Annotated in this window: 46 protein-coding genes and 2 tRNA genes; 13 read left to right on the top strand and 35 right to left on the bottom strand. The window is 31.3% G+C overall.

Translation table 11 applies throughout. From position 1 onward, the window contains the following. Positions 1–116 precede the first annotated feature (116 nt). The 7 genes from cas2 to H527_RS0120135 form a co-directional block, all read right to left on the bottom strand. Complete coding sequence (gene cas2 / locus H527_RS0120105) at positions 117–464, bottom strand: CRISPR-associated endonuclease Cas2 (RefSeq protein WP_027414300.1); 348 nt, start codon at positions 462–464, stop codon at positions 117–119. Continuing rightward, positions 457–1,353, bottom strand: coding sequence for a type II CRISPR-associated endonuclease Cas1 (cas1, locus tag H527_RS0120110; RefSeq protein ID WP_027414301.1), 897 nt, complete (start codon positions 1,351–1,353; stop codon positions 457–459). The genes cas2 and cas1 overlap by 8 nt, the downstream gene beginning before the upstream one ends. A 99-nt stretch (positions 1,354–1,452) precedes the next feature. Then, on the bottom strand, positions 1,453–5,577 hold the full coding sequence (cas9, locus tag H527_RS0120115) for a type II CRISPR RNA-guided endonuclease Cas9 (protein ID WP_027414302.1): 4,125 nt from the start codon (positions 5,575–5,577) through the stop codon (positions 1,453–1,455). Positions 5,578–6,029: 452 nt separating this feature from the next. After that, entirely contained in the window at positions 6,030–7,196 is a 1,167-nt protein-coding gene (locus H527_RS0120120) for a tyrosine-type recombinase/integrase (protein ID WP_027414303.1), read from the bottom strand. A 125-nt stretch (positions 7,197–7,321) separates the two neighbouring features. Then, positions 7,322–7,396: transfer RNA gene (locus H527_RS0120125), tRNA-Pro, on the bottom strand. Positions 7,397–7,429: 33 nt separating this feature from the next. Continuing rightward, complete coding sequence (locus H527_RS0120130) at positions 7,430–8,467, bottom strand: cytochrome d ubiquinol oxidase subunit II (RefSeq protein WP_027414304.1); 1,038 nt, start codon at positions 8,465–8,467, stop codon at positions 7,430–7,432. 3 nt (positions 8,468–8,470) lie between these two features. Further along, positions 8,471–9,772 (bottom strand): cytochrome ubiquinol oxidase subunit I, encoded by a 1,302-nt coding sequence (locus tag H527_RS0120135; RefSeq protein WP_027414305.1) that lies wholly within the window; start codon positions 9,770–9,772, stop codon positions 8,471–8,473. Between the two features lie 279 nt (positions 9,773–10,051). Between H527_RS0120135 and H527_RS0120140 the strand changes: the two genes are divergently transcribed. Then, positions 10,052–10,126: transfer RNA gene (locus H527_RS0120140), tRNA-Pro, on the top strand. Positions 10,127–10,219: 93 nt separating this feature from the next. Here H527_RS0120140 and H527_RS0120145 read toward each other — a convergent pair. From H527_RS0120145 to nirK, 15 genes are all read right to left on the bottom strand, one after another. Beyond that, a complete protein-coding gene (locus tag H527_RS0120145) occupies positions 10,220–11,608 on the bottom strand; it encodes an NAD(P)(+) transhydrogenase (Re/Si-specific) subunit beta (RefSeq protein ID WP_027414306.1) in 1,389 nt (462 codons plus the stop codon). Further along, on the bottom strand, positions 11,605–11,910 hold the full coding sequence (locus tag H527_RS0120150) for a proton-translocating transhydrogenase family protein (protein ID WP_027414307.1): 306 nt from the start codon (positions 11,908–11,910) through the stop codon (positions 11,605–11,607). The genes H527_RS0120145 and H527_RS0120150 overlap by 4 nt, the downstream gene beginning before the upstream one ends. A gap of 1 nt (position 11,911) precedes the next feature. After that, positions 11,912–13,027, bottom strand: coding sequence for an NAD(P) transhydrogenase subunit alpha (locus H527_RS0120155; protein ID WP_027414308.1), 1,116 nt, complete (start codon positions 13,025–13,027; stop codon positions 11,912–11,914). Between the two features lie 352 nt (positions 13,028–13,379). Continuing rightward, positions 13,380–14,162, bottom strand: a complete 783-nt coding sequence (locus H527_RS0120160) for an ABC transporter permease (RefSeq protein ID WP_027414309.1) — start codon at positions 14,160–14,162, stop codon at positions 13,380–13,382. Continuing rightward, entirely contained in the window at positions 14,155–14,862 is a 708-nt protein-coding gene (locus H527_RS0120165; protein ID WP_027414310.1) for an ABC transporter ATP-binding protein, read from the bottom strand. The genes H527_RS0120160 and H527_RS0120165 overlap by 8 nt, the downstream gene beginning before the upstream one ends. After that, positions 14,856–16,067 carry a nitrous oxide reductase family maturation protein NosD gene (locus H527_RS0120170; RefSeq protein ID WP_373297453.1) on the bottom strand — a complete coding sequence of 404 codons (1,212 nt, stop codon included), beginning with the start codon at positions 16,065–16,067 and terminating at the stop codon, positions 14,856–14,858. Before H527_RS0120170 ends, H527_RS0120165 begins: the two co-directional genes overlap by 7 nt. A 78-nt stretch (positions 16,068–16,145) precedes the next feature. Next, positions 16,146–16,574: a CopD family protein gene (locus H527_RS0120175; protein ID WP_027414312.1), complete on the bottom strand. Its 429-nt coding sequence runs from the start codon at positions 16,572–16,574 to the stop codon at positions 16,146–16,148. A 13-nt stretch (positions 16,575–16,587) separates the two neighbouring features. Further along, on the bottom strand, positions 16,588–17,631 hold the full coding sequence (locus H527_RS24780; RefSeq protein ID WP_308427896.1) for a nitrous oxide reductase accessory protein NosL: 1,044 nt from the start codon (positions 17,629–17,631) through the stop codon (positions 16,588–16,590). A 68-nt stretch (positions 17,632–17,699) separates the two neighbouring features. Continuing rightward, positions 17,700–19,664: a Sec-dependent nitrous-oxide reductase gene (gene nosZ, locus H527_RS0120185; RefSeq protein WP_027414313.1), complete on the bottom strand. Its 1,965-nt coding sequence runs from the start codon at positions 19,662–19,664 to the stop codon at positions 17,700–17,702. Between the two features lie 140 nt (positions 19,665–19,804). Further along, positions 19,805–20,314: a c-type cytochrome gene (locus H527_RS0120190; protein ID WP_027414314.1), complete on the bottom strand. Its 510-nt coding sequence runs from the start codon at positions 20,312–20,314 to the stop codon at positions 19,805–19,807. Positions 20,315–20,502: 188 nt separating this feature from the next. Next, complete coding sequence (locus H527_RS0120195; RefSeq protein WP_027414315.1) at positions 20,503–21,702, bottom strand: hypothetical protein; 1,200 nt, start codon at positions 21,700–21,702, stop codon at positions 20,503–20,505. A gap of 168 nt (positions 21,703–21,870) precedes the next feature. Then, the gene (gene ric, locus H527_RS0120200) at positions 21,871–22,593 is read right to left on the bottom strand and encodes an iron-sulfur cluster repair di-iron protein (RefSeq protein WP_027414316.1); all 723 of its coding nucleotides are present in this window, start codon (positions 22,591–22,593) and stop codon (positions 21,871–21,873) included. Between the two features lie 20 nt (positions 22,594–22,613). Next, a complete protein-coding gene (locus H527_RS0120205) occupies positions 22,614–23,219 on the bottom strand; it encodes an SCO family protein (RefSeq protein ID WP_027414317.1) in 606 nt (201 codons plus the stop codon). 25 nt (positions 23,220–23,244) lie between these two features. Then, on the bottom strand, positions 23,245–24,030 hold the full coding sequence (locus H527_RS0120210; protein ID WP_035089320.1) for a formylglycine-generating enzyme family protein: 786 nt from the start codon (positions 24,028–24,030) through the stop codon (positions 23,245–23,247). Between the two features lie 14 nt (positions 24,031–24,044). Continuing rightward, a complete protein-coding gene (gene nirK, locus H527_RS0120215) occupies positions 24,045–25,517 on the bottom strand; it encodes a copper-containing nitrite reductase (protein WP_035089322.1) in 1,473 nt (490 codons plus the stop codon). A 448-nt stretch (positions 25,518–25,965) separates the two neighbouring features. Between nirK and H527_RS0120220 the strand changes: the two genes are divergently transcribed. The 3 genes from H527_RS0120220 to H527_RS0120230 all read left to right on the top strand — a co-directional run bounded on the left by H527_RS0120220 (position 25,966) and on the right by H527_RS0120230 (position 29,600). Then, entirely contained in the window at positions 25,966–26,346 is a 381-nt protein-coding gene (locus H527_RS0120220; RefSeq protein ID WP_027414320.1) for a hypothetical protein, read from the top strand. Between the two features lie 328 nt (positions 26,347–26,674). Beyond that, positions 26,675–27,520, top strand: coding sequence for a hypothetical protein (locus tag H527_RS0120225; RefSeq protein ID WP_035089326.1), 846 nt, complete (start codon positions 26,675–26,677; stop codon positions 27,518–27,520). 70 nt (positions 27,521–27,590) lie between these two features. Next, entirely contained in the window at positions 27,591–29,600 is a 2,010-nt protein-coding gene (locus tag H527_RS0120230) for a TonB-copper family protein (protein ID WP_027414322.1), read from the top strand. Positions 29,601–29,719: 119 nt separating this feature from the next. Here the strand turns inward: H527_RS0120230 and H527_RS0120235 are convergent, their stop codons facing one another. From H527_RS0120235 to nadA, 3 genes are read right to left on the bottom strand one after another with little or no spacing between them, the layout of a single operon-like run. Further along, positions 29,720–30,325 (bottom strand): thioredoxin family protein, encoded by a 606-nt coding sequence (locus H527_RS0120235; RefSeq protein WP_027414323.1) that lies wholly within the window; start codon positions 30,323–30,325, stop codon positions 29,720–29,722. A gap of 18 nt (positions 30,326–30,343) precedes the next feature. After that, positions 30,344–31,921, bottom strand: coding sequence for an L-aspartate oxidase (nadB, locus tag H527_RS0120240; protein ID WP_027414324.1), 1,578 nt, complete (start codon positions 31,919–31,921; stop codon positions 30,344–30,346). A gap of 6 nt (positions 31,922–31,927) precedes the next feature. Continuing rightward, positions 31,928–32,854: a quinolinate synthase NadA gene (nadA, locus tag H527_RS0120245; RefSeq protein ID WP_027414325.1), complete on the bottom strand. Its 927-nt coding sequence runs from the start codon at positions 32,852–32,854 to the stop codon at positions 31,928–31,930. A 178-nt stretch (positions 32,855–33,032) separates the two neighbouring features. Between nadA and H527_RS0120250 the strand changes: the two genes are divergently transcribed. The 4 genes from H527_RS0120250 (at position 33,033) to H527_RS0120265 (ending at position 37,238) form a co-directional block, all read left to right on the top strand. Beyond that, positions 33,033–33,488: an RrF2 family transcriptional regulator gene (locus tag H527_RS0120250; protein WP_027414326.1), complete on the top strand. Its 456-nt coding sequence runs from the start codon at positions 33,033–33,035 to the stop codon at positions 33,486–33,488. A gap of 134 nt (positions 33,489–33,622) precedes the next feature. Continuing rightward, positions 33,623–35,683: an acetate--CoA ligase family protein gene (locus H527_RS0120255; protein ID WP_027414327.1), complete on the top strand. Its 2,061-nt coding sequence runs from the start codon at positions 33,623–33,625 to the stop codon at positions 35,681–35,683. A 76-nt stretch (positions 35,684–35,759) separates the two neighbouring features. Continuing rightward, entirely contained in the window at positions 35,760–37,004 is a 1,245-nt protein-coding gene (locus H527_RS0120260; protein ID WP_027414328.1) for a peptidase U32 family protein, read from the top strand. A gap of 3 nt (positions 37,005–37,007) precedes the next feature. After that, complete coding sequence (locus H527_RS0120265; protein ID WP_027414329.1) at positions 37,008–37,238, top strand: ferredoxin; 231 nt, start codon at positions 37,008–37,010, stop codon at positions 37,236–37,238. Between the two features lie 54 nt (positions 37,239–37,292). On the opposite strand, the gene H527_RS0120270 is transcribed toward H527_RS0120265, so the two are convergent. From H527_RS0120270 to H527_RS23380, 10 genes are all read right to left on the bottom strand, one after another. After that, positions 37,293–37,526: a cytochrome C oxidase subunit IV family protein gene (locus H527_RS0120270; RefSeq protein ID WP_027414330.1), complete on the bottom strand. Its 234-nt coding sequence runs from the start codon at positions 37,524–37,526 to the stop codon at positions 37,293–37,295. Between the two features lie 42 nt (positions 37,527–37,568). After that, complete coding sequence (locus H527_RS0120275; protein ID WP_027414331.1) at positions 37,569–38,144, bottom strand: cytochrome c oxidase subunit 3; 576 nt, start codon at positions 38,142–38,144, stop codon at positions 37,569–37,571. 95 nt (positions 38,145–38,239) lie between these two features. Further along, entirely contained in the window at positions 38,240–40,009 is a 1,770-nt protein-coding gene (locus tag H527_RS0120280; protein ID WP_027414332.1) for a nitric oxide reductase activation protein NorD, read from the bottom strand. Between the two features lie 9 nt (positions 40,010–40,018). Beyond that, positions 40,019–40,870, bottom strand: a complete 852-nt coding sequence (locus H527_RS0120285) for a CbbQ/NirQ/NorQ/GpvN family protein (RefSeq protein ID WP_081414662.1) — start codon at positions 40,868–40,870, stop codon at positions 40,019–40,021. A gap of 191 nt (positions 40,871–41,061) precedes the next feature. Then, positions 41,062–42,402 carry a cbb3-type cytochrome c oxidase subunit I gene (locus H527_RS0120290; RefSeq protein ID WP_027414334.1) on the bottom strand — a complete coding sequence of 447 codons (1,341 nt, stop codon included), beginning with the start codon at positions 42,400–42,402 and terminating at the stop codon, positions 41,062–41,064. A gap of 24 nt (positions 42,403–42,426) precedes the next feature. Continuing rightward, entirely contained in the window at positions 42,427–42,861 is a 435-nt protein-coding gene (locus H527_RS0120295) for a c-type cytochrome (RefSeq protein WP_027414335.1), read from the bottom strand. 120 nt (positions 42,862–42,981) lie between these two features. Continuing rightward, the gene (nrdD, locus tag H527_RS0120300) at positions 42,982–44,856 is read right to left on the bottom strand and encodes an anaerobic ribonucleoside-triphosphate reductase (RefSeq protein ID WP_027414336.1); all 1,875 of its coding nucleotides are present in this window, start codon (positions 44,854–44,856) and stop codon (positions 42,982–42,984) included. A 5-nt stretch (positions 44,857–44,861) separates the two neighbouring features. Continuing rightward, positions 44,862–45,311, bottom strand: a complete 450-nt coding sequence (gene nrdG, locus H527_RS0120305) for an anaerobic ribonucleoside-triphosphate reductase activating protein (RefSeq protein ID WP_035089331.1) — start codon at positions 45,309–45,311, stop codon at positions 44,862–44,864. Positions 45,312–45,758: 447 nt separating this feature from the next. Beyond that, entirely contained in the window at positions 45,759–46,604 is an 846-nt protein-coding gene (locus H527_RS22830) for an AraC family transcriptional regulator (protein WP_162143837.1), read from the bottom strand. Positions 46,605–46,638: 34 nt separating this feature from the next. Next, positions 46,639–47,034 (bottom strand): hypothetical protein, encoded by a 396-nt coding sequence (locus H527_RS23380; RefSeq protein ID WP_155837975.1) that lies wholly within the window; start codon positions 47,032–47,034, stop codon positions 46,639–46,641. A gap of 230 nt (positions 47,035–47,264) precedes the next feature. Here H527_RS23380 and H527_RS0120320 point away from each other — a divergent pair, with 230 nt between their 5' ends. The 5 genes from H527_RS0120320 (at position 47,265) to H527_RS23385 (ending at position 57,655) form a co-directional block, all read left to right on the top strand. Continuing rightward, positions 47,265–48,908 carry a long-chain-fatty-acid--CoA ligase gene (locus H527_RS0120320; RefSeq protein WP_211235749.1) on the top strand — a complete coding sequence of 548 codons (1,644 nt, stop codon included), beginning with the start codon at positions 47,265–47,267 and terminating at the stop codon, positions 48,906–48,908. A gap of 18 nt (positions 48,909–48,926) precedes the next feature. Continuing rightward, positions 48,927–49,811, top strand: coding sequence for a TauD/TfdA dioxygenase family protein (locus H527_RS0120325; protein ID WP_035089336.1), 885 nt, complete (start codon positions 48,927–48,929; stop codon positions 49,809–49,811). Between the two features lie 13 nt (positions 49,812–49,824). After that, the gene (locus H527_RS0120330; RefSeq protein ID WP_211235750.1) at positions 49,825–50,358 is read left to right on the top strand and encodes an FcoT family thioesterase; all 534 of its coding nucleotides are present in this window, start codon (positions 49,825–49,827) and stop codon (positions 50,356–50,358) included. Between the two features lie 102 nt (positions 50,359–50,460). Then, positions 50,461–56,733: a non-ribosomal peptide synthetase gene (locus H527_RS0120335; RefSeq protein ID WP_027414341.1), complete on the top strand. Its 6,273-nt coding sequence runs from the start codon at positions 50,461–50,463 to the stop codon at positions 56,731–56,733. Positions 56,734–56,755: 22 nt separating this feature from the next. Continuing rightward, on the top strand, positions 56,756–57,655 hold the full coding sequence (locus tag H527_RS23385) for a DJ-1/PfpI family protein (RefSeq protein WP_051316889.1): 900 nt from the start codon (positions 56,756–56,758) through the stop codon (positions 57,653–57,655). The last annotated feature ends 16 nt before the right edge of the window (positions 57,656–57,671 follow it).

Raw genomic sequence — 57,671 nt, forward strand, 5'->3', positions numbered from 1 at the left:
GTTGTGAATTGCTTTCAAAATTGTATTTTTATATAGGATTCACAGGATACTTCTCATAAAAGACTAATATCCTGTGTCTTATATAGGTTTTTAGGATTAAAAAATCAAGTAGCCTATTAGAATAATTCTAACTGTTGTGATGGCTTTTCTGGTTCTACTTCCTTTTGACCATGAAATAGTTCGATCATTCCAAACTGTTTATCTGTTATTTGCATAATACCCACTTTTCCTTTTTTGGGTAGCGCATTCTTGGTTCGTTTAATATGTACTTCTGCATTTTCTCGAGAAGCACAAAACCGCATGTATATACTAAACTGAAACATCGCAAATCCATCATTCAGCAAGTTTTTACGAAACCGACTAGCTACTTTTCGCTCTATTCTTGTTTCTGTAGGTAAATCAAAAAACACTAATACCCACATACTTCTATATTGATTAAGGCGTGAAAAATGTTCTTCATTCATATTCAGGATATAAAATCTTGCGACCTGTCCCTAAAAAACATTCATACAAAGAATTTGTAGTCCTGCTCATAGCTACCATAAGAGGGCTCTTTTTACCATCAATTACCACATCTATTGCAGGTATTTGAAGTAATAAGGATTTTAAATCGCTAGATAATTCTTTATAATCGCTCGAGGTTTTTGTGATACTACATACCATAGCATCCACATAAATACGATACGGCTCCATAATATCATCTGCAAGACAAAAAGCATTGTATTTATTATGATGAAAAATCCCAACAGAAGGTAACATACCGCTACTTACTAATGCTCTGGCAGTAACTGCCCGTAAAATCGCATATCCGTAATTCAATAAATTATTTGGGGCTATACCTTTTTGGTTACGACTAAAACCCTCTATGTCAAATAAATTCTGAAAATAATAAGCAGCAGCGATAGCTTCATGATTTTGAGAATCCCCACTCTTTACCTCGGTTGCCCATCGTTTTAATTTTAATGCATTTTTACCAATTTTCGCCAGATGTACAGCTTGATTGCTTATTTTACTATTAATAGTTTGTTGCCATAGATTTTTTTTGAGTGGCAGACTTGCATTTAGTTGATGTCGTATGCGTTCGGTTTGCTCGCTGTGCCCGACCAAAGGCTGTAAAAAAGAACATGGTAAATGTTGTTTGTCACAGGTAATAACTGCAGTTTTGTTTTGCACTAATTTCATTAAAAGACCATTGGTAATAGTAATTTGTGGATCTTCTAAAACTATATATCCCAAATCTTCAATAGGTATAGAGACTTCTGTTTTGTCTTTATCCGGAAAATTAACTACCAATTGTTCACTTCTGGTATTAAGATATGCAGGATTGCCAAAAAAAAGGGTGCGTTTAATCATAACTTTAATCCACATTGTGGAGTTTAATTCTTCGGCTTGCTTCAAAAACAAAATATATTTTCATAAGCATACCTCGTGAGGGTACTCCAAGGTTGTTTATTATTCTCCTACTTGAACGATTTCTCCTAGATGATTTAATCTAATTTTCTGTATTGTATTTAATTTATCCAGGCTTCTAATACTATAATAAGTAATGTCTTTCAATTCTTTACTATCTACTAACTGCGTTTCTAAATGATGACGAAACACATAGTTTTTGGTCGAAATTTTTTGAACACGAAACAAGTTAGATCCTATTATATGTATATTATCAGGATCCAGTAGATCTACTTCTAAAGGATTAAAATCTTCAGATGGAAAAACAAACATCTCATTTTGTTTCATTGTAAAAAGAAGGTTCCATCCTTTTTCATGCGTATTTTTAATAATGGATTCTCCAAGGTTTTTTCGTGCAACAGCCTCATAAAACGAAACAACTTCTTCATGCAAATTATTTTTTTCGTCTCTGTAAATAGCTACATGGTGATTATTGCCTGTACTTACATAATCTACTGCTATTGGTTTATTATTGGCATCTACTATTTCTTTGCCATGATGATCTTTTGCGTGATGTAAAGGTTCTGCATTGGCAACCCCTGTTATTTTAACAGATTTAATAACAATTCCTTTTTCTTTGTTAAACCAAATAGGATGGTCTTCTAAGTTAGAAAAAGCTTCTTTGCCATTGCCGTTAAAATGGGCTAATCGCTCCAGTAATATTTTTCTTATTCCAAGATCTACTACCTTATGTATTGCTTTTGTGTCTTTAAAATTATCTGGAGTGATATCTTTACGAATAGTAAATTGCGACTGTATCGTTTTTGTTTTTACGATTTCAGGAACCTTATTGGTGGTATTAGCTATATAAACAGGGTTTTTGATCGGGCTATTTTTACCTGCAAAGGCTTTTTTAGGGTCATTTTCATGATCTTTGAGTCTCTTCTGTAGCGCTTCTTTATAATCTGGATTTGTAACAGCTTGTATTTTATGCGTATCAAATGTAGCGTTGATTTTTTCTTCTTTGATTTCATAAAAGTTTGATCGCCCATAGATGGTTTCTTTATGTAATTGTCCTCTGGGAGTAAGTTCTGTCTTGGTGATAAAATTGCCTTTACCTTTTACTTTGATTTTGTTTTTATTAAGCGTTACTACTTTGTTTTTTGCCTTGTGTGAGATTAGTATAGTCTCCAGATGTTTTTTAGATTCTTCCCGTATGTTTTCAAAAGGTTTTTTAAATTTTCTTCCTCCGTCACCATTTCTGTAGGTATACTTTTGTTCAATACTGTATATAATACCGTCTTTATTTCCTTTTGCATTCATGTTGTTCAGGTACTGTATATAAGCAGGTTTCGTAAAAGCAACGGTTATGGCATCCATGGCATGATGTCTGTGATCATTACGTTTTGTCCAGTCTTTTATACGAGGGAGTTCTTTTCCTTTTTTGTTTTTTTCATAATAGGTCAGTCCTAGTGCTTCATATTTATCCCATGTTAGTTCTTGCAATACATGTATCAATTCCCAATCGGATCTTAACTTGGCTGTAATGCTTCCTGAGGTAGCGTGTACATTTCTAGTTATTTGCCGTAATATTTCAGAAGCTTTTCTGGCAATGTATGCAGAGTTACCCAGATCCCGATTTAAAAAATCATCAGGAATATCTGCTTTGGTCATTAAGAGTTTTTGTCGCTTTCCGTATGTAATATCTTTTTTAGAAAAAATTTCCTGTATTCGGGACTCAAAATCATTTAGCCAACCTTTTCGCTCACAATAATCAAAAGCAGTTTCATTTCCCTTTTCCAGATTTACATCTCTTAATTCTAACGTTTTATTCGAAAAGGAATCATCAAACAATACCGATTGTGGTATAATATGTTCTACATCAAACTTATTAGTAAACAATTCTTCTGGTTTGATATAGGTGCCAGAATACAATGTTTTAAATCCTATGGATTTTAATTCCAGATATAATTTATACTTTATCAAGTCTTTTCTGCTTACATAGGATAATCCAAATTCTTTTTTTATGGTATTTCGATACGCTTCATGCTCTCTGGTTGCTCTTGCTATAGAGATAGTCATATCTTTACGTTGTGCAGCAGTTTTTTTAAGCTCTCGTGCTAATTCGACCCTTATTTCATCAGGTCTTCCCATATCAGGATGAGCGATTATAGCATTTACTACATTGATCATTTGATTCAATATTTTTTCTACTACAGGATTTCTTAAGGAATTCTTTTTTAATATCTCTATAGAGTCCGATAAAGAGCGGTTTTCATTTTCCTCTGCCGTTAAAGAATGAGAATGATTGTATTTAGCCAGACTACAGGCTTGATCATAAGTATGCCCACTTTCTAAAAACGGATATATCTTTCGCAATGCCCTAACACTTAAATTTCCGTAATCTTGTTGAAAAACAACAGAAGTCAATAACTTGGTATGTGTTTCTTTAAATCCGAAATTAGTTTGTAGTTTTTCTTTGAGACTTTCTACTCCTGTTTGGGATTTATCCTCTTCATAGGAATACAACAAGTGCCATAATTCATAAGCCTGTTGCTTGCTAAACTCATTTCCTGAGATATACATGTCCAAAGTCAAAATATCTGGGGTAATACCAATTTCTTTAAAACATGTTTGTATATCTTTTAAAAGGATTGGTGCTTCCGTTTTTTCATGCCCTATATTATTGTATCCTTCTATTTCTAATATTTGGAGATATATTTTTAAAAGAGTTGCTTGTGTTCGATTTCCTTCTATTTTTTCAAAATTTACTTGCCAATCTTTGGGCGCATTCGATGATCCTTCAAAAATCCATTTCAGGAGTTGTGCAGAGGACCAGGAGTCTTTGATGTTTAGCTCTTTAAATAATAGTTGTTTGGTATCCTCTTCAAGAATAAATTCTTCTGTTGGGTTATCTTTTTTGGTGATTCTAATGGCATTGATATTCTGCCAAACTTTTGCTTGCTGAAATACAGGAGAAGACTTTGGAGCAACCCGTGGTCCGATGTATTTCTTTTTTCTCATGCCATCTACCCATATTTCTTTTTCTTTTCCTTCTAGCTCACAAATATTGATAAGACCTTTTTGGGATTTTAATTTTCGTTGATAAAAAATAGTAATATCTCGTAATGATTTTCTGATTTCTTCTGTGAGTTCGGGATAATGTTTAGATTGTTCTTTCCATATAGCATCAAATTCATCCATATAATCCTGCCTGTAAAACACTTGATTTTTGAGAGGTTTTCCCGGATTTTCTTTTAAGAAATTGTATTGGTATTGTCCAACAGTAAGATTATCAAAAAAAAGTTCTTTACTTCGGTCACTAATAGCTCCTAAATACCCGCTGGATTGATGGATTTGATTATTAATCTCGATAAGAACAAAAGCTAATTCCCGTAGTTCTATTTTTTCTGAAACTCCTTTATTTCGCCATTCGTATTGTTCCAGTTTTTTATTTTTCCCTTTGTTTTCTGCTTTGTCAATGCCTAGTGTTTTTTTAATATAACTTTCTGTTTGAGTTTTGTTCTTCCCTGTAAGATTTTCTTTGTGTTCCTCATTTAAAATTTCTGGATAAAACTCTTTCTGAAACTTCCATATACTATCCAATTCATTTTGAAGGTCGGATCGATAATAATCTGGTAATTGTTGTTTGCCATCTACCAGTAACTGATAAGAATATTGCCCTGGAGTTAGGCTTTTATTATGCAGCTCTTTAGCTACGGTCATCCCATCTATTATTTGACCATCTTCTGCATTATTGGCTTTTCTGCTACTTTTATATCCCCTCTTTTTATTTATCATTAAAAGTACTCTTGCAAAATCTTGCTTAGAAATTTTTTGAACAGGTGCTTTTGCCCGTAAAGCATAAGTACTATGCGTAGAATCCCCATCTTCTGATAGGAATTTTATTTGATCCAAAAACTTTACTTGTTTTAAAATTTGAAGAACAGCTTTTCTTCTCTGCTTATATCTTTGTAGATTTCTACGAGCTCCTCTTTTTAATGTTCTATCTGCATTAATTGTAATACTATCCCCTTTTTTAAAATCTTGCTGTTCATCAGTGCTTAAAGGGATTACCCTAACTCCTGTTTTTATAATCGATGATTTTTCTGTACTGTCCTCAGCCTCGTTTACAAAAGCCCACCCAATAGATGTTGTTCCTAAATCCAGCCCCAAAATTTGTTTCATAAGTGATATATTTATTTGAAAAGTAAGAAACCTAAACGTGTTTTGATTATGGATTTCCGTATTTATTGTAAAAATCATCAGTTCTGAGGATAACCGAATAGAACAGCTAAGGAGATTCTTTTAAATTTTTGATATGATTTAGAAATAAGGAATTTTTTCATTTTTTTTTACTACTTTTATAAAACAATTTTGAAAGCAATTCACAATAAGGATTATTCCGTTGTGAAAACATTTAAAGCGGTCTTTACAGATCGCTTTCTTTTTTATGTTTAATAATACCGTCTCAACCCGAAACTAATACCCATCCTTTCTATATCATTCTCCAATAAAACTAATAAGGTAATAAAATCGTAAAATTCCGTCTGACCTCTAGTAAACGATAAGATAAACACATGAAAAAAAAAATTTAAGGAGTTAGTGAAATTCTAATAGAGATAACAATATTCTTTACTTTATATCTCTGGCAACTCAGAAACCGCATCTTTATCATCTAATAAACCAAGAGATTTCAAATATCGTTCAGTCATTAACATACTAGAGTGACGACACATTTTTTGAATTTTTCGAATATCTTTTTCTTTTTCATACCAGTTCACTACAGCTGTATGTTTAAAAGCATATAATGTGTGGTCTTCATCAAATTCGAAATTATCTTTCACTTTTTTAAAATGCTTTCCCATATAATTTTCGCCCATTTTCGTTGTCGAAGGAGTTTGATTAGCGCCAAATAAATAATCACTTGGATGATACTCTTCTAAATTCATTTCTAGGATGATTTTTTTTAGTCCAGGTACAATAGGAACCACATCTCGTTTTTTAGTTTTACTAATTTTACCAGACACCCAAATCAAGTCTTTTTTTAAGTCAATATCTCGTACTTTTAATCTGCGTATCTCTGAAGGGCGCATAAAGGAGTAGTAGATAAAACAAATAATTTTCCATAAATAGGGATCATGCTCTAGAACATATTCTTTTATATCTTTAATTTGCTCATTCGAGAAAGGTTTATTTTTAGAGCCATATTCTTCTGGCTGCTTATCAATCTTATCAAATGGATTTTTACCTTCTACCCATTCTTGTTTTAAACACTCATTATAGAAAGTTTTAAGAACACCAAGAGTATTATTGTACGTTTTAGGACTATTTTTTCTATGAATAAGTAAATACATAAAATATTGTTGAATCAATTGATAATCTAGTTCTCCTATCCACAAACTATCTTGACCTTGTTCCTCTAACCATTTTAAAAAACGTTCTAAATTATTACTGTAAAAACCTATACCCCGTTTATAAAGTTTTTTAGCTTTTTTAATCTCAATGAAGGTAGCTGTCGCTTCTCGTATAGAATAAATTGTTTTTGAACGAATATTTTTAGTTTTTGAGTTACTCTTAACCGTTTTTTTTCGATCTATATGAAAGCCATCAGCTAGAAGTCTATTAATCTCTTTAATTCGATCTTTGGCAAATGCTATTTGTTCTGCATCTGATTTGTATTTTTTAGGAATATAAAGTCTACGTCTTACTAAATCATTTTTCTGCACATCCCACACATAGTACATTATGTAGTTGCCTTTTGCAGCTTTTGACTTTACTAAACGAGCCTTTTTAAATGTATGCATATCTTCGTATGTATATTTAGGTACTAGACCAAATATACTACAAACTGACGACTTTACTGCCGACCCCTGACATGTAGAACTAAAAAACCGTTCATTATTTACTGAAAATGAACGGTTTGTACTAGTCGGGATGACAGGATTTGAACCTGCGACCACACGACCCCCAGCCGTGTACGCTAACCGGACTGCGCCACATCCCGAAAAAATAGAATACAAATATAATAATCTTAAGATTAAGTGGAAGTATTATTATTCTGTTCCAAAATTTTTATCATTTTAAATGATTTTAATAGATGAAATAATCCTGGTAAAATTACAGCTCCTCCAATTATAAGGGATATCCCCAATGCTTTTATAACACTATCTGGTGCAATTTTTTCTATCAAACTTACACTACTGTTAGTTGTTATTATAATATCTGGAAAGTGAGCTATTATAGCTGCTAATAAGATTAAAAAAACTTGTATCCCAGCTAGAGATCTACTCCATACTGTGTTTCCTTTTTTTATCATTCTTTTTAATGGATATAGTAATACTCCAGAAAGTATAACAGCTATAAGTGCAAGAGGGCTTCTTATAAAATCCTTTACAAATACGTTTCCTGAAATATATCCATATCCAAAAGTTACCAATCCAAGAAGTACTACAATTATAGTAGCAATAATAGATTTTCTTACATAAATTCTTGCATTTTTACCTGTAGATTCTCCTATTAGTAAAACAGAAGATAAAAATGCACAAAGTGCAGCAAAAAATAAACCTACCAATATACTAAACAAGTTACACCAAGGCATGATAAAAGCTTCATAAAAGGTTAAAGTGCTTATGTCTTCTACAATATTAATTTTACCACTAATTAATGCGCCAAATACAATTCCTAAAAATATAGGTGTAATTAAACTAGATACCATAAACATGCCGTCATACAATTTTTGAGAATTATCTATAACCGCATCGTAATGCCTAAAAACAAAAGCTACTCCCCTTAATGTTACTCCAAGTAAGATAATAGTTAAAGGGATATGTAAATGTACTACCATAATATTATAATACACAGGAAATGCAATCCATAGGATTACTATTAAAATAATAATCCAAATATGATTCGCTTCCCATACTGGTCCCATTACTCGATAAATTGTTTTTTTGGTAATTTTTTGATTTTCTTTTGAGGAAAAAAGTTCTATGATACCAGCTCCATAATCAGCGCCTCCTAAAACTACATATAGATACAAAGAGAACATCAAAAAGAATAATACTACATATAACATATTCTAAGAATTTGAATTATTTAAAACCTTTATCTGTCTAATCATTAACCAGGTAACAGCTACAGATAAAGTTAGATATACTACTATATACATATAAAAACTAAACACAATCCCAGGCATAGGTGTCACTGCATCTTTAGTTTTCATTATTTTATGAATAATCCAAGGTTGTCTGCCAACTTCGGTAACGATCCATCCTGCTTCTAAAGCTAGAAATCCCAAAGGAGCCAATAACACAAATAATAGCCAATACTTTTTATTGCTAAGCCATTTTTTCTTTTTTAATGAAACAAAATATAATAATCCTGCAAGCAGTAATAAAGTTCCTATTCCGACCATTATTTGAAATGCATAGTGTACAATTGGAACATTTGGTTGTTCGTCTTCAGGAAAATCATTTAGACCTTTTACCTCTGCATTAAAATCTCCAAAAGCTAAAAAAGATAACATTCCAGGAATAGCTATTTTATAATTTACTTCTTGGGTTTCTGCATTTACAATTCCACCAATATAAAGAGGCGCTCTTTTTTCGGTATTGTAATGTGCCTCCATAGCGGCTAATTTCACAGGTTGTCTTTTTGCGATATCTTTAGCAGATATATCTCCACTAATCGGTTGCAAAATAGCTGCTATAGCTCCAAATGTTATAGCTATTTTAAATGCTTTTTTATGTAGTTCTATTTTTCTTTTTTTATATACTTGGTAAGCATGGATACCAGCTACTGCAAATCCTGTTGCTGTAAAAGCCGCTAATGTCATATGCAAAGCTTGTGTAAACCATGCTGGATTTAGCATTGCCTTAACAGGATCTATGTTTAAGAATTTTCCGTCTATATAATCAAAACCTGTGGGAGAGTTCATCCATCCATTTGCAGCCACCACTAAAATTCCTGATGCTACACCAGAAACTCCAATTATAATCCCTGTGATCCAATGAAATTTTTCTGGTAATTTATTCCAGCCATATAAATAGAATCCTAAAGCTATTGCTTCTACAAAAAAAGCAGCACCTTCTAATGAAAATGGCATTCCTATTATAGGACCAGCATGTTTCATAAACTCTGGCCATAATAACCCTAGCTCAAAAGATAACGCAGTTCCAGATACAGCACCAGTTACAAAAAAAATAGCTACTCCTTTTTGCCATGATTTTGTTAGAGTTAAATACATTTGGTCACGAGTTTTTAACCATTTATAGTGAGATACTACCATAAAAAAAGGCATGACCATACCAATACAAGCAAAAACAATATGAAATATTAAAGTAAATGCCATTTGGAGTCTTGCCGCATCAAGATTTTCCATAGATAAGATTTAGAGAAGAAGTTGGATTCAAATATTGAACTATAAAGATACGGCGCAAAGCTGGCTTTGTGAAGAAATAACAAAACTTTTGGCTATATTTTTAGAAAAAAATAACAGCCGAATAATAATTTGCTTTTTTATAGCCTTATATTTTTATTAATAAAAATATAAGGCTATAAAAAAACTAGTGAAATTAGGGTAAAAAAATATTTTATAATTTTATTACAACATAAGTGAAAATATTTTTTATATTTGCACTCGCAAAAAGATAACTGTATTCGGGGTGTAGCGTAGCCCGGTTATCGCGCCGCGTTTGGGACGCGGAGGTCGCAGGTTCGAATCCTGCCACCCCGACTAAGTTAAAAACCTTGTTATCTATTGATGACAAGGTTTTTTTAATTTGTAAAGTGATTTGTAGTTAGTTCTGGTGTCAGTAAATAAATAATTTTATATAAGCTTAAGTTGATTAACTATTTCTTGAAGAGAGTCCTTCGCATCACCAAATAAAAGATTACAGTTATCCATTCCAAACAAATCGTTTGATACTCCTGCATACCCTGTACTCATACCTCTTTTCATAACGACAACTTGTTTGCCTGCGTAAGCTTTGATAATAGGCATACCATAAACAGGACTATCAGGTTTGGTTTCTGCCGCTGGGTTAACTACATCGTTGGCACCAATAATAAGGACTACATCATAATGAGACATAGTATCATTTACTTCATTCATTTCTTTTAGATGATCGTAGTCGATATTAGCTTCGGCTAGCAAGACATTCATGTGTCCTGGCATTCTTCCTGCTACAGGATGAATAATAAAATCTACTTTAATACCTCGGTTTTCTAACATTTTTTGAAGCTGTCCACATAAGTGTTGTCCTTGAGCAACCGCAAGACCGTATCCAGGTACAATAGCAATGCTACTAGCAAAAGATAACTGCATTACGGTTTCAGAAACACTAATATCTTTAATATTTTGTTCTTCTGTATCTCCTGTATTAGTAGTTTTTTTAAATTTCCCAGTTAGTACTTTTAACAAAGACCTATTCATTGCTTTACACATTAAAAGGGTCAATAAAATTCCTGCTGAACCTACAAAAATTCCACCTGCAATCATTGCTTTATTATCGTATACAAACCCTGCTAGAGCAGTTGCAATACCCGTAATAGAGTTTAATAACGAAATAACAACAGGCATATCTGCACCTCCAATTGGCAACACAAATAAAATACCATAGGTAAGAGATACTAGAGCCATTATTAGACAAAACATCTCAAAATTGACAGGTAAAGTTTCTAGAAAAAATAGAATAGGTAAAGAAATGATTGTTACCAGTAATATTCTAGACCATAAAATAACGATTGCTTTGCGATTATCCTTGGTTTTACCCGCAAGTTTTCTATATGCGACTATACTTCCAGTTGCAGCTATAGCACCTGTTGTTAGACCTAATAACAGTAAAATTTGAATTCCTATTAGAGTAGTATTGGTATCTGTTAGAAATGCTTCAATAATACCTAATAACATTGCACAAGCTCCACCAGTGGCATTAAATAATGAAACTAATTGAGGCATTGCTGTCATTTCAACTTTTGAGGCCATACGTTTACCTAAGAATCCTCCTATGGCTATAGCGGTTAAAGCTATAATAAGGTTAGGTATTGGAATGGTGTTAGTGGTAACTGTTATAAATGTGCATATAACAGCTAGCACCATTCCGGTAGCTGCTATAAGGTTTCCTGTTTTTGCTTTTTTTGGCGAGCTCATGAATTTTAATCCACCTAAAAAAGAAACGGTAGCTATTAAATAACCAACCTCTACGATAATATTCATTTTTTATTGTTTTTTGAATTGAACATTTTTAACATTCGACCAGTAACAAAAAATCCTCCAGAGATATTTAATGCGCCTAGGAATACAGCAATTCCACCTGTTGCTAATAACAGGTAATTGTCAGATGGTATTTGAAGTATCATAATAACTGCTCCTACCATAATAACACCACTAATAGCATTGGCACCAGACATTAATGGAGTGTGTAGAATTGCAGGTACATTTGCTATAATTTCGATACCGATAAAAACACAAAAAATGACGAAATATATAAATTCGAGATTGTTTTGAATAAATTCCATATTAAGCTATTTCAAATTTAGTTAGTAGTTGAGGATGTGTGATTTTTCCGTTATAAATAACTTGACAACCACTCAAAATAGGGTCTTCTTTTTTGTTAGAGTTAACGAGGTGTTTTAAAAAATTGAAGTAATTACTTGATAGTAATTGTGAGGCTGCTTGTGGTATTTCTCTTGATAAAAATGAATCTCCTATAATAGTAACGGAGTTGTGATTTATTATTTTTCCATTTTGAGTAGCGATGCAATTGCCTCCTTGTTCAGCAGCTAAATCTATTATTACAGATGCAGGTTGCATAGCTTCTAGTGCTTTGCTATCTATCAATACAGGTGCTTTTTTTCCAGGGATATTTGCAGTAGAAATAACAATATTGGCTTTACTAATATGCTGATGAATTAATTCTTTTTGTTTTGCGAGATATTCTTTTGATTGTTCGACGGCATATCCTCCAGCATTTTTGCCTTCTTTATACCCTTCTACTTCAATAAATTTTGCTCCTAAACTTTTAACCTCTTCTTCTGAAGATTTTCTAACATCAAACGCTTCTACTATAGCACCTAGCCTTTTGGCTGTGGCAATTGCCTGTAATCCGGCAACACCTGCACCTAAAACTAACACCTTTGCAGGACTCAGCGTTCCTGCCGCTGTCGTAAACATTGGGAAAGAACTATTATAATAATTTGTAGCTTTTAAAACAGCTTTATAACCTGCCAATGATGCCATAGACGAAAGCACATCCATAGACTGTGCTAAGGTTGTTCTTGGTAATAAATCAAGACTAAATACAGAGATGCTTTTGTTGAGATATTTCTCCGTTCTTTGTGGATAGAATAGCATATTGAAATATCCTATTATTGTTTTTTCGGCTTCACCAATATTAAAATTTTGAGGCTCATTAATAGATAAAATAAAATCAGATCTCTCCAAAATTTCGCTTCTATTTTGTACAATGGCACCAGCTTTTTCGAATTTGCTATCGGAAATGCCTAGATTTTCGCCAATACCTTTTTCGATAAAAACTTTTAAGTTTAATTGGTTAATGGCTGCACTGATTTCTTTGGGTAAGAAACAAATTCGTTTTTCAAAATCAGGTTCTTTTACAATCCCTATGTATTTCATAGTTTCTAAATAGGTTTGGTTTCAGCAAATCAAAAAATAGAATTGCCTTATTTTTATTAAGTTATGGCAATTTTCAATTGTTGTGCCAAAGAAAAAGTAGTCTGTTTTTTAAGTTTTAATCATTTAAAAGACAGGTTTTTATTGTTTTTTGCGAAAAAACATCACTAGAAATTTCGAAACAAAAAGTATCGACTGATACTTTTTCCCCCAGATGTGATTTAAAAGAAAAGTGTTGAAAATAATTTGAAACTCTTTATTTGAAATAAAACAATTTAGAAGTATATTTCAATTAAGATCCTTTATACTGAAAAGTGATTTTATTGTAGTTATTTTACTCAGAGTAAACTATAGATTAAAAATCTTTTTTTTTGGATTTTACTATAATTCTAAGTGTTGGTATAAGAATCCAAACAAACAACATAAATAACGAAACAATTAATCCGAAACTGGTACCAAAGAATTTTTTAAAAACAGCACCTGTATAGCCCAATAATGCTGAAATATCTAGTTTTAATAATATTAGAGTTCTGGATAAGTCTATAGGATTTAGCATCGTGCCAAATAGGGATAGCTTGTCTAACGGGTAATCTTCAAAAAGTATTAACGACATCAAAAAGATCCCATCGTAAATGATAGCGAGGAAAAGCCAGAGTAATACAGCATATCCAAATCCTTTGATCTTATTTTCATTAGAAAGAGAGATATTAAAAGCCAGTGCCGTAAAAATAAAAGTAAGGAACGCTCCTGTTATGAGTAGTAAAGAAAAATTCCATATACTATCGGATTTAAATATTCCATACAATATAAATGGTATCCCAATACCAAGAACTAAACTCATGGTAAGAGATAGAGAGAGACCAAGGTATTGTCCTAGAAAAATTGAGTTTCGTTTTAGAGGTTGTGCTAATAAGAGTTCTGTAAACTCTTTAGAATTGTAATAATACATAACTCCAAAAATAGTGCCTATAAGTGGTACTAGGATGATAATCACATTCATAAGAGTAATTATGGCTTTAGAAAGATCATTGTTAAGAAATAATAGTACAGTACCCAGCAGTAGATAGAATAAAAAGTATATATAACTCCAGCGGCTACGCATTAAATCATAAAAACTGTATTTTAATATTTTAAGCATAAGTGTTTTTTAAGATAGATGCAATAGCATGTTCGAAATTAGGCTGCTCGGTTTGGGTTTTTAACTGCGTTATATTTCCTCTGAAATATATTTTACCTTCTAACAGAAATACAATTTCGTCAGAAATCTCTTCGACAAAACTCATGATATGCGAAGTAATTAGGATTGTTTTTCCTTTAGTTTTTTCTTTTCGAATTAATTCCTTCAAGCGAATTAAAGAGATGGGATCCAATCCGGTTGTGGGTTCATCCAGAATAAGAATGGGGCTATTAAACATAAAAGTAAGTACAATATTTACCTTTTGCTTAGTTCCACCTGATAGATTACCTAGTTTTTTGTTTAAAAAAGGGCTTAGTTTAAACAGTTCTATGAGTTCTTGATCGGTATTGGTATTACCTCTTATATCCTTGATCATTTTAAAGAGTTCTTTTACTCTAAGGTTATTAGGAAAATTAGCAATCTGGGGTAGGTAATCGATTTTTTTTCTATAAAGCCAATTGTTTTTTATGTTTTTTCCCATGATTTGTATACTACCTTGTGTAGGGATTACCATACCCAGGATACTTTTGATAAGAGTAGTTTTGCCAGATCCGTTAGGACCAAGTATAGCAAAGATACCACCTTTGTCTATTGTAAGATCTACTCCAGTTAGTACCTTGTTTTTCTGAAATGTTTTATGTAGATTTTCTATAACTACCATTTTATTTTATGGATTAAAGGATGATGATCTAATAGTTTGTCAGGAGTAAATACAGGAGATACTTTTTCAGAAAAATCGATAATATCAATAAATAAGCTTCTCAATAAAATAATAGTTTCAGGGGTCCGGTTTACGATATACGAAAATAATTTTACAGGCCGATAGGGTACATCACCAATACCGTCTTTATCTAAATCATAGCCTGTATATTTACTCCAATAATTGTTATGAAATAGATTATCATTTAGTTTACTGTTATAAGAGATATCAAAAGAGTTGTTTAAAAAATTATTTAGCTTAAAAGTATTAGTATAGCAAGCGCCACGAACTTTTATTGCCCAACCATTATTAATAAAATTGTTTTTAGAGTACTGTATTCGGTTAGATCCTTCGATATTAATACCAATGGTGTTTTCTTCAAAGGTGTTTTCTGTAATCTCGGCGTCGTTTATTTCTTTTAGTAGCATTCCATAGGATGCAGAGCCCCAATTTTCTTTAAAAATATTACGATACATTTTTATTTTTTTCGAAAACATAACGGCTACACCAGCACCATTTTTCTCGAAGGTGTTATTTTCATAACTATCGTTATTCGAAAACATAAAATGAAGCCCATATCGTATATTATGAGAACTAACGTTGTTTTTAATCTTACAATCGTCAGAAAATTCGAGATAAATCCCATCACGTACCCGTTGCACAAAATTATGCTCTATTATAATGTTTTTGCAATACCATAGCTGAATACCATTACCAGAATTATACTCTTCTACAGCATCCCCGATAATTTTATTATGATAAAGAACACCATCTCTGGCTTTTTCAAGATAAATACCAAAAAATAATTTTTCAAGCACTACATTTTGAATCATAAAGTCCTTGCTTTTTTTTACTCTGATTGCAGCATAATCTTCGGTATAACTGGTACCTACATTAATAATAAATAATCCATCAATGGTAACATGATCCGAGATAATAGTGATGATCTCACCTTGTCGCTTTCCATCTATTACGGGGTAATTCTTGCCTATGATGGTTAAAGGTTTATCAACAATGATATTATATTCGTTGTAGGTAGCTTTTTTAACAATAATAGTATCGTAAGCAGATGCAGCTTTTATAGTTTCTTTGATTGTAGTATGCGCACATGTTTTGCAAACGATATGAGTGTTTGCGTATATGGTAATTGTGTGCATTCCTATCATTATAATCACTATAAAGAGTTTATGTAGTTTTTTGATATGATATATGTTGAACTTTTTATACATAAGATAGTTTATTATTTATAAAAGTCCACCGCTACGTGCGCTAAACCCTACAAAAACAAAGAATACAGATAGGATAGTTACTATAATAATATGATAGGCGAGAGGTTTTAGTTTTTTCTTTGGGATTAAAAAAAATCTGGCATGAATAGCCAAAGCAATTGTACATAATAAAAGTCCTAATTTTATGGTTATATGTTTGGTATAGTGATCATTAAAATCAAATAATCTAGGGGCGTATACTGTAGTTATATATATACCAGTAATTATTAGAATAATAAGAGAGGGGATACCGATACGTTCATATTTGGACTCGAATGATTCAATAATACTAAAATCATTTAATTTTAACGCTTTTGGGAGGTAAACCAATGATAATATCAAATGCCCACCAGTCCATATGGTAGCAGCAATGATATGTAAAAATATGATCAATTTTAATCCCATGCTTATATTGGTTTTACTTTTTTAATTTGATTTGTAATTCTTTCCAGGTATATATTTCCCCGCCTTTTTCTTTCTTTTTACTTATGGCATCTTCTTTATGCTTAAAAGTAGAAAGATAGGCACCCATAGGACTAGGAATGTTTTTGCTGATTAAAAAAGTAGCTTTGGTGGCATCGATTAAAATTTCGGGATTAGTATAATCCACAGACAAATACATATCAATGGTAGCAGTATCTATATCTTTCAGATTGTTAATCATACACTCCGTAGCATCAAATTTATATACTTTCCCTTTTTTTGTAATTATTTCTGCTGCATGTAGTTTATCTACGATGGTCATCTGACAAAAATAACAGCTATCTGTGCCGTAATCAATAGCTTTTGGTCCTGTGTTACAAGAAGTAAATACCAGAGCAAAACTAAATAAAGTGAATACAGATTTCTTTACTTTATTTTTTGAAATCAACATACGTTTTTTGGTTTTCTTTTTTCCTAAGATATATGCGATAAAAGTAAGAGCTATACCCATTGCTAGAAAATATGCTCCAAGTTTAGGATAGGAGTGAACTTTGAAATTAAGGATGTCTTTAGAACCAAAAATAGGGGGTTGAAACCCCATAACGGTGCCGTCAGAGTTGGTAAACTTTAGGATAGCTTTTGGGTCTAGATTATGTCCATAATCATGTTCCCATAGATAAAAGTCATAAATGCCAGCTATAGCAAAGATAGACATAAGTATAAACCATCTTAAGTACCATTTGTAATTAGTAAAAAGACCAATTAGTACACCTAATGTAGCCATAAGACCAATTACCCAAGGAAAAATTTTAAACTCAGGGATAGTTTCAGGAATATATTGCATACCCACATAATGATTCATTAGGTTGATATTTTTAATATCATGCGGATGTGCGTCGCTAAAATCATTGATATAAATATCCATTCCTAAGGGGGTAGGATATTGAGGAGCTTCTAAAGTGATATTCCATAAAGGAAACAGGAATAAGGTTACTATCAAGAGTGCTCCCAGAATCATGACTAATTTGGATATTTGCATACTGATATGGTTTTTAAAAGCGGATAATTTTATAATATTACCCGCTTTATAGTTTTAATTATGGAAGTTTAATCCTCTCCTAAAGACCAGCTCAATGTTATGTCTGAATCTTTTGGGGATACTCTTACATATCCTTGCATTTCTTGATGTAGTGCAGAACAAAAATCTGTACAATAAAAAGGCCAGACTCCTACTTGTTTAGGGTGCCAGACGAAAGTTTCTGTTTGTCCAGGCATAATTAAAAGCTCAGAGGTGTTTGCTCCAATCATACTAACACCGTGGGGGACATCATAATCTTGTTCTAAATTAGTAACATGAAAATAGACTTTATCACCCACTTTAATACCTTCGATATTATCTGGAGAGAAGTGACTTCTGATCATGGTCATATAGATATGGACCTCATTACCTTCTCGTACCACTTTGGTATCTTCATCAGATTTAGCTGCATATTTATGTTTGTTTTCTTCTAGCTTATAGATTTTTTTGGATTTTGACTTTATAAGATCTGCAGGGCATCCAGCGGCATAATGTGGTTCTCCGATGGTAGGAAAATCTAATAATAACTCCATTTTTTCTCCTGTAATATCATACAATTGGGCAGATTGAGTAACCTCTGGACCAGTTGGTAAATATCGATCCTTGGTGATCTTATTCATTGCCAATACGTATTTTCCAAATGGTTTGGCAGAATTACCTCCTGGGATCATTAAATGCCCAACCGAATAATACGTAGGTTTTCTATCTATTACTTCCCAAGTTTCTAATTTCCATTTTACTACTTCAGAAGAAATAAAGAAGGTTGTATATGCATTTCCTTTTCCGTCAAATTCTGTATGCAAGGGACCCAACCCTGGTTGTTCTACAACTCCTGCTAATACATCCTCAAATTTAAGAATAGGGATACCATACGCTTCTCCGTCTATTTTGTTATTCTCGATAGCAGACAACATTTTGGTAAATGAATGCACAGTTAGGTTAGCAGATAGTTTACCGTTACCTACAATGTATTCGCCACTAGGGTCTACATCACAACCGTGGGGGGATTTTGGTGTTGGTAGTAGGTATACTAAACCAGGACATTCTGCGGGGTCTAATATTTTAACCTCTTTTTTCATAGTTGAAGTAGCAGTATGGGTATGTTCATCATATACATTATGTGCATAGTTTGCTGGCATGGTTTTAAATTTTCCTGCTTTGATATATTCTTCTGCTTTTTTCCAGTTTATAGCGGCAATAAAATCTTTATCGTTTTGCGACGCATTTACTTCTAAAAGGGTATTAGCTTCTTCTGTATTATAAGTAGTAAAAAAGAACCATCCATGAGATTTACCTCGGCCGGGATGCGATAAATCATAATTAAAACCAGGCATTAGGATCTGAAATTCTAAATTCATTGCTCCGTCTTCGGGAGCTATACTTATAAAAGATAACGCGCCTTTAAAGTTCCCTTTATATTCTTTGATAGAGATATCTTTTTGAGGAACAGGTACAGAAAATCGAGTGCCAGCTACTACATATTCTGAGTTTTCAGTTACAAATGAAGAACTATGATTACCAGCACTATTGGGGATTTCGATAATTTCAGTAGTTTCAAAAGTGGTGAGGTCAATTTTTGCAATACGTGGAGTATTGTTGGCATTAATGAAAACATATCTACCATCAATTTCTCCAGCTGTTTGTGAAATATCAGGATGGTGAGAGTCATCCCATGGGATAAATCCATAAGAGGTATTAAGCATAGGTTTAGTCTCCTCATTATATCCCCATGCTTTTTCTGCATCTTGAGAGAATACAGGAATTACCTTAAACAACCTACCCGAAGGAAGCCCATATACCGATAACTGACCACTAAAACCACCAGAGATAAATGCGTAGAATTCATCGTGTTCTCCTGGAGCTACATATACTTTTTCTGCTGCCGAAGAATTTAGCGCTCCGCTTCTTTTGGATGAAGAATCAGTTTTAGAACAACTGGTTACTATGAGGGTAATCGTCGTTAAATAGAAAAATAAATTAAATAATTTTTTCATGACTTTTTTCAATTTTAGTTAGAAGAATAATTTTCTCTATAACATACATAATACCTTTGTTGATTAAATCTTTATGATTTTGTGTATCTAATAGGTAATGAAGAGTATTAATCTATATACGTATGATATAGTTTTTATAACTATAATGTTCTGAAATACTCTAATACAGCTCTGGCATCTTCTTCTGTTAAACCTTGATTAGCCATAGGAGAACCGTTAAACTCTATAAGTAATTCTTTTGCTAATGGATCTTTTTCTACCATTTCTGAAGGATTAAGGATCATATTCATAACCCATTCCGGAGATCTCCTTTTTAAAATTCCAGTAGGAGCAGGGCCAATAAATCTTTTAGTAGTTTTATGGCATGCCATACACATTTTTTTGAATACATCTTGCCCCTTTGTGACCATTGTTTGATCTATTTCTGCAGGAAGTTCTATAGATGTAATGGGGCCAATACCTTTGTTTTCTAAATCTATTTTTTTTGAAGCCGGAGTTGTGGTTGGAGCTTTAGGTTTAGTAGTCTCTGATTGTTGTGTAGTACTCTTTTTTCCTATCGTTATCTGCTCTTTTTTTTCTTCTTGTTTACCTCCACAACTTGTTAGTAAAAGAATGTTTAACAAGAGAATGATTTTACCAAATTTGTTCATGTGTTTATTGTATAAAATTAGTTATGGATACTTTCTTATTCAAGCTAATAAATAAGAGAGTATGTTAAATTAAAGAACAAATGTAGATGCTATTCTTTTTTTAAAATATGATTTAAATCATAATTAAAGATAAAATAGTCTTTTATTCTTTTTTTTGTTTTTTTATAATAATAATAATTAATGAAGTATTATGATTTCAATTGATATAGAAGTAAATAAAGTATTGAAAATAAGATACAACTACTGAGGATTGCTAAGGATAAAAAATAGTAAGAAAATATAGGGAATTGTAACCAAGTAGCTAAGCCTTTATAGATAATAAGAAATTCTGAACCCAAAAAACCTATAAAAAATAATATTATTGAAAATTTTGATAACTTTAATAATTGTAAGTGTCCAAGAAACGCAAAAATAGATAGGCTTACTACTCCAAGAAAGGTAAGGTGAAGGTAACCTATAACAAAGTCAATAATACTGTAGGTTAGTCGAGAAAAATAGGGCGTAGCAGAGATGGCTTGTAGTATTATTTTTAATCCCAGAAGAATAAGAGCTATTTTAAGAAGTATTCTTTCTGTAGTATGAATATGTTGGTATAGTTTTGAACGGTGCTTGATAATGATTTTAATAAAAATATAATATGCAAAAATTTGAAATACTGCTCCTGTTCCTCCTAGTATATAAAAGATAGGATGAGGTTCTGTCCATAAAACAGATAAAAAGAATGAAAATAATATTCCTATTTGTAAGGTGAGATATAATATTTTTGATTTGGTTTTAGAAATAGAAATATTATTTTTTTCGAGTGTATAAAAAAATATGCCAAATAAAGCAACAATATACCAACCATTATATTGAAAATGAAGATAAAAATATATAGCAATTTTATACCATATAGAAGAGCTACCCAAAGTATTCATAATAACTCCTAAAGACCAAGGGCCTATACTGGAGAGTATCATGTAATAGAGAGATGTACGAATATATGTATACGAAATAGTGCTTTTTTGCTCTTTGGTAGTGTAGGTAATAAAGAACCAAACGAACCAATAAGAGGTAAGTAAAAATAGAGTAGAAAAGATAATTGAAAATAAAGCATATCCCATAAAAGGAAAAGTAATAAGCATACCAAGTATAGTGACTTGTGTACTCCAAAATATAATTTTATAGATTTTAGGAATAGCTTTTTTAGTAATGTATATGGTATAGATAATTGTTGTTAAAGCAGTATATACCCACCCTAATAAAGCAATATGAGAATGTGTGTGTACAATATACCTATAGTTTGCAGGAACAACTATAATAGTAAATAAACGTAATAATACCCCTAGCAAGGCAATTATAAGAAAGTACCCTAATGCAATATGTATATGTTTTTTTAGATATACCATATATAAAATAGAAACTAATACAAATAAAGCGAATATTTTAGGAAAGACCTCACAAACTTTTAATGTCTGTGAGGTCTGTCTATCTTTTGCTTATGAATAATAAAAAAGCTATCTTTTGTGGTAGAGAAGTTTTTTTTATTCAATAAAAAACCTTCTATGTTTCTTATATTAAGAATTTATTTTTTGTTCTAGTTTCACTGCCTTGGGATGGAGAATATTGTTTTCTAAGTGTATATGCTGATGTAGATCCTGTTCAAATTCATTTAGTTTTGAATATAATGCTTTAAATGTATTACAAGCTCCTTCTGGAGGGGTATAGTTATTACTTAATTTTGCTATTTCCTTAAGGATATCTCCAGCACTTTCATGTTCATACTCCATCATTTTTATAGGATTTTTTATAGTTCCAAAATGAGATAAAGGAGGAGTGGTATTTTCTTTTTCGGCATTAATTAATTCTTTTATATACGGAAAAAGAATATGTTCTTCTTTTTTCATATGAGTAGAAAGTTCCTGAGCAACTTCAAAGAACAATGTATTTATGGTTACCACTTCTTTATAATGAGCCCCATGAACTTTTGCTACTTTATTAGAGTATTGTAAAAGCAATGGTATGTTTTCTTCTACATATGTATGATGAATATTGACAATGTGATCAATTAAAAAATTTAAATCCCAACTGTTATAATCATAAGCATTGTTAAGAAGTTGATCAACTTCGGATAATTCTTTTTCTAAAATATTGAAATCAATATTTTTATCTACGCAAACTCTTTTGATAGAAATTCCTCCTCCACAACAAAAATCAATGCCGTGTTTTTTAAAAATATGAGCAGTTTTGATGTTTTCGGTTACAATTTCTGCTACGGTTTTATGCTCTGTAATAGTCATATCTTCTTTTTTTTATACACTTAATGTGCTAGTTCTATAATTTTTGAAACAGTTTCTTTATTGTTTATTCCTAAGCCTTCTTGCTGATGTGCAAGTACTCCTTTTTGATCAAAAACACTTATAATATTAGAGTGCGAAAAATCCATTGGAGATATTTTTTTATAATTTACAGCAAGTACTGCGGCAAACTCTCTGGTATCTTCTTTAGACCCTCTAAGAAATATCCATGAATCTGAGTTCATATCATTTTCTATTGAAAATTGTTTTAAACGTTTTGGAGTATCTGTTTCTGGGTCAATACTTACCAAAATTAGTTTAACATTTTTCTTTTTAGCTTCGGGTATTTTAGCTTCTATACTTCTCATATCAGCAACTAATCTAGGGCATGCTGCTTTGCAAGAAGTATATATCATTACCATAACCAAGACATTTCCTTTTAACTCTTTAAGTTCAATTTCTGTATTATGCTGGGTAGTCCATACGGATGGTAGATTATAGATCGATAGTTCAGAAATAGAAGAACTCTTTTTTTCTATTTTAATAGCAATGGGCTCTTCTTGTTTTTTTTCTTCTATGCAAGAATAAGATAATATAAATCCCAATAGTAATATGATCTTGTTTTTCATTTCTTATATAATTTAATAGTGCTGTTTATAGTTTTATTTTCAGGTCTTTGGCACACCGAAACCCTAAATTTTTTATTGCATAGCGGGCTTTTATACTACCTCTGAATGCATATCTCATAAATGCAGCATAATTCATTAAATCAGATGCACCTACAGCAGCACTGCCGCAAAATAGATTACTGTCCTTATCAACATCTTTACGGGACTCTCCCGATATAAGTACAGAATTAAAATCCATAGTCCATTCCCAAACTAGACCATGTAAGTCATAGATACCCCAATAGTTTTTAAATGTTGATCCAATAGTATTATTAAAAGATTTTGGTGTTTCGTACCAGTCGAGAATATATTGATTATAGGTTTCTTTTTTTCTTGCATCCGCAGTTTGTTCATCTGCCATAGCTGCATATTCCCATTCATCTACTGTTGGTAATCGTTTACCTAGACATTCGCAGTATTTTTTTGCAGCAAACCAAGAAACATTAGTTATCGGGGCATTAGGATGAAGTTCACATCCTAAGGTATTATCTGTTTCCCAGAGTATTAGGTAGTTTTCATCTGCAAATAATCTTTTTACAGTATTTCGTTTCCATTTGGGATGTTTTTGTATAAATATTGAAAAATCGGTATTTGATACGGGGTAAATGTCTATTAAAAAAGAATTTATCTTTACTGCGGTAGAGTCTACTCCGTATAAAGGAATATAAACTCCTCCTTTAACAGTAACCATATCATGATTTTGTGCAAATAAATTAGTAATTAATGTGCTACAAAGGATAAATATGGATACTGTTTTTAATAAGGAATTCATGCGCTTTTTTTGGATTAGTGAATATTTCTTCTACTCATTACCATGGCAGGGGTAACTTCTTTTTTAGAATTTCCCCAACTATTATATACATACGTAAGTACATTAGAGATTTCTTCATTTGTTAGATCTTGTTTGGTCATTACACTATTATACTTTTCTCCATTTACAGTGATTTCACCTGTTTTTCCATTTAATATAATATCAATAGCTCGATTTAAGTTCTCGTTTAGATAATCAGATTTTGCTAGAGGAGGGAAAGCGTTAGGAATTCCTTGTCCTTCGGCTTGATGACAAGCAAAGCATGTTTGCATATAGGTTGCTTTACCATACTCCATTTTTTCTTCAAAAGTTGTAGCGATTCCTTCTGTATTTACAACACCTTTTTCTATTGGCATTTCTTGTATTCCTCCTCCTTCTGGTTGATAAATACCTTCTTCTTGTTTTCCTGAGTAGATGGTTTTATTTTCATCTCCTTGTACTTTAAGCATTCCGAGAGCACCTTTGTTAAATGCTCTAAAAATAGAATGATCTACGAGAATGAAAGTGCCTGGGACATCTACTTTAAATTCTACTATAGCTGCACCACCAGCGGGAATTAGGGTGGTTTGTACATTTTTGTTAATAAAATTACCTCCTTCAACATATACTGCATCAAATATTTCTCCGATAACATGAAAAGAGGATACTAAGTTAGGGCCGCCATTTCCAACATATAATCTTACAGTTTCTCCTACATTAGCAGTTATAGCATTGTCTCCAGTTAAGGATCCTACTTTGCCATTAAAAACTACATAATCAGCATCTTCATTAACAGCTTTTTTCATATCAAAGGGTTGTAATCCTCTATCACCGTTTCCTCCTTTAGTATAAAAATCACCTTGCATTACGTAGTATTCTTTATCCACATCTGGTAAACCTTCTTCTGGTTCAACCAGAATCAATCCATACATACCGTTAGCTATATGCATACCTACAGGAGCTGTAGCACAGTGATATACGTAGAGACCTGGATTTAATACTTTAAACGAAAATTTAGCTTCATGTCCTGGAGATATAAAAGATGATGTAGCACCTCCTCCTGGTCCTGTAACTGCATGCAGATCTATGTTATGAGGTAGTTTATTGTCAGGATGATTTTTTAAATGAAATTCTATTTCATCACCAATCTTGGTTCGGATAAAACTTCCAGGAACCGTACCTCCAAAAGTCCAGTAAACATATTTTACACCATCTGTCATTTCTCCTTCTTTTTCTAAAATCTCCATGTTTACAATAAGATTTTTAGCTTTTCTTTTTCCAGTGGGTTTAGGAACATTTGGTGGAGAAGTTAATTCAGCAATCATTTTTCTGCTCACAGGAATAGTTTCAGGGCTGTTATAAGCTATCGTTTTATTCTTTTCTTTAGAACAAGATGCTCCAAGTAGCACCAATAACAGTATACTAAAACTTAATATAGGTAAGTTTAATTTTTTGAATTTCGTATTCATTGCTGTAAATAATTAGTAATTAATAATAAAAGACCTTTTTATCTTTTAATCAAAAATATAGATACATGATATATAAAAAAATGACATTTATCATACTTTAGGAGAACTAATATTGAGGTTAGAATTTTTAAATAACAATTTTAAGTATTATTTGGATATTGTATAGTTATAGAAGTAGTATAACCATAAAATTAAGGGAGAGCTATTGGTTTTATAAAAACAACTTGTAATCGATCTAAATTCGACATAAAATATAAGTTTTTATAGAGATTTTAGTAGCCTTATAATGTTTTTTATATTATAAAGTTATACAGATGTATGCCATTTAAAAAAAAAACATGAAGATTCAAAAATTGAAGAGGGGGTATATAGGCATACTTTTTTTATGATAAATGTCATAAAAAAAAGTATGCTTATATAGTATTTTTGTTACGTGATAACATTAATTATGCATAAGTTTGTTACTATATTGTTAGCAACCATTGTATTAACGTATAATATGAGTACGGCTATTATTATTGCTGATTTTTTGGTTAATCAAAAAATAATAGCAAAAACGCTATGTGTACAAAAAGAAGCCCCCAAAGGTTGTAATGGTAAATGCCAACTTAGAAAGAGTTTACGAAAGTATCAAAATAAAAAAAGCACTAAAGGACCAGTACATAATCATAAAAGGATGGCACCAGAGTTTTGTTATATACAACCTATTAATAATTTTGATTTTATACTACTGCCTAAAAGAACTTCTTTAAAAATTATAAATACAATACGCTATACTACGATTTCGAAATACTATGATATAGATATTCCTCCTCCTATTTATGGATAAGTACTTTTAATCCACATTGTGGAGTTTAATTCTCCGAGGCTTGCCTCGAAAACAAAATATATTTTCGGAAGCATACCTCGTGAGTTTGCTCCGAGGTTATTGATTAAAAATATAAGTTTTTAGTGTGTTTTATATTCTTTTGATATTCATAAGACTATGGTTTTTGTTGCCTATACCTAAATTCTAGATTATATATAAAAAGCACAAAATTTTGTGCATAATAAACTTCTTTTTTTTCTATGTAACACGCCTATTTTTTAAAATGATATTAGTAGGTTAATGTCTTGATTAATATGGTGTTGTGTAGGGATTTAATAAATATAAACAAATGAAATTAATATATATATTACCCGTTGTGTTTCTTACCTTTTTTATCTCTTGTTCTTCAGATGATGACAATGATACAACTTCTTTAAATGAAATAGAAAACCTTATAAAAGTTAAAGACATTACTAATGATACACATACTATAGAAATATATACCCAAAATGGAAAATTTTATACAGGGTATAATAATATTAGTATAAGGATAAAAGATAATGTTGAAAAAAAATATATAGAATCAGCTACAATTAGTTGGAGTCCGATGATGCAAATGGAAACTATGAAACATTCTTGCCCTAAATCAGAAGTATCTAAAGTGTCTGATAAAAACACTGTATATAACGGGTTTATTATTTATCAAATGACAGGAATGAATAATACTGGTTGGTCATTAAAAATAACATATATTATAGATAACCAAGAATATGAAGCAGAAGATACTATTATGGTCATGCAAAGTGATAAGCAAAATGTAACTACCATAATGGGGAGTGATGACGTAAAATACATTTTAGCATTACTTGAACCTAGTACACCTAAGATTGCAGTGAATGATATAATAATAGGTCTTTATAAAATGGAAAATATAATGAAGTTTCCTGTTGTAGAAAACTATACTATAGCATTAGACCCTCGTATGCCATCAATGGGAAATCATAGCTCACCAAACAATCAAGATTTAACGTATAGCATTAAAGAACAAATATACAATGGTAAATTATCTTTAACAATGTCGGGATATTGGATGTTGAACCTAAAACTTATTAATGATAAAGGTCTAGTGTTAAAAGGGGAGGATATTACGGATAGTAATACTCAAAGTAGTTTATACCTAGAAATAGAATTTTAACTAATCTTTGAGGTCGAATCTTTTTGTTTCTAGATTAAGGTTCGACCTCATCTTCTTACTTATTAATAAAATGAAAAGGTCAATCGTACTATACAGTTGTATACTTATCTGTGCAATCACTTTTGCTCAGGATCGGTCTACTCAACATAAAGAAACAGATACTCTGGTAACACATCTTGAAGAAATTACAGTAATAGGGAGGCATAAACTTAGTAATTATCGCCAAAAAAAGACACTGTCGAGCATTGATGAATATCTAGAAAAATCAAATCGTGTGACTATGATTAAAAGAGGAAGCTATGCGTGGGAACCAGCATTAAACAATATGACATCAGATCGATTGTCTGTTACTATTGATGGAATGCAAATTTATGGTGCATGCACCGATAAAATGGATCCCGTAACCTCTTATGTAGATGTGTCAAATTTAGAAAAAGTAATTGTTAATTCTGGCCAAGAAGGAACAGAAAATTCTAATTGTATTGGAGGAGGAATAGATTTAAAACTTCCAGAATCCAAATATTATAATTCGGGTTTAAAAAGTAGTTTAGATCTTGGTTATGAAACCAACGGAAATTACAAAACAACCGGAATAGATCTAGAATATTCAGGCAACAAATTTTATATAAGTGCCGATGGAATTTATCGAGAATCTGACAATTATAATGCAGGAGGGGGCAAAGAAATTAAGTATTCTCAATTTGAAAAATATAACTTATCCCTTCAGGTAGGATACAAATTATCGGATACTAAAAACATCGATGCGAATGTAATATGTGATAAAGCAACAGATATTGGTTATCCTGCTTTACCCATGGATGTATCTCTTGCCAAGGCTACAATAGCTTCTATATCATACACACACACTAGTGATACAACTATAATTAAACACTGGGAAACAAAATTATATTTTAATACTATTACTCATATTATGGATGATTCTAAGCGCCCTGATGTCCCTATTCGTATGGATATGCCTGGCTGGAGTGATACTTATGGAATGTATTCTAAAATAAAATCAGGAACCAAAAAACATAAACTTAATGTTAATCTCAATGCGCATTATAATCGTTCCCTAGCAGAAATGACTATGTATCCTAATGATCCTAATGAAAATGATATGTTTATGTACACATGGCCAGACATAAGAACATTGTATACAGGTGTTTATATTAAAGACGAATTCTATATAAACTCTAAAGAAAAGCTAAGCCTGGCTGCACGTATTGGATATCAAAATAACAATATTGAAAAAGACAGTGGTTTAGAAAGTTTACAGATTTTTTATCCAAATATAGGTGCTGGTAAAAACAGATTATTAACTAGTTTTTCTACTAATTATTTGCTGAAACATAAAAAATATGATTTTTCCTTTGGTTTAGGCTATGGAGAAAGAGCTCCTTCTGTAAGCGAAGGATATGGCTTCTTCTTATTTAATAGTTTTGATAATTATGATTATATAGGAAACCCTACTTTAAAAAATGAAAAATCTTTCGAAATAAATTTTGATACCCATTACACTAATAAGCGTTTTAAGATTGAAATAGAGACTTCTTATTTTTATATTTATGATTATATTATTGGTAAAACAGATGCTTCTTTAAGCTCGATGACTATTGGAGCCAATGGTGTTCGGATCTATAGTGCTTTACAACATGCATCAATATTTAATACTTTTTTAAACACATCATTTACAATCATCGAAGCATTATCTTTAAACACTTCTATAGGGTATCATTATGGAAAAGGAAGTGATAAAAATAATTTGCCTTTGATAAGCCCTATTTCTTATGTCGCAGAAATCAATTACTCTTCAAAGAATTTTAATGCAGCATTACAACTAAACGGAAATACGAATCAGGATAATTATAGTATGTTTTATGGAGAAGATCAAACCCCAGCATTTGCAACTTTAAATTTAAACTTGGGGAATACCTTTTTTATCAGAGAAAATAAATTGGTTTTTAAGTATGGGATAGAAAATATTTTAGATACTCATTATTCTACGTATGCCGATTGGAACAATATTCCTCGACAGGGAAGGAATTTTTATATCAATACTTCATTTTTGATTAGATAAATAATAAACTTAGAGTAGGGGATCAATCCGTTTTATTTCTAATTGAAAAAACATCGTCAAATATGATGTTTTTTCAATTAGAAATAAAAACCAATATTCTCTTAATGGATAATCCTGATTTAAACTATAGGTGAGGTTAGTGTTAATTCTAATATATCTTTTATGATAGATTTACCTTTATCGTTATTATACCACATTTGAAGGTTTTTTTTAAAGGTATCATCTATTTTTCCATGCTCTTTTTTGTAGGCTGCTACCAATTCTGTTGCAGCTTTTGATCGAGAACCCCAAGAATTTAAAACGTTATTATGCTGGTCTGCAATAATTAGTTTTGGTATAGACTGGGTTCCATTAGTTAAAAATTGATTCATTAGTACAATATTCTCATCTCTAAGTACTATTTTCAAATCTATATTGGGCATAACTTCTGCTATTTTATTAAGAATAGGAATTGTTTGCGCTCCATCGGCACACCAGCTTTCTATAAGAACCAACCATGTCTGCTTTTTTGATATTTCTTTAAAAGCATTAATATCTTTCTCTGAAAGTATAATAGTTTTATCTAACCGTCTCATTCTACTGGCATTCAGTTTAGTGAGATTTATTCGTGCATCTGTATGCTCTTTTCCAGTTGTTTCTTTCTTGGTAACAAGCTGCTCTATCAGTTTGCTGTATTCATGATATGTAATTCCTTTATCAATACTATTTTTTATAAGTTTATTCATTTTTATGACATTTTAATGTTATGTATTCACTGAAGCCGTGTTGGCCTCATTATCTATATTATAATATCCTCCTCGATTTTCTTTTCTTTGTCTAGATTGACTAATAATCAAGTGTGATATATTAATCATATTTCTTAATTCACATAATGCAGTATTAACTTTTGATTCTCGGTATAACTCATCAACTTCACTATAAATGAGATCTAGACGTTCAATTACTTTTGTTAAACGATTATTGCTTCGCACGATACCCGCATAATCTCGCATCAAGGCTTGTAATTGTTTAAGGTTATGCTGTATTAAAACATGTTCTTTAGGAATAATGGTTCCCTTATCATTCCATTCAGGAATAATATTCTGAGTTGATTTCGGAGGATTTTTTACAAGATGTTTGTAGATGTTATGGGCATATACTAAGGCCTCTAGTAAAGAGTTTGAAGCCAATCTATTTGCTCCGTGTAATCCCGTTCTGGAACACTCTCCACATGCATATAAATTCGAAATAGAAGTTCTTCCTTTATTGTCTACGACAATCCCACCACATAAGTAGTGTGATGCTGGAACTACAGGGATCCAATCTTTTTCTATATTAATATGATGGGTTAAACATTTTTTATAGATGTTAGGAAAATGAGATTTAAAGTTTTTTATATCTAAATGTGTACAATCTAAAAAAACATGTGTGTTTCCTGATTTTTTGAGTTCGTTGTCTATACCTTGTGATACAATATCTCTGGATGCCAATTCTGCTCTATTATCATAATCTAACATAAATCTATAACCTTCTTTATTGCGTAAATATGCTCCAAAACCTCTTACTGCTTCAGAAATTAAAAAAGAAGATTCTTCTTTTGTATCATATAATGCGGTAGGGTGAAATTGGATGAATTCCATATCTTTTATCTGAGCCTTAGCTCTATATGCCATTGCTATACCATCTCCAGTAGCAATAATTGGGTTTGTAGTATGCCCATAAACACGACCTATACCTCCCGAAGCTAATACTGTAGTGTCTGCTTTTATAGTTTTTACCTTTCCTTTTTTTTGATCTAATACATATGCTCCATAACAACAGAGGTTATGCGTATTAGAAATTTTTAGATGATGTTCTGTGATTAAATCTATGGCAAAGTGATGGGTTAACAAGGTTACATTAGGCAGTTGATGAACACGTTGTAATAAAGCTCTTTCTATTTCATATCCTGTTATATCTTTATGGTGTACTACACGATATTCTGAGTGCCCTCCTTCTTTTCCTAGATCTAATTTTCCTTGAGCATTACTGTCAAAGTTAGCTCCCCAGTCTATTAATTCTTTTAACCGTTTAGGACCTTCTTTAATAACCATTTCTACAACTGCTTCATTGCATAATCCATCACCCGCCAAAAGTGTATCATTTATATGTTTTTGAAACGAATCTTCTTTAGCGTCTAATACGACAGCTACTCCTCCCTGTGCATATTTTGTGTTAGATTCATCTTCATTTGCTTTAGTTACTATGGTAATGGTTTTGTTTTTAAATTGTTCTGCTATTTTTACAGCAAAAGTTAATCCTGCTACACCAGAACCGATTACCAAATAATTAGTTTTGAACATAAATTATTATTTAGAAAGTTCGAGCATACGTTCAATAGGTACTAGCGCTCTTTTTCTTATATCTATAGGCACATCGATTTGAGGGCTTTCATGATACAAACAATTATATAGTTTTTGTAAAGTATTTACTTTCATATACCCACATTCACTACAAGCACAAGTATTATCCTCTTCAATAGGAGCAGGGATTAAAATTGTATTGGGGACTTCTTTTTGCATTTTATGTAAGATTCCGGATTCTGTAGCTACTATATATTTTTTTTCAGGATATTTCTTTACATGATTTATCATTCCAGAAGTAGAACCAATATATGTAGCGGTTTTTAAGATATGTTCTTCAGATTCGGGATGAGCAATAATTACTGCATCAGGATGTTGACTATGTAAGTCTAATAGCTTATCAATACAAAAAGCTTCATGAACAATACAACTACCATCCCATAATAACATTTTTCTCCCTGTTTGTTTTATGATATATTTTCCTAAGTTTTTATCTGGAGCAAATATTATCTGTTTGTCTTTAGATATTGATTCTACAATTTTTAAGGCATTAGACGAAGTACAAACAATGTCTGTCATAGCTTTAATCTCTGCACTACAATTAACATAAGTAATCACGACATGATCAGGGTGTTTGTCTATAAATTCTCTGAATAATTCTGGAGGACAAGAATCTGCAAGAGAGCACCCAGCATTGAGATCAGGGAGGACTACTTTTTTTTCAGGACTTAGTATTTTTGCTGTTTCTGCCATAAAATGTACTCCAGCAAAGACAATAATGTCTGCGTTTGTTTCTGCTGCTTTTTGAGATAACCCCAAACTGTCTCCTACATAATCAGCAATTTCTTGTATTTCTGGATTTTGATAATAATGAGCTAAAATAACTGCATTTTTTTCTTCCTTAAGCTTTTTAATTTTTTCCTTTAAATCCACGTTATTTTGTATTTGACTTTATCACAAACATATATGAATTACCAATTAATAAATATGACTTAAATCATAATATAGAGAACTGAAACCTCTGTATTTATAATATTATTTCATAGATTACGGTTTCAATTAAGGATAAAAACATCTTTTTATTATATTTGATACTTATAAATAACATTTTATGCTATCCAATGCTTGTAAATATGCAATACGGTCTCTTCTTTATTTAGGAATACACAGTGATGAATCTAAAAAAATAGGAGCTAAAAAAATTGCAGAAGAACTAGAAACCCCGCAGCCTTTTTTAGCTAAACTATTACGACAACTTGCTACAGCCAAACTTGTTTCTTCTACAAAAGGACCTAATGGCGGTTTTTTTTTAGATCCAAAAAATAGAAAAAAATCAGTTTGGGATATTATAAAAAGTATAGATGGTACAGATAAATTTGATCAATGTTTTCTGGGTTTATCCAAGTGTGATGATAAAAACCCTTGCCCTGTACATGCTACTGTTTCTCCTTTTAAACAAAAACTATTGCGAGATTTTAGAGATAAAACTATTGATAATCTTGTAGAAGAAATAAAGGCAAAAGGAACAGTTATCTCTTTAAAAGATTTTGATACTCTGGATTCCTAACATCTACATCCATTTTCTTATTTTTTTTAAGTAGTTTATATTTATAGGAATTAATCTTCTTGGGTAAATATGACTTATGTCATTAAATAAATTATAGAGCTATCCTACTTTTACCCGCTTATAAAAATAGTAGGATGATAAACGAGCAATTAACAAACCCCAAAAGCATCGTTATTATAGGTGGATCTAATACAATTAGAAAACCTGGAGGAAAAATTGTTAAAAACTGTATTGATGGTGGTTATTTGGGGGAACTACGAATAGTTAACCCTAAAGAAAAACAAGTACAAGGAATCATTTCTTATACTAACGTAAATGATATTCCTAATACAGATTTGGCAATACTAGCTATTCCTGCAAAATATTGTTTGGAAACTATTACTGTCTTAGCAGAACAAAAAAACACGAAGGCTTTTATTATTATTTCTGCTGGTTTTGGTGAGACTAATGAAATAGGAAGCCACATTGAAAAAGAAATTGTCGATATCATTAATAGTGTAAATGGTTGTTTAATTGGTCCTAATTGTATAGGAGTACTGAACAAAAACTATAAAGGTGTTTTTACAACACCGATTCCAGAATATAATTCTAAAGGATGTGATTTAATTTCTGGATCTGGAGCAACTGCTGTTTTTATAATGGAAGCAGGGATGTTACTGGGAGTACCGTTTGCCAATGTATACTCGGTAGGTAATGGAGCACAAACGGGAGTAGAAGATGTATTAGAGTATATGGATATTCATTATAATCCTGATACTGATCCAGCAATAAAACTATTGTATTTAGAAGCTATTAAAGATCCTCAAAAATTACTTAAGCATGCTTCTTCATTAATTAATAAAGGTGTAAAAATTGCAGCTATTAAAGCAGGAAGTACTGCTGAAGGAAGTAGAGCTGCTTCATCTCATACTGGTGCTATTGCTAGTTCTGACATGACAGTAAGGGCACTTTTTAAGAAAGCTGGAATTGTATATTGCAGTAGTAGAGAAGAATTACTAAGTGTAGCTTCCATCTTTAAATATAAAAAACTTACTGGAAAAAATATAGCAATTATTACGCATGCGGGAGGATCAGCGGTTATGCTTGCAGACGTACTGTCTAAAGGAGGTTTGCAAATTCCTACTATAGAAGGAGAAGATGCTAAAAAACTTGAAACGTATCTATATCCAGGTTCATCTGTGAGTAATCCTATCGATTTTCTTGCTACAGGAACAGCAGAACAATTAGGAATTATTATGGATTATTGCGAACATAAATTTGATTTTATCGATGCGATGGTAGTTGTTTTTGGAAGTCCTGGCTTATTTGATGTAGAAAATGTATATAATGTATTAAGTGTTAAACTTGATGTTTGCTCTAAACCTATATTTCCTGTACTTCCTTCTGTAATTAATGCTCATAAAGAAATAAAAACGTTTTTATCCAAAGGGAATATTAATTTTCCAGATGAAGTCGTACTAGGGAAAGCTTTATGCGAAGTTTACAAAACTTCATCTCCTTCATTACAAAATATAGAGCTACCTAAAATAAATACAACAAAAATACGATCTATAATCGATCAAGCTACTGATGGATATTTAACACCAGAAGATACTGCTTTGATTATAGATGCTTCGGGAATTCCCCGATCAATAGAAGTTATTGAAAACTCTAAAGAAAACCTTCTTTCTGAAATATCACAAATATCTTTTCCTATAGTGATGAAAGTCGTAGGTCCTTTGCATAAATCGGATACACAAGGGGTTATTCTTAATGTGAATACCATAGAAGAGGTTTCTAAGAATTTTGATGTATTAATGGATATCAAAGGAGCTATAGCTGTTATGGTGCAACCCATGTTATCTGGCTTAGAATTATTTGTGGGAGTTAAAAAAGAACCTAGATTTAATCACACTATTTTATGTGGTTTAGGAGGTATTTTTATTGAAATTCTAAATGATGTAGCTGCTGCATTAAGCCCTATATCTGATATAGAAGCTCAAAAAATGATTCGATCTTTAAGAGGGTATGAATTATTACAAGGCAGTCGCGGAAAAGATGGAATTAATGAAATTCAATTTATAGAAATTATACAACGTCTGTCTGCTTTGGTAGAAACAGCTCCAGAAATTACAGAAATGGATATCAATCCTTTAATAGGAACAAAAGATGCTATTACTGCTGTAGACGTGCGTATCAAAATTGAAAAAATATAGAAATGATGCCCAAACACATGTGTTTTCTTTATAACTACTTACATCTCTAAGTATAAAATATTTCAAGTTTAATATTATGACAACATCAGGAAAAATAGAGTTAATGGCTCCTGCAGGTAATTTTGAATCTCTACAAGCGGCAATAGATAATGGAGCTGACTCTATATATTTTGGAGTAGAGCAACTAAACATGCGTGCTCGTGCAAGTATTAATTTTACTATTGATGATTTAACTGAAATTACTAAAAGGTGTGCAAAAAAAAATATTCGCACCTACCTTACTCTTAATACGATTATCTACGATCACGATCTGTCTATTATAAAAACATTACTTAATGCTGCTAAGGAGGCTAATGTAACGGCTGTAATTGCTATGGATCAAGCAGTTATATCATATGCTCGACAGATTGATATGGAGATTCATATCTCTACACAAATTAACATCACTAATATTGAAACGGTTCGTTTTTATGCCATGTTTGCAGATACCATGGTGATGAGTAGAGAACTTAGTTTGCGCCAAGTAAAAAAGATGACAGAGCAGATTGAAAAAGAGCAAATCAAAGGACCATCTGGTAATTTGGTAGAGATCGAGATTTTTGGACATGGTGCTTTATGTATGGCAGTATCCGGAAAATGTTACTTGAGTCTTCATTCGCATAACTCATCGGCTAACAGAGGAGCTTGCAAACAAAACTGTAGAAAAAAATATACTGTAATCGATCAGGATTCTGGTTTTGAAATAGAGGTAGATAATGAATATCTAATGTCTCCAAAGGATCTATGTACATTAGATTTTCTAGATCAGGTAATCGATACAGGTGTTAAAGTATTAAAAATAGAAGGTAGAGGGAGAGCTCCAGAATATGTTGCTACCGTAATCAAAACGTATAGAGAAGCCATTGATGCCTATTATGAAAAGGCATTTACAAAAGAAAAGATTCTTGATTGGATGGATCAGTTAAAGAAGGTATATAATCGAGGTTTCTGGAGTGGGTATTATTTAGGGCAAAAACTTGGAGAGTGGAGTGATGTTGATGGCTCTAAAGCGACTCAAAAGAAAGTATATATAGGAAAAGGGCAGCATTATTTTCCGAAAAATAAAATAGGAGAATTTAAAATTGAAGCGTATGACGTATCTATTGGAGATACCATACTAATTACAGGTCCAACCACAGGTACTAAGGAGTTTGAGCTTACAGAAATGTTTGTAAATAATGAGCCACTAAAAAAAGCTAAAAAAGGAGACTCTTGTACTATACCATTAGATTTTAGAATTCGGTTATCAGATAAATTGTACAAAATTGTAAAGAATCAGTAATACATGGTAGTAGTAACATTGCAACGTAGTAAATGTATTGGGTGTAATTATTGTGTTGAACTCGCTCCAGAGCAGTTTCAGATGTCTAAAAAAGATGGAAAAACGGTCTTATTGCATGCTACTGAAAAGAAAGGTTTTTTTACTACAAAATCGGCAGATAATACTATTCTAGATGCATGTGAACAAGCTACAAAAGCGTGCCCTGTTAAAATTATAACTACCAAAATGGTTTAACCTAGTTTTTGTCTTAATTATTACCCCATTTCTCAAACAAGCCTTCTATTTTGATTAGATTATTAAAACTACGATTAACAAGATAGTCAAGTAGCAAATTACCGCAGATTTCCAAAATATATGCGCTTTTTTTAAATCCATAAAATAAAATGACACACCTATAAATTTTAATGCAGATAGTAACAGAATTATGGAAGGAATATTATTATCTGCTACGCTATAGGTTAATCCTGAAACAATAGTTAGAACTATTAAAAGTACGTAAGTAATAATTATATGTTTTTTCATTTGCTGTATTTTTTTTAGAGCTATAGATTTCAATTCATGATATCAAAAAAACAAATAAATGACAGGAAAGATTAGCAGCCATATCAAATCACACATATGCCAAAATGTAGCGCTTGATTCGAAATCTTCAATACTTGTTTTTTCCTTAACTAATCCAAAATATGTAGACCCCAATATTACTAACCCAACTATAATATGTATGACATGAAATAAGGTGAGCAACCAGTAAAATGTAAAAAATAAGTTATAATTAATACTTTGACCTATGTCTATTTTTGCTTTGTACTCAATGGTTTTTACTATTAAAAACAACATTCCAAATAACATTGTAATTAATAAGAATTTTTTTGACTTTTGTTTATTACCTGTTTTTAAATAAAGAACAGAAATAGCCATACAAAAACCACTTGTTAATAAAATAATTGTATTGATAACTCCATAAACTGGATTTAATAATAATCTCGATTCATGAAAAAGGTTTGGTTCTTGTTTACCGCAATAAACCATAGCCACTATACCCATTCCAAAAGTTATTAGTTCTAAAAAGATAATGATCCACATAAGGATTCCTCCTGGGGGGAAGTATATATTCTTAGCATCTATTTGTTGTATATTCATTTTTTTTTTTATTTCTTGATGGATCAATATATATTAGTTTATTCTCAATCCAGTAGTTGCTTTTATATGGAAACTAGTTGAAAATTAAGCCGTTTTTAAGTTTGATATTTTATTTTTTCGTACAATTTTACCAACGATTGTAAAAGCTCTATAGGTGTTGTAAGAATTTGATAATGATTATGTCCAAACATTTGTGGTAAATAGTATTTTGCCTGAGCTTCTATAGCTAATGCATACGAGTTTATCTGTCTTTGATTTAGCTCTCTTAAAGCCTGTTTTACATCATTTATTCCATATTTACCCTCATACTTATCAAAATCATTAGGTTTTCCGTCAGAAATAAGAATAACCCATTTATTTTTGGTGTCTCGTTGATCTAGTAACGTTCCTGAATGTCTAAGTGCGGCACCAATTCGAGTATAACCACAAGGGGATATTGACCCTATTTTAAATTTAGCTTTATTCCAATCTTCATCAAATCCTTTTAGTGTGATATAGGTTGAATAGTTTCTGGTTTTAGAATAAAAGCACTGTATAGAGAAATCCACATTAAATTCTTCCAGAATTTCTCCGAAAATAATAGATACTTGTTTTTCTACATCAATAACCTTATTTCCAGCAGCATATCCATCACTAGATAAACTAATATCTAATAAAATTAGAATAGAGATATCTTTTTCTTTTTTTCGTTTGGATAAATAAATTTTATCTGATGGGGTGTGTCCCGAATGTACATCAGTAAATAGGTCGGTAACCATATCTAAATCAAACTCTTCTCCCTGAATCTGTCTACGATGTTGTTGATATTTATTATTTACCGAAGCTAATATTTTACGTAAGCTTGTTAATGTTGAAGCATTTTTATGTATAGTTTTTTTGTAATATGCTACATCTGTTTCTATTTGATTTTTAGGATATACCTTACAAAAATCAGGTTTGTATACACGTTTAGAAAAATTCCATTCATCATAAGTTACATGATATCCCTTGGTATTGGTTTCTATACTTTCAGAAATTGTAGTGTTTTCTACAAAATCAGCTTGGTATATAGAGTGTGTAGGATCATCTACCCGAACAGTATGTTTCATTGTAAGTTCTTCTAATGCATTAGCATGCTCTTCTATATCATCATCTCCATCAAAATCACGCCACCCACTTTCATACTCTTCTGCGGTTTCTACTTTTTCAAAATTATGAGTGAGTACATAATCTTCCTGAGTTTTTTTATCTACTTCTATATTTATAATCTCTTCTACAGCATTAGCTTTTATAACAGTCTGTATTTCATTTTGAATAGCCTCTTGTGCTTTTTCTGAAAAATTCTTTAGTACTTTTTTGGAGGTTAACAATACATCATTGCACATCCATTTACCATATATAAAAGTATAATCTACCTGATTTTCTTTGGATGGTATTGCTTCAAAATGTGCTTTCAATTTATGATATATCTTTTCTGTAAAAGGAAATTGATTTTTAGCTTCAGAGAGGATTTGATTAGATGTTTCTCTAGATTTATTTCGGGCATCTTCTAATGTGTATTCATCTGTAGGTATAAAATTGAATCTTAAATTTTTCTGAATAGACAAATACACAATTCTAAACAGGTAAAACAACACATTTTCTTCTATAGTTACAAATTCTGAAAAATGAGTAGGTAAGAAATAGTTATTATTTTTGTATCCTCCTTCTCTCTCTGCTTCAAAAATCTCTATTGTTTCTCCTGTAATAGCACGAGCCAGAATAGTTAATCGAGGTTTTATATCTTCTAATTTAACAAGATGTAATATTTTTTTCTGCGACTTTTTTTTTCTAATTTTAAGAAAGTTAACTATTTTGCTATATAGATATTCGTCTGGTTCAAACATAGAAATTAGTTATATCATTAAATCACACAAATCAGTTAATGCATTTGTTATTTCCAAATCGTCTGTAAGTGGTTCTACAACAGCAACTTTAACAGAAAGGCGTTTTGGTAATCCAGAGTGTATTAATTTTGCAGCATCTACTAGTAGTCTTGTAGAAACTGTTTCTGTCAATCCTAATTCGGTAAGATTTCTTATTTTAGTTGCAATATGTACCAGTTTTTTTGCTAATGCCTCTTCTATGCCTGTTTCATTTTCTATAATCTCTGATTCGATTTGTGGAGATGGATATTGAAATGATATTGCAATAAATCGTTGTCTGGTAGATGGTTTTAATTCTTTGAACCCTTTTTGATATCCTGGATTGAAGGATGCAACCAAGATAAAGTCTTGATGTGCTTTTATGTTTTTTCCCAATTTATCTATAAATAATTCTCTTCTATGATCTGTTAATGAATGAATTGCTACTATTACATCTGGTCTTGCTTCAGCAATTTCGTCTAAATAAATAATAGCACCTTCTTTTACCGCTTTTGTTAAAGGGCCATTTATCCATATTGTTTCTGCTCCTTTAATAATATAACGCCCTATCAGATCTGTAGATGAGGTTTCTTCATGACAAGAAATTGTGATTAGTTTTTTTTCTAATTTATATGCTATATATTCAACAAATCTTGTTTTTCCAGTTCCTGTAGGGCCTTTTAAAAGTATTGGGAGTTTGTTTTTATAAGCATGTTCAAAAACCTCTATCTCTTTTGCGATAGGTCTGTAAAATGGTTTTTGAGGTGTTATTTTAATAGTTGTTTTTGATACTATTGTTTTGTTACCATTAATAGGGGAGGTATGTCTTGATAAATTGCTCATGATATTGATGTTTTCTTAATTAAAGAAGGCCTAAAAAGATAGTATTAGTGATAAATAAAAAGCACCAGATTATTAACTATATTAACTGTTTTATCACTTTAACTTTGATATGTAAACTACACCTCTTGAGGCAAAGAGAATATAGATACATGTTCATTACTTTTTAGACCTTTCATTATATATTTTTGCTATTAATCTTCAAGAATTACCATAGCTTCGTCATTTGGACGGCCATGTTTTATGAAATCAATTATATATAATATGATTCCTGTAGTAAATAAAGTTGCACAAAGGATTAGTACTACAAAATGAATACTAATCTCTTTTTGTACAGCCATAAATTCCATTTTAAATTTACGTTCTAAATATACCTGAGCAACACCAGCGACACCAAAAGCTACTGTCATGCCTATCATTCCTATATTTGCAATCCAGAATGAAGCTCTACCTCTTGCACTATTGTATAGTTTTCTTCCTGTTAAATTAGGTAGAGAATAACTAATAATAGCGAGTACTATCATTGCATATGCTCCCCAAAAGGCAAGGTGGCCATGCATAGCAGTAACTAAGGTTCCGTGAGTATATAGATTAGTTTGTGGTAATGTATGTGCAAAACCTAGTAGTCCTGCCCCTACAAATGAAACAATCGCTGATCCTATAGTCCAGAATAAAGCTATAGTATTAGGGTGTTTTTTTTCTCCTTTTCGATACATATTTACAGCAAAAAGTGCCATTGCTAAGAAAGCTAAAGGTTCTAATGCTGAAAATATACCTCCTACAATTAACCATATTTTATTAACTCCAATATAATAGTAATGATGTCCTGTGCCTAATACTCCAGATAGGAAAGTTAATCCTACAATTACATAGAGCCATTTTTCAATAACTTCTCGATCTACTCCTGTAAGCTTAATTAGTAAGAAAGAAAGGATACCTCCCATGATCAACTCCCATACACCTTCTACCCATAAATGAACCACCCACCAGCGAAAAAAGGAGTCCGTAACTTGGCTATCAAATGGTAACATCCCAGGTAAGTATAACAATGCAGCAAATAGTAATCCCATAGAGAGAACCAATGCAGTGGTCGTTCGTCGTTTTCCTTTAAAAAGAGTTGCTAGTATTAACCCTAAGAATAATAATACATTAATAACAACCAAGAAATCTAATTGCCTGGGTATTTCTAAAAATTTACGTCCTTCCCACCAATTAAAATGATATCCAATTATAGCTGTCACTCCAACTAAAGCAAGTGAAATTAGCTGTATATAGGCAAGTTTTACATTAACTAGTTCGTGCTGGGCTTCCTCTGGTATAATATAATATGCAGCTCCCATAAAACCAGATAATAACCAAACTACTAATAAATTAGTATGAACTGCTCGTGCTGTGTTAAAAGGAATAAACTCATGTAGCCCATCCATTCCAATACGAGCAAAGCCCATAATAAATCCATAGATAATTTGTAAGATTAATAATAGCATGGATAGCGCAAAAAACCAATAAGCTACTTTTTGAGATTTATATTTCATAATTATTTATGCTTTTTTAATTAATTAATCTTTGTCTTTTGCTAAGGGTGACACAACTGTTTCAAAACCGTTAAGATCAATATCGTCTATCCAATCAAAAAAGGCTATTATATCATCAGCATCCTCTTTAGAAAAACCATAAGCAACCATTTTTCTCTCATTTGGAGCCCAAGGAACAGGTGTCATTAATACAGCTCTTACATATCCTTCTCCTCTACGATCCAGAACTTTAGTTAACTCAGGAGCATAGTAACCACCTTCTCCTAAAAGAGTATGACACCCCATACAATTATTGGTTTCCCATAGGTATTTGCCGCGTACTACTTGTTCTGTTATATTAGTATAATTTGATTGATCTTGTTCTTCACTAAAAGAGTAGATAGTCAATCCAATAAAAGCCAAAAAAGTGACTAATGTTCCTCCTAAAAAGAAATTACGTGCTTGTTTTTTAGATAACATAGTTATTTTAATTTTAATTAACTATAAAAAGACCTTTTTATCTTTATTTAAACAAATATATAAGAGTATTATTTTATGAAATATGATTTATATCATATTTTAATATTTATCATAAGAGTATTACTTCTTAACTTCAAACTTAGAATTAAGATTTGTATAATCTTGTTTTTGTAGATTTTTTAAAGTTTTACTTCTTTTGTTTGTTAAAGTATTTTTAGGTTGCTTTTTATGATAATATCTAAGATCATGTTCTTGTTGACGTCCAGAACTAAAACTGGATACTCTTTTTAAATAACCAATTACTCGTGTTGCATGATCTACATTTTTTGATTTACAATTTGTGCATATATACATGGTCTGTTTATTTATATACTCACAATCATTACAAATTGTAATTTTAATATTAAAACAAAAATAATTACAACCTGCGTTTGCTGTAGCATGTATCAATTTTATAAAACCTTCTTTATTAGGAGTTTCTTCAAGATTAAGATGTAAAGCAGAGCCACCATCTAAATATTGTATGATTTCTTTGCCATGTAATAATATTTTATCTAATGTGTTTGTCTGTAGATCTTCTACTACATAAAAGTATGAATTATAGCAATCTCTTGGCACGTATAACCCATCTTCTTTATCCCATTTTGCATTTTTTACTCCTAGATTTTCAGCAGGAACAAATTCTGTATTAAACATATACCCATAGATTTGTTTTCCTCTTTTATTTTCTTCATAAATTGATTTGAGGTATTTATTTACAAAATTCTTATATTTTGTGTTATTTCTTACTTCTATGCCTTGGCTTTCGGCAGCTTCTACCATTCCATTAATTCCAACTGTTAAAAATTGTTTATCTAATGATATGAATCCTGCATTATATACGGGTAGTAGATCTGATGTTTGATATTCTTCTATTAGCTTTCTATAGGCTACCTGATACTTGTGTACTTTTCGGACTTCTTCGATAACGTTTGCTTCTTTTTGTATTAACCGGTTCATATTAAGAGTGATTACATTTATAGAGCCTGTAGCTACACCGCCAGCACCTAGGGAATAACTAAAGGTGTTGTCGCTAATTTCATTACGTAATCGGCAGCAGGATGCCAAACTATCAGCATTTTCGGATTGGTAAATAAAAAAAGAATTTCCTTCACTTAACTCTTGCGCACACATTTTTGTAAATTCGGTATCTACAGGTTTTCCGTTTTTTACAAGCATTGCAGCCGTTACTACAGGAAAAGTGAGTATTGCTTTATTGCGTTCTTCATTAAACCATTTCATAAAAAATACTTGTAACTTTTTCACACTTTCCCATTGTGGTCTGGTCATATTTGGAAATACAAAATCGTTAAACATGCTTGTAAAATAAGCTTCATCATATAAAGAAATATTCCAGAATACGGATTGGTATCCTCTGGCAGCAGCAGGTTGGTTAATAGCGTATACGACATGTTGTAAATGGTTAGCTATTAGTTTTTTATTGGTTTCAAGGTAATGTACCCCATAGTCCTTAGTAGCAAAATGGTCAAAATACATTAAAAACTCTACCGTAGCCAGTGCTCCTGCAAATTGCGAACTTATTGCAAAAACAAGATTTACAAATTCTCCACAAAAACTCTCTAAATGCTGTGGAGCCTTGCTTTCTCCTCCCAACTTGGTAAGCCCATCAAACAAAAAGGGGTACATACTAATGGAAACACAATAAGGCTTCAGAGAAGTTTCATCATGTACGTATATTTCATGTTCTTCTATTTGTCGGGTGTATTCATTGGCTAAATCTTCGCCAAAAAGCGAAGCTATTTTTCGTTTTACCAAAGCCCTATTTACTTGAATATTAATATCCTTATTCAACTCTGCTTCCATGGTTGCAATATTCTTGGATGTTACATTTGCATTGGCATCAACTTTAGATCCATCTGCGGCATTATTTGAGTGGATATAATCATCTATGAAATGAATTTTTTTATTTACTTGTTCATCTGTTAATCGTATCATGTATTTTAATTTTTAATAAATAGATAATTGAGTATTTTATTGGTTTTTACTTCTATAAATTTTTGGTTAGTTTTTTTGTTTTCTAATCCCCCTAATGATGGATTCCATTTTCCTGTTTTGATCCATGTAAGTTCAGCTAGCAATTCTATAGATACTTGATCTTCTCCTGTATATAGACAGGTTTTATAATTCCTCTTTTTTGATAATTTCAGAAAAACTATCAATTCTTCATTATGCCATTCCCCGCCCATAAAAAGTACGCAGGTCGCTAGGTTTGCATATTGTTTAAGTAAAGTTTCAAATAAACTTACAGTAAGTAATGAACCACTATTTTTTTTCCATAAATAAGGAGAATGACAACCTTTACATCGAATTGTGCATCCTGAAATAGAAAAACAAAGACTTATTTCTCCGGGAACTTCCTGAAACACGATTTGAAAGCTATAATAATACATTATTAATAATAATAAAAGATCTTTTTATCTTTTATAAAAATACTAACTATTGTTTTTTATATAATGAAATCCAGATTGAGTTATTAAGTATGTTATTAACAATTCTATAATAAAAAGTAATAGCTAATTTTAGCTAAATCTTAAAAAAAATGTAATTGGATGTAAGAGTTTTGATTTTAAGGTATCGCAAAAGCAAGATATATAGTGCTTAAAGTGTTGTGTGTAAATAAAATTACTAAAAGATTTTATTCAATAAATGTTTTTTTATTATCTATGAACCAGCTTGGTAGAGTTTGTCTGTATAGGTTATGATTTATTAATATTTTTTATAAGAACTGGATAAAACAATTTACTAAAACATTACTAAAAAGAGAGTGTTTTAATTTTTAAAACACTCTCTTTTTTTAGTAATTATTTCTAAAAAAACATTAGAAAAGAGATCATTTATTATAATATAGATTTTCTATACTCTTCTGGTGTATTTCTAGTTTGATTTTTGAAAAAAGTAGAAAAATAAGAAACATTTTTAAAACCAAGCTCCATAGCTATTTCACTAACCGAATAACTAGTATGATACAGTAATCTTTGGGCTTCTATACATAAATGATTTCTAATAAAAGTTCCTGCGGTTTTACCTGCTTCTTGTTTACAAATCTTATTTAAATGATTTGTGGTAATATTTAATAGAAAAGCATATTCAGATGGAGCTTTTTTGTTTTTATAATGAATCTCTATTAATTTCTGAAATGCAGAAATCCTGCTTTTTCCTAAAGTATTTCGTTCTATTGTTTTTTCTGGTCGATGACTTCGTTCAAATTCAAACAATATAATGTTTAGATACGACCGTAAAGCTTTCTTTGTATGTTTTGCATAATAAATATATTCTTTATATAATAAATCCATAATATGTATCCATTTTTCCTGTTGACTATTTTCAAAAGTTATAGAAGGGATCGTATGATCCTTTATAAAGGAAAATTCATTGAGCACATTATTATTATATCTTAAAGAAAAAAAATCTTCTGTAAAACATATAACCTTTCCTTTTGCATTATCATCAATTCTAATACTACTTACACTACCAGGTTTAATAATCAATATTTGTTTTGAATCTACAGGAATAGTAAATTCATCAATTACTACAGATCCCGAGGCTTTTTCTATATATATGATAGAATAAAAATCTTGGATATGTGGTAGCTTTAATTTAGGAAATTGCTCTATAATATCATATAATTCACAGATACAAAAATCGTCAATATTGCTATCGAAAAACCCAATAGTGCAAGCCATAAGACCTCTGGTTTGCATTTTAATATATTTAGGTTTATGTTAATAATAAGTAGTATATATAAACAAAAGAAAGTATACGTCGAGGAGGATGAAATACAAAAGTTTTATAGAAATAATTATAAAGTGAATTAAAAGATATAATTTCTCCTGTTTTTATAGACTGTAAATAAAGAGTTGACTGTGCTTTCATAGGAATAAATAAAAAAGCTTCAATTTCTATTTCCTTACAGTTAGGTATTTGTTTAGAAGAAGTGTTTTTTCTATATTTTTCAAACCTGGAAGACAGTATACATTTTCCATGGCAATCAGAAATCTTATCAAATCGATTTACACATTCATTTTTAGAAATATAGTCTTGATTGATATAAAAATCAATTAATATCCACATATTAAATGCAATCTGATTTAAAAACAGGAGACAAAAAAACATGGATATCAGTTTTGTCATTTTTATTAATAATTAAGAGATACATTTATATATTAACAATAACTAATAATATCTTCTATTGAACATCCAAGGTAAATACTTTCTTCTTTTTAAAACAGTTTCTAAACATAAATTTAAGCTATTTAATAAAGGATTGATTGGTTTTTGAAAAACATTCCCTTTTTTATGATATTCTTAGATTGATTATCGAGAAATATTTCTTTTTTTTTAGAATGATTAGCTCATCATATAATAAGAAATTTACCATAGAAAACAAATCATATTTTATAGTAATGAATCATGATGAGGTAATAAAAAAGACTTTGGCAGACACTACTGTTTTATTGTCTAAATCTTATAAGGATAAAACAGCAATTATAGCTCAGGATATATCTTTAACTTATTTAGAATTTGATCAACATACCAATCAAATTGCTAATGGATTGTTGAAAGAGGGGATTAAACCAGAGGCTCGCATTGTTTTTTTAGGAAAAGATACTCATATTAATTATGAAGTTTTATATGGGTGTGCAAAAGCAAAAGCAGTTCTTGTGCCTATTAATTGGCGATTGAGCCCCCAAGAGATTTTAACCATTATAGAGGATGCAGAAGCAGAAATCCTTTTTGTAGATCAAGCGTTTTATGCAATCATCTCACAGATAGAACAACAACTTATAGGTCTTACTAAAATTATAGGGTATAACAAACCACATTCTTCTTGGAGTGATTACACACAATGGAGATCTGTACAAGAAAAGACACCTCCTAATCTGTTATATGATACAGAGGACGTTGTGTTACAAATGTATACTAGTGGCACTACAGGAAAACCAAAAGGAGTTCAATTATCAAACGATAGTTTTTTTAGACTTCTGGATACTATGCAATCAAAACATAATGACTTATGGATGGATATTAATGGTACTGATATCCTTTTACATTGTGTCCCCTTTTTTCATATAGGAGGTTTGTGGTGGGGAGTTCAAAGTTTAATTGCAGGAGCAACCCTCATAATGCAAGAAACATTTATAGCATGGCAAGCGCTCGAGTATATAGAAAAATATAAGATTACTAAAATGGCAATGGTTCCAGCAATGTTGCAGTTTATGCTATCAGAGCCCAATTCTGATATAGCAGACCTATCGTCATTAAAAGGTTTTCTTTATGGAGGTTCGCCAATTAACCCTCCGCTTATGCGTCGTGCAATAGGAATCTTGAATTGTGATTTCTATCAGATTTATGGCATGACAGAAACAGGTAATATGGCAGTTTGTTTAAGACCAGAGGATCATATTGATATCAGCAAAGATTGTATAAAAGCTGCAGGAAAACCATTACCTGGAGTAGTAATAAAAGTAGTCACTCCCGATTTTATAGATGTGCCATTAGGTACTATTGGTGAGATATGTATACAATCTCCTTCTAATATGGTTGGTTACTGGAAAAGAGAAGAAGCTACAAAAAATACATTAATAGATGGGTGGATACGCACTGGCGATGCTGGGTATATTGATGCAGATGGATATGTATATATCTGTGATCGTATTAAAGATATGATCATTTGTTCAGGAGAAAATATATACCCTGCAGAAATAGAAGCTGTATTGAGTGAGCATTCGGCAATAGAAGAAATAGCTGTTATCGGAATCCCTGATGAACGTTGGGGAGAAACAGCTAAAGCTTTTATAGTTCTTAATGCTGGGTACTCCCTCAAAAAACGTGAATTAATAAACTATGCCAGAGGAAAAATAGCAGATTATAAAATTCCACAATCTATAGAGATTGTAGAGGCATTGCCTAGGAATTCTAGTGGAAAAATCATGAAACGTGTATTACGAGAGCCCTATTGGGAAAAAAAAGAACGATTAGTAAATTAATAACCTATTAAAAACTTTATGGAAACCACACAAAAAATTAATATTAAAGAGGCGAAACCTAATGAGATAGGTGGAATTATTACTGGAATAGATATAAGAGATTTATCACCAGAAAGCGAAGAGATTATAGAAATAAGAAGAGCTATTTACAGAAACAAATTAGTGGTAATTAGGAATCAGGATTTTACCCCATCACAGTATGTAGATTTTACAAAAAAGCTAGGAACTCCTCAGGTCTATTTTCAAAAAAATTATCATCATCCTGATTTTCCAGAAATTTTTGTATCCTCTAATGTAAATAAAGAAGGGGAGAAGGTAGGAGTTGCAGGAACAGGACATTATTGGCATACAGACTGTCAGTTTGAACAAAATCCTTTGTCATTCACGTCTATTACCCCTATAATTATTCCAAAAACAATAAGAGAAACACGTTATATTAATATGCATCAAGTATATAATAACCTTCCTGATCATCTCAAAGAATTTGTAAAAGATGCGACTCTTATTCATGGAGGAAATAACAGATATAAAGTAACGCCAGAGGATATCGATAAATCAATACAACAGCTTATCGATAAAATGAACGAAATGGTTCCTTTTGTAAAACATCCTGCTGTAATTGAGCACCCCGTAACAGGAGATAAAATACTATATGCAAGTAGAGGTTTTACCATGAAATTTGATGGGATTTCTTATGAAGAAAATCAAAAAATATTAAATGAATTATTTGATTTTATAGAGAAAAAAGAACATATACATGCTCACTCATGGGAAAAAGGAGATCTTATTATTTGGGATAATAGATATTTATTACACATGTCATCGCCTCTTGCTGCTGGAGATAAAAGCAAAAGTTACCGTATTGGGATTTATGATGATCAACCTTTTTATGTAGGACTGTAAACATAATATGTCTATGAAAACGATAGCCCAAAAAAAACCAAGCCAAATCACAATAGATGATGGGTTTGTTAAAAAAATACTGCGCCCCTATAGAGAAGATACAAGTTATCTAAAAAAAGCAGTTTTTGAATATGATAAGGATTCTAACGAATATCCGATCGTAAAAGGAGATTTTGAGATTAAAGAGTCTTGTTATATTGATGATACAGGTCATTTTAATGCTGTAGAATTTAATATTTGCTTTAACCAAATAGGGTATACGTATCTTGGATATTCTATTAAAGAAGGGTTGATTCCTGAACTAGAAGGGTTTTCTAAAAACAATGGCAATGAGTTTTTTGAAAAACAATTATCACATTTCCTAATTGTAAATATTCAATCATCTTATAAAAGACCTATTAATTCGGATCAATTTTATGGAGAGGTTGGGATTAAGACTATTACCAAAAAAGCGAGTTGTACATTCATTATAATGTCTTGTAAATATTATGATGATGATGGTGGTAGATCCTTTGGCGAGATTACATTAGCAATTTTAAATCCTTAGAAAACAAAATTTTATAAACAAAAAATGAATAGTAGTATTAATCTGATACTACTATTCATTTTTGATTGAGCATAATACTTATTCTTTTTATTCTGTAAAAAAATGGCTATATATCCTATTATTGAAAAACTTAGAAACAGTAAAATAACATCAAGAGTAGATGTGTTTACAGAGTATATACAAATATTACTAGCTGAATTTTTGGAATTCGATGATAAAAACGAAATAGCAATTGATCAAGATTTTGTAGAATTAGGAATAAGTTCTATGGAAGCAGTAAATTTTAAAATACATCTAGAAACGGAGCTAGAATGTTCTTTAAAAACTACTTTATTTTTTGATTATCCCACATTAGATCTTTTAGTTCATTATATACTAAAAGATGTTTTAATACTTGATATTGAAGAGTCTGAGACAGAAAAAAAACCACTTCAAGAAAAACAAAACTCATCAATTGTATTAGAAAAAGACGAAGACCAGATTGTTATTATTGCAATGGATAGTATGTTTCCAGAGGCAATGAATCCTAATGAATTGTGGCAAAAATCTATTACAAATCAAAACATAGATCAAGATGCGATAAATGAATCATTTTTGTTTAATGAATTTCCTGTCATAACATATCAAGAACAATTGTCATCCTTAGGGATAACCGAAGAGGTATTTATAAAAATGCCTAAACAACAAAAAATAGCCTACACTACAATTAGTAATGCTATAAATGCATATGCTATTTCTTTAGATGAATTAATTGCATCAAAAACAGGAGTGTTTTTTGTATCTGATAGAGGAATAGAAGATCTTTCTGTAAATACTCCATATCAAATACCATTATCCAATGAGATCTCATTTAGATTAAACCTTAATGGCCCTAGTGAAATTATTAATACATTTTGTACCAGTATCTATGTGGCTATGCACAGAGCAATACAGAGTATACAAGCAGAAGAATGTGAGCAAGCAATTATAGGGGGAGTAAATATAATTTCTAAAAAAACATTCCAAATTCAAGCAAATCAAAAGGTATATAACGATTTGTTAAGTTATAATAATAAAATGCTTAGTTTTAGTGATGAGGCAAATGGATTTGTAAGAAGCGAAGGAGCGGGAGCAATGATATTAACAACATTGTCCAAAGCATTAAAAAACAATGCTAATATCCTAGCAATTGTAAAAGCCACAACTGTTGCGCATGGAGGAAAAAACTTTTCTATGGAAGCTCCAAAAGCAATAGGAATAAAAAATACCATTACATCATGTATTCAAAAATCTAATATAGAAGTAGATACGATAGATTATATAGAGGCACATGGTATTGCAAATCCTCTTGCTGATGCTATTGAATTATCTTCAATACATGATAGTTATACCTCGTTTAGCAATCAACAAGATAAAAAATGGCATATCAGTACCGTAAAACCTGTAGTAGGTCATCCCGAGTTAGTCTCAGGACTAGCTTCGTTAGTAAAAGCAATAAAAGCATTTGAGTATGAAATGATTCCTGGGGTAAAGAACCTGCAAACTATAAATACGGAGATCCCTACAGATAGTAATTTATCAATTCAAAAAGAAACAATCCCGTGGAAAAAAACTCCTTACCCAAAACGTGTAGCGCTCAATAGCTATGCGATTGGAGGGGTAAATGCACATGTGATTTTAGAAAAATACAATAATATAACGATTAATAAGCAAGCAGAATTACTAGAAAAAAATATAAAAAAACCTGAAAAAGCGATAATCTCCTCAGAAAAAGTAGATAAAACGATTATATCCAATACCTTATTAGAAGTTTTTAATTTGGAATTAGAAAAACTAGACCTCTCTATTTCTCCTATGGAGTATGGTTTTGATTCTATAAAGATGATACAATTCATTAGACGAATAAATGAAAAACTTTGGATAGATATAAAAATAGGCGAAGCATTGGGAGTAAATAGTTTTGAAGATTTTTTTCAATTAATAGCAACAAAGAAACAAGTAACTCCATCAAACCTAGAAACTATACCTACTGAGTTAAGCATGTCTCATGATTTTTCTCATAAAGTGACCTTGTTTCAAAAAGGACTTTGGTTAGTTCACGAGTTAGACCCCTCATCAAGTACTTATAATTTACCGATTATCTTTTTAATAAAAAAAGATATCCAATCCAATATCGTATTACAAGCCTTAGCTTTTTTATTAGAAAAGCATCCTGTTTTGAGAGTGTATTTTCAAAATGAAAATGAACAGGTTATTCAAAAAATACATCCGATATCTCACTGTTTAGATATCGATCAAAGTACCTTTACAAGCACACCCGAAGAAGAATTTAAGAAATTAACAAGAATACCTTTTGATTTAGAACAAGACTGTTTACTAAGAGTATATATTAGAACGGATAAAAATAACGGGCAACAATTTTTGGTATTCATAATACATCATACAATTTTAGACGGATTATCAGGAACACTATTTATGAAACTCTTCTGGGAGGTATACTATACCATAGAAAAGGGAGAAAAAAATAGATTAGGGAAAACGAATACTCATTTTTTTGATTTTGTAACCTGGGAACATCAATATATGAAGAGCTCTCAGGCAGATACCGATTTGTCCTGGTGGAAAAAGCAGTTAACAAATATTACACCTTTACAATTACCTTATGATCACATTCAGAATATAGCAATACCACATCAAGACAAAGAAATCATAAGTACTCAAATCAAAGGAGTAGTGTTACAAGAACTAAAGGATACTGCTATTAGGATGAAGGTAAGTTTATCTGTATTGTTAATGGCAGGTTTTAAGATACTACTACATAAATTAACCCAACAAGATGATATAACTATTGCTACTCCCACAGAAGGTAGACAAAAAACAATATATGAAGATAGTTTAGGGTGTTTTGTAAATGTCATTTTGATGAGATCAGAACTCGATACTCAAAAAACAGTATTACAAAATGTTTTGAGTGTAAAAGAATGCTTTTTATCAAGCTTGGATCATGCAGCATATCCCTTAACAGGTTTACTTGCTGAGTTATCAGAAGGACAAGAAAGATCAAATGAATTTAATATAAATGTATCATATACTTATCAAAATATTTTTGATACAATTCTAGATACCACACTTCTAGGAGATACTATTGTGCCAATATACGACGTATATCAAGAAACACAAGATGAGTATGCAATGGAGGTATATGATTTTAGAGACACATTACAAGTAAATTTTAAGTATAAAAAACTTCTTTTTGAAAAGAAAACAATAGAAAAGCATTTGAAATATTTCATGCGTATTATCGATCAGATTACGACCAATGAAAAACTTCTACTAGCTGATATAGAGGTGCTTTCTAAAGAAGAAAAAACAATGTTTTTAACTAATTTTGATAAAACTAATATCGGATATTCAAAAGAAAAGACATTGATAGATTTGTTTGAAGAACAAGTGAAATCTACTCCCGATCATGTTGCATTAACTTATATAGACCAGCATATAAGCTATGGAGAACTTAATGCAAAAGCAAATCAACTAGCCAATTTTTTAAGAACAAAAGGAGTCGCCCAGAAGGATAAAGTAGTTCTCTGTATCGATAGATCGATAGAGATGATGGTGAGTGTTTTGGCAGTTGTAAAAACAGGAGCCACATATGTTCCGGTAGATCCTTCATATCCAATAGAACGGATCAAGTATAGTATCGACGATGCAAAACCTCAAGCTATTATTTGTACTCCTGTTTTATCTAAGCTTATAAAAGAAATAGATACCTTGTCTGTTATTATTGCTGATTTAGAGAATAAAGAGATTGCAAAAGAAGCATCCGAAAATTTAGACCTCACTATAAGCCCGGAAGATGCTTTATACATAATTTATACATCTGGCACCACAGGATACCCAAAAGGAGTTGTGATTACCCATAAAAACGTAGTTCGTTTATTAAAAACAGATCAAGCACTATTTGATTTTAATAAAAATGATGTATGGACACTCTTTCATTCCTATTGTTTTGATTTTTCGGTGTGGGAGATGTATGGAGCCTTGTTGTTTGGTGGCCGTTTAGTAATTGTCCCTGATTATGTGAGGAAAGATACAATTTCGTTTTATAAACTATTAGCATCTGAGAACGTAACCATACTTAACCAGACTCCATCCTCTTTTTATGCATTACAAGATCAAATAGATATATATCCAGAAGAATTAAATACGAGGTATGTCATTTTTGGTGGAGAAGCATTACAACCAGCATTATTAAAACAATGGCATATCAAATATCCAAATTGTAAAATGGTCAATATGTATGGAATTACAGAAACAACCGTACATGTCACCTATCAAAAAATTACAGCTACAGAAATTAATGAAGGAGCGAACATTATTGGAGTTCCAATTCCAACACTTAGTTGTTATGTGTTAGATAAAAATATGAATTTGCTACCTAATGGCGTAGCAGGAGAATTGTATGTAGGAGGAGAAGGAGTAGCAAAAGAATATCTAAATAACCCCCAGCTTACCAAAGAACGTTTTGTTAGTAATCCTTTTCAAAAACATACCCGATTATATAAAACTGGAGATATTGTTAAATACAATTATAAAAATCAGTTAGAGTATATTGGTAGAATAGACGAGCAAGTAAAAATAAGAGGCTATAGAATCGAATTAGCCGAAATAGAAAATGTATTGCTCAAAAATCCTAATGTACTACAATGCGTAGTTCTTGTCAAAGAAGTATCAAAAGATAACAAACAAATTATTGCGTATATAAAACAGAAAGAAGTTGTAGATAAAAAGGAGGTTTTTGAATTCCTTGAGAGTCAAATTCCGCACTATATGATTCCAAATTCTATATGTTTAATAGATGAGTTTGTGTTGACTTCTAATGGTAAAATTGATAAGAAAAAATTACCATTACCCGATTTTACAGGAATAGAACAAAACTATATCGCGCCTACAAATGATCTCGAAAAAAAAATAGTAACAATTTTTAAAGAGATATTAGAAATAGAAAAAGTAGGAGTTTTAGATAGTTTTTTTGAATTAGGAGGACATTCACTTTTAGTAATGAAAGCGATACATAAAATAAATACAATTGTACATTCTAAGCTGGCTGCAAAAGACCTGTTTAAGTTTCCTACTCCTCAAGAACTTGCAGTATGTATAAAAAATGGAACGAGTACGGATCAAGCAGTAAACTTAGAAGAAGAAATACAATTTGATCCTACAGTTCATTTTCCGTTAACCAAATTTGTTTTCCCAACAACGCCTCAACATATTTTTGTAACAGGAAGTACAGGGTTTGTAGGGGCATTTTTACTTCGCGAGTTATTAGAAAACACCAGTGCTCAATTATATTGTTTGACAAGAGCAAACTCTAAAGAAGAGGCCTTTTTAAAAATCAAAAACGTAATGACTGCGTATGATTTGTGGTTGGATGAGTATGCAATACGAATACAGAGTATGGTAGGCGATATCGGAACGCCATTACTAGGGCTAAGCCCTGAAACATTTGATGAATTATGTACAACCATTGATGTGATTTATCACAATGCCGCACATATGAATCATATGGCAACCTACCAAGATCTTAAACCTGCCAATGTAGAAGGCACGCTAGAGATTATTAAATTAGCATCAAAGCATAAAATAAAACCTTTACATTATACTTCTACACTAGCGGTTTTTAATAACACAGTTCGTAAAGAATTTCAAATAATAACAGAAAAAAGCACATCAGAAAACGAGATCCATTATGAAAGCGATGGATATCCTACAAGTAAATGGGTTAGTGAAAATGTAATTTTAAAAGCACAAAAAGCAGGGTTACCTTGCGTTATTTATAGATTAGGATTAACAACTGGAGATAGTATAAAAGGTAGATTAGATAATAAACAATGGTTTTATGGGTTTATAAAGAGTTGTATTACAGTAGGAGCTATGATTAATCAAGATCTAAATATAAAATTACCTATGATGCCTGTGGATATTGTTGCGAAATCTTTGGTATATTTATCTCTCCAAAAAAATGCGTTAAACCAAACTTTTCATTTGGTAGGAAAACCATCTTCATTATATACTATTTTTAAAAAATATAGTGAATTAAAAAATGGTTTATCTCTTAAAGAATTATCTATGTATGAATGGTTAAAACTTCTAAAATTAAATCCAGAACTTCCAGTTCCTCCGTTTATGCTAGAGTATTTGGAATTAAATAAAGAAGAACTTATTATACGAAAAAATAAAGAACTTACAGCCAAACTAGAGTTTGATACGACTTTTACAGAGCAAAAAATAGAAAACAGTGATATTTTATTTCCTAATATTAATTCTGAAATTGTGTTGAAGTATTTTGACTACGTAAAAGAAAAAGAAAACCTTGTAGGAGATGTAGTAGTTTAACGAAAATTAATAATAAATAAATATGTTTTATAATCAGACTGTCTTAAAAAAAATATTAATTGGTGTCTTGGCCATAATAGTATCCTCATGTAATACTAAACAAGACTCAGCACTCATTTCTGATAAAAAACAAACTGAAAATGATATAACGATCGATAGTATTCCAGAGATAACTGAAGAAAACCATGACATGTTAATGAATACGCTTTTTGGAAAACCCAAGTATTCTATAAAAAACATAGGAATTTTAGTGTATGATGATACCAATTCATTAGATGTTATGGGACCTCGCCATGTTTTAGGACAGATTTTATCTGCTAAAACTCAATTTATAGGTATGAAACCTGGTACTTTTAAAACTACAGATGGAGTAGAAATTGTTGTAGATGCGGTCATTGATTCTATAAATCAATTAGACATCTTGATTATACCAGGAGGTTTTCAGGGGACTATAAAAAATGTGTATGACAAAAAACTACACGAATGGATAAGAAAAATAGATGAAAATTCTGTTTATACAGCAAGTGTATGTACTGGAGCATGGGTATTAGGAGCTACAGGATTATTAAAAAATAAAAAAGCAACAACACACTGGTATAAAGCAGAAGAGGTGTTAGAAAAATATGGTGCTCAATATGTAAATAAACGTTACGTAAAAGATGGGAAATATTGGACTTCTGCAGGAGTAACAGCAGGAATGGATATGTCGTTGGCAATGATGTATGAAATATTAGGGAAAAATTATACCGAGGGAGTTATGTTAGATATGGAATATGATCCAAAACCTCCGATAGAAGGAGGAACTCCTGAGAAAACCGGGTTTGTAATGAAATATATGATGGAAGCTATGTATGATGCTGGGGTAGAACCATTAATAGATAGCCTTGAACAAGTCAAGAAAACATCAGAAAATCTTTTATAATACGTGAGATTTATTT

The organism is Aquimarina muelleri DSM 19832 (assembly GCF_000430665.1).
In the GTDB taxonomy this organism is placed as follows: domain Bacteria; phylum Bacteroidota; class Bacteroidia; order Flavobacteriales; family Flavobacteriaceae; genus Aquimarina; species Aquimarina muelleri.

Bases quoted from the DNA above. Each gene is read 5' to 3' on its own strand.
- H527_RS0120285 (WP_081414662.1), bottom strand. From the start codon at position 40,870: ATGAGCAATTTATCAAGACATACCTCCCCTATTAATGGTAACAAAACA.
- H527_RS0120275 (WP_027414331.1), bottom strand. From the start codon at position 38,144: ATGAATATACAACAAATAGATGCTAAGAATATATACTTCCCCCCAGGA.
- H527_RS0120250 (WP_027414326.1), top strand. From the start codon at position 33,033: ATGCTATCCAATGCTTGTAAATATGCAATACGGTCTCTTCTTTATTTA.
- H527_RS0120265 (WP_027414329.1), top strand. From the start codon at position 37,008: ATGGTAGTAGTAACATTGCAACGTAGTAAATGTATTGGGTGTAATTAT.
- H527_RS0120225 (WP_035089326.1), top strand. From the start codon at position 26,675: ATGAAATTAATATATATATTACCCGTTGTGTTTCTTACCTTTTTTATC.
- H527_RS0120260 (WP_027414328.1), top strand. From the start codon at position 35,760: ATGACAACATCAGGAAAAATAGAGTTAATGGCTCCTGCAGGTAATTTT.
- H527_RS0120150 (WP_027414307.1), bottom strand. From the start codon at position 11,910: ATGGAATTTATTCAAAACAATCTCGAATTTATATATTTCGTCATTTTT.
- H527_RS0120160 (WP_027414309.1), bottom strand. From the start codon at position 14,162: ATGCTTAAAATATTAAAATACAGTTTTTATGATTTAATGCGTAGCCGC.
- H527_RS0120325 (WP_035089336.1), top strand. From the start codon at position 48,927: ATGGAAACCACACAAAAAATTAATATTAAAGAGGCGAAACCTAATGAG.
- H527_RS0120120 (WP_027414303.1), bottom strand. From the start codon at position 7,196: ATGCATACATTTAAAAAGGCTCGTTTAGTAAAGTCAAAAGCTGCAAAA.
- H527_RS0120295 (WP_027414335.1), bottom strand. From the start codon at position 42,861: ATGTTATCTAAAAAACAAGCACGTAATTTCTTTTTAGGAGGAACATTA.
- H527_RS0120190 (WP_027414314.1), bottom strand. From the start codon at position 20,314: ATGAACAAATTTGGTAAAATCATTCTCTTGTTAAACATTCTTTTACTA.
- H527_RS0120280 (WP_027414332.1), bottom strand. From the start codon at position 40,009: ATGTTTGAACCAGACGAATATCTATATAGCAAAATAGTTAACTTTCTT.
- H527_RS0120235 (WP_027414323.1), bottom strand. From the start codon at position 30,325: ATGAATAAACTTATAAAAAATAGTATTGATAAAGGAATTACATATCAT.
- H527_RS0120290 (WP_027414334.1), bottom strand. From the start codon at position 42,402: ATGAAATATAAATCTCAAAAAGTAGCTTATTGGTTTTTTGCGCTATCC.
- H527_RS22830 (WP_162143837.1), bottom strand. From the start codon at position 46,604: ATGGCTTGCACTATTGGGTTTTTCGATAGCAATATTGACGATTTTTGT.
- cas1 (WP_027414301.1), bottom strand. From the start codon at position 1,353: ATGATTAAACGCACCCTTTTTTTTGGCAATCCTGCATATCTTAATACC.
- nrdG (WP_035089331.1), bottom strand. From the start codon at position 45,311: ATGTATTATTATAGCTTTCAAATCGTGTTTCAGGAAGTTCCCGGAGAA.
- H527_RS0120335 (WP_027414341.1), top strand. From the start codon at position 50,461: ATGGCTATATATCCTATTATTGAAAAACTTAGAAACAGTAAAATAACA.
- H527_RS0120175 (WP_027414312.1), bottom strand. From the start codon at position 16,574: ATGGGATTAAAATTGATCATATTTTTACATATCATTGCTGCTACCATA.
- nrdD (WP_027414336.1), bottom strand. From the start codon at position 44,856: ATGATACGATTAACAGATGAACAAGTAAATAAAAAAATTCATTTCATA.
- H527_RS0120135 (WP_027414305.1), bottom strand. From the start codon at position 9,772: ATGGAAAATCTTGATGCGGCAAGACTCCAAATGGCATTTACTTTAATA.
- H527_RS23385 (WP_051316889.1), top strand. From the start codon at position 56,756: ATGTTTTATAATCAGACTGTCTTAAAAAAAATATTAATTGGTGTCTTG.
- H527_RS24780 (WP_308427896.1), bottom strand. From the start codon at position 17,631: ATGCAAATATCCAAATTAGTCATGATTCTGGGAGCACTCTTGATAGTA.
- cas2 (WP_027414300.1), bottom strand. From the start codon at position 464: ATGAATGAAGAACATTTTTCACGCCTTAATCAATATAGAAGTATGTGG.
- H527_RS0120255 (WP_027414327.1), top strand. From the start codon at position 33,623: ATGATAAACGAGCAATTAACAAACCCCAAAAGCATCGTTATTATAGGT.
- H527_RS0120155 (WP_027414308.1), bottom strand. From the start codon at position 13,027: ATGAAATACATAGGGATTGTAAAAGAACCTGATTTTGAAAAACGAATT.
- nosZ (WP_027414313.1), bottom strand. From the start codon at position 19,664: ATGAAAAAATTATTTAATTTATTTTTCTATTTAACGACGATTACCCTC.
- H527_RS0120270 (WP_027414330.1), bottom strand. From the start codon at position 37,526: ATGAAAAAACATATAATTATTACTTACGTACTTTTAATAGTTCTAACT.
- H527_RS0120195 (WP_027414315.1), bottom strand. From the start codon at position 21,702: ATGGTATATCTAAAAAAACATATACATATTGCATTAGGGTACTTTCTT.
- H527_RS0120205 (WP_027414317.1), bottom strand. From the start codon at position 23,219: ATGAAAAACAAGATCATATTACTATTGGGATTTATATTATCTTATTCT.
- H527_RS0120145 (WP_027414306.1), bottom strand. From the start codon at position 11,608: ATGAATATTATCGTAGAGGTTGGTTATTTAATAGCTACCGTTTCTTTT.
- H527_RS0120330 (WP_211235750.1), top strand. From the start codon at position 49,825: ATGAAAACGATAGCCCAAAAAAAACCAAGCCAAATCACAATAGATGAT.
- H527_RS23380 (WP_155837975.1), bottom strand. From the start codon at position 47,034: ATGTTTTTTTGTCTCCTGTTTTTAAATCAGATTGCATTTAATATGTGG.
- H527_RS0120165 (WP_027414310.1), bottom strand. From the start codon at position 14,862: ATGGTAGTTATAGAAAATCTACATAAAACATTTCAGAAAAACAAGGTA.
- nadB (WP_027414324.1), bottom strand. From the start codon at position 31,921: ATGTTCAAAACTAATTATTTGGTAATCGGTTCTGGTGTAGCAGGATTA.
- cas9 (WP_027414302.1), bottom strand. From the start codon at position 5,577: ATGAAACAAATTTTGGGGCTGGATTTAGGAACAACATCTATTGGGTGG.
- H527_RS0120210 (WP_035089320.1), bottom strand. From the start codon at position 24,030: ATGAATTCCTTATTAAAAACAGTATCCATATTTATCCTTTGTAGCACA.
- H527_RS0120170 (WP_373297453.1), bottom strand. From the start codon at position 16,067: ATGATAGGAATGCACACAATTACCATATACGCAAACACTCATATCGTT.
- H527_RS0120220 (WP_027414320.1), top strand. From the start codon at position 25,966: ATGCATAAGTTTGTTACTATATTGTTAGCAACCATTGTATTAACGTAT.
- nirK (WP_035089322.1), bottom strand. From the start codon at position 25,517: ATGAATACGAAATTCAAAAAATTAAACTTACCTATATTAAGTTTTAGT.
- H527_RS0120130 (WP_027414304.1), bottom strand. From the start codon at position 8,467: ATGTTATATGTAGTATTATTCTTTTTGATGTTCTCTTTGTATCTATAT.
- H527_RS0120230 (WP_027414322.1), top strand. From the start codon at position 27,591: ATGAAAAGGTCAATCGTACTATACAGTTGTATACTTATCTGTGCAATC.
- ric (WP_027414316.1), bottom strand. From the start codon at position 22,593: ATGACTATTACAGAGCATAAAACCGTAGCAGAAATTGTAACCGAAAAC.
- H527_RS0120320 (WP_211235749.1), top strand. From the start codon at position 47,265: ATGATTAGCTCATCATATAATAAGAAATTTACCATAGAAAACAAATCA.